The 55,590-nt window shown below is 64.3% G+C and carries 55 protein-coding genes and 1 tRNA gene (2 of these 56 running past the window's edge); 26 read left to right on the plus strand and 30 right to left on the minus strand.

The window, feature by feature from the left end:
• The 4 genes in view from AC1RRC_RS05470 to AC1RRC_RS05485 are tightly spaced (at most 37 nt apart) and all read right to left on the minus strand, a layout consistent with a single transcriptional unit that may run on beyond the window.
• Positions 1-266 carry the start of an OmpA family protein gene (locus AC1RRC_RS05470; RefSeq protein ID WP_493054253.1) on the minus strand. The gene continues 511 nt to the left of window position 1, outside the view, so only the first 266 of its 777 coding nucleotides appear in the window; it begins with the start codon at positions 264-266; its stop codon lies off the left edge, out of view.
• Between the two features lie 3 nt (positions 267-269).
• Entirely contained in the window at positions 270-1,256 is a 987-nt protein-coding gene (gene tagF, locus AC1RRC_RS05475) for a type VI secretion system-associated protein TagF (RefSeq protein WP_493054254.1), read from the minus strand.
• The gene (gene tssM / locus AC1RRC_RS05480; protein ID WP_493054255.1) at positions 1,253-5,095 is read right to left on the minus strand and encodes a type VI secretion system membrane subunit TssM; all 3,843 of its coding nucleotides are present in this window, start codon (positions 5,093-5,095) and stop codon (positions 1,253-1,255) included. Before tssM ends, tagF begins: the two co-directional genes overlap by 4 nt.
• A gap of 37 nt (positions 5,096-5,132) precedes the next feature.
• The gene (locus tag AC1RRC_RS05485) at positions 5,133-6,017 is read right to left on the minus strand and encodes a M15 family metallopeptidase (protein WP_493054256.1); all 885 of its coding nucleotides are present in this window, start codon (positions 6,015-6,017) and stop codon (positions 5,133-5,135) included.
• A gap of 146 nt (positions 6,018-6,163) precedes the next feature.
• Here AC1RRC_RS05485 and AC1RRC_RS05490 point away from each other — a divergent pair, with 146 nt between their 5' ends.
• Positions 6,164-6,991, plus strand: a complete 828-nt coding sequence (locus AC1RRC_RS05490) for a hypothetical protein (RefSeq protein WP_493054257.1) — start codon at positions 6,164-6,166, stop codon at positions 6,989-6,991.
• Between the two features lie 10 nt (positions 6,992-7,001).
• Here AC1RRC_RS05490 and AC1RRC_RS05495 read toward each other — a convergent pair whose 3' ends face one another.
• Positions 7,002-7,532 carry a hypothetical protein gene (locus AC1RRC_RS05495; RefSeq protein ID WP_493054258.1) on the minus strand — a complete coding sequence of 177 codons (531 nt, stop codon included), beginning with the start codon at positions 7,530-7,532 and terminating at the stop codon, positions 7,002-7,004.
• A 133-nt stretch (positions 7,533-7,665) separates the two neighbouring features.
• Here AC1RRC_RS05495 and AC1RRC_RS05500 point away from each other — a divergent pair, with 133 nt between their 5' ends.
• The 14 genes from AC1RRC_RS05500 to AC1RRC_RS05565 all read left to right on the plus strand — a co-directional run bounded on the left by AC1RRC_RS05500 (position 7,666) and on the right by AC1RRC_RS05565 (position 20,198).
• Positions 7,666-8,631 (plus strand): ABC transporter substrate-binding protein, encoded by a 966-nt coding sequence (locus AC1RRC_RS05500; RefSeq protein ID WP_493054259.1) that lies wholly within the window; start codon positions 7,666-7,668, stop codon positions 8,629-8,631.
• A gap of 15 nt (positions 8,632-8,646) precedes the next feature.
• Positions 8,647-10,176: a sugar ABC transporter ATP-binding protein gene (locus tag AC1RRC_RS05505; protein ID WP_493054260.1), complete on the plus strand. Its 1,530-nt coding sequence runs from the start codon at positions 8,647-8,649 to the stop codon at positions 10,174-10,176.
• Positions 10,177-10,229: 53 nt separating this feature from the next.
• Complete coding sequence (locus AC1RRC_RS05510; RefSeq protein ID WP_493054699.1) at positions 10,230-11,225, plus strand: ABC transporter permease; 996 nt, start codon at positions 10,230-10,232, stop codon at positions 11,223-11,225.
• A gap of 8 nt (positions 11,226-11,233) precedes the next feature.
• On the plus strand, positions 11,234-12,226 hold the full coding sequence (gene yjfF, locus AC1RRC_RS05515; protein WP_493054261.1) for a galactofuranose ABC transporter, permease protein YjfF: 993 nt from the start codon (positions 11,234-11,236) through the stop codon (positions 12,224-12,226).
• A 20-nt stretch (positions 12,227-12,246) separates the two neighbouring features.
• Positions 12,247-13,209 (plus strand): glycoside hydrolase family 43 protein, encoded by a 963-nt coding sequence (locus AC1RRC_RS05520; RefSeq protein WP_493054262.1) that lies wholly within the window; start codon positions 12,247-12,249, stop codon positions 13,207-13,209.
• Positions 13,210-13,264: 55 nt separating this feature from the next.
• Positions 13,265-14,206, plus strand: coding sequence for a LysR family transcriptional regulator (locus tag AC1RRC_RS05525; RefSeq protein WP_493054263.1), 942 nt, complete (start codon positions 13,265-13,267; stop codon positions 14,204-14,206).
• A 98-nt stretch (positions 14,207-14,304) separates the two neighbouring features.
• Positions 14,305-15,639, plus strand: coding sequence for a DUF3422 family protein (locus AC1RRC_RS05530; RefSeq protein ID WP_493054264.1), 1,335 nt, complete (start codon positions 14,305-14,307; stop codon positions 15,637-15,639).
• 18 nt (positions 15,640-15,657) lie between these two features.
• Positions 15,658-16,041 carry a hypothetical protein gene (locus tag AC1RRC_RS05535; protein ID WP_493054265.1) on the plus strand — a complete coding sequence of 128 codons (384 nt, stop codon included), beginning with the start codon at positions 15,658-15,660 and terminating at the stop codon, positions 16,039-16,041.
• A gap of 61 nt (positions 16,042-16,102) precedes the next feature.
• The gene (locus tag AC1RRC_RS05540; RefSeq protein WP_493054266.1) at positions 16,103-16,300 is read left to right on the plus strand and encodes a DUF4177 domain-containing protein; all 198 of its coding nucleotides are present in this window, start codon (positions 16,103-16,105) and stop codon (positions 16,298-16,300) included.
• Between the two features lie 6 nt (positions 16,301-16,306).
• On the plus strand, positions 16,307-16,771 hold the full coding sequence (locus AC1RRC_RS05545; protein ID WP_493054267.1) for a GNAT family N-acetyltransferase: 465 nt from the start codon (positions 16,307-16,309) through the stop codon (positions 16,769-16,771).
• Between the two features lie 110 nt (positions 16,772-16,881).
• The gene (gene bluB, locus AC1RRC_RS05550) at positions 16,882-17,598 is read left to right on the plus strand and encodes a 5,6-dimethylbenzimidazole synthase (protein WP_493054268.1); all 717 of its coding nucleotides are present in this window, start codon (positions 16,882-16,884) and stop codon (positions 17,596-17,598) included.
• A 229-nt stretch (positions 17,599-17,827) separates the two neighbouring features.
• Positions 17,828-18,409 carry a hypothetical protein gene (locus AC1RRC_RS05555; RefSeq protein WP_493054269.1) on the plus strand — a complete coding sequence of 194 codons (582 nt, stop codon included), beginning with the start codon at positions 17,828-17,830 and terminating at the stop codon, positions 18,407-18,409.
• 108 nt (positions 18,410-18,517) lie between these two features.
• On the plus strand, positions 18,518-19,138 hold the full coding sequence (locus AC1RRC_RS05560) for a glutathione S-transferase family protein (RefSeq protein ID WP_493054270.1): 621 nt from the start codon (positions 18,518-18,520) through the stop codon (positions 19,136-19,138).
• A 10-nt stretch (positions 19,139-19,148) separates the two neighbouring features.
• Positions 19,149-20,198 carry a flavin-nucleotide-binding protein gene (locus tag AC1RRC_RS05565; protein ID WP_493054271.1) on the plus strand — a complete coding sequence of 350 codons (1,050 nt, stop codon included), beginning with the start codon at positions 19,149-19,151 and terminating at the stop codon, positions 20,196-20,198.
• 110 nt (positions 20,199-20,308) lie between these two features.
• Here the strand turns inward: AC1RRC_RS05565 and AC1RRC_RS05570 are convergent, their stop codons facing one another.
• On the minus strand, positions 20,309-20,716 hold the full coding sequence (locus AC1RRC_RS05570) for a response regulator (protein WP_493054272.1): 408 nt from the start codon (positions 20,714-20,716) through the stop codon (positions 20,309-20,311).
• Positions 20,691-21,212: a GAF domain-containing protein gene (locus AC1RRC_RS05575; protein WP_493054273.1), complete on the minus strand. Its 522-nt coding sequence runs from the start codon at positions 21,210-21,212 to the stop codon at positions 20,691-20,693. The genes AC1RRC_RS05570 and AC1RRC_RS05575 overlap by 26 nt, the downstream gene beginning before the upstream one ends.
• 162 nt (positions 21,213-21,374) lie before the next feature.
• Here AC1RRC_RS05575 and AC1RRC_RS05580 point away from each other — a divergent pair, with 162 nt between their 5' ends.
• Together AC1RRC_RS05580 and AC1RRC_RS05585 are read left to right on the plus strand one after the other, a co-directional pair.
• The gene (locus AC1RRC_RS05580) at positions 21,375-23,864 is read left to right on the plus strand and encodes a penicillin acylase family protein (RefSeq protein ID WP_493054274.1); all 2,490 of its coding nucleotides are present in this window, start codon (positions 21,375-21,377) and stop codon (positions 23,862-23,864) included.
• Positions 23,865-23,910: 46 nt separating this feature from the next.
• Positions 23,911-24,840 (plus strand): sensor domain-containing diguanylate cyclase, encoded by a 930-nt coding sequence (locus AC1RRC_RS05585; protein ID WP_493054275.1) that lies wholly within the window; start codon positions 23,911-23,913, stop codon positions 24,838-24,840.
• On the opposite strand, the gene AC1RRC_RS05590 is transcribed toward AC1RRC_RS05585, so the two are convergent.
• The 4 genes from AC1RRC_RS05590 to AC1RRC_RS05605 form a co-directional block, all read right to left on the minus strand.
• Positions 24,837-26,030, minus strand: a complete 1,194-nt coding sequence (locus AC1RRC_RS05590) for an acyltransferase family protein (RefSeq protein WP_493054276.1) — start codon at positions 26,028-26,030, stop codon at positions 24,837-24,839. The two genes, AC1RRC_RS05585 and AC1RRC_RS05590, sit on opposite strands and share 4 nt — an antisense overlap.
• Positions 26,031-26,145: 115 nt before the next feature.
• Positions 26,146-26,886 carry a LytR/AlgR family response regulator transcription factor gene (locus AC1RRC_RS05595; RefSeq protein WP_493054277.1) on the minus strand — a complete coding sequence of 247 codons (741 nt, stop codon included), beginning with the start codon at positions 26,884-26,886 and terminating at the stop codon, positions 26,146-26,148.
• On the minus strand, positions 26,874-28,025 hold the full coding sequence (locus AC1RRC_RS05600) for a sensor histidine kinase (protein WP_493054278.1): 1,152 nt from the start codon (positions 28,023-28,025) through the stop codon (positions 26,874-26,876). Before AC1RRC_RS05600 ends, AC1RRC_RS05595 begins: the two co-directional genes overlap by 13 nt.
• 18 nt (positions 28,026-28,043) lie before the next feature.
• Positions 28,044-29,675, minus strand: a complete 1,632-nt coding sequence (locus AC1RRC_RS05605) for a Na+/H+ antiporter (RefSeq protein ID WP_493054279.1) — start codon at positions 29,673-29,675, stop codon at positions 28,044-28,046.
• A gap of 132 nt (positions 29,676-29,807) precedes the next feature.
• On the opposite strand from AC1RRC_RS05605, the gene AC1RRC_RS05610 reads away from it, so the two are divergent.
• The 3 genes from AC1RRC_RS05610 to AC1RRC_RS05620 all read left to right on the plus strand — a co-directional run bounded on the left by AC1RRC_RS05610 (position 29,808) and on the right by AC1RRC_RS05620 (position 31,735).
• A tRNA-Gly gene (locus AC1RRC_RS05610) sits at positions 29,808-29,883 on the plus strand.
• Between the two features lie 190 nt (positions 29,884-30,073).
• Positions 30,074-31,030 carry a chemotaxis protein gene (locus AC1RRC_RS05615; RefSeq protein ID WP_493054280.1) on the plus strand — a complete coding sequence of 319 codons (957 nt, stop codon included), beginning with the start codon at positions 30,074-30,076 and terminating at the stop codon, positions 31,028-31,030.
• A gap of 123 nt (positions 31,031-31,153) precedes the next feature.
• On the plus strand, positions 31,154-31,735 hold the full coding sequence (locus AC1RRC_RS05620) for a DJ-1/PfpI family protein (protein ID WP_493054281.1): 582 nt from the start codon (positions 31,154-31,156) through the stop codon (positions 31,733-31,735).
• Here the strand turns inward: AC1RRC_RS05620 and fghA are convergent, their stop codons facing one another.
• Positions 31,736-32,584 (minus strand): S-formylglutathione hydrolase, encoded by an 849-nt coding sequence (fghA, locus tag AC1RRC_RS05625; protein WP_493054282.1) that lies wholly within the window; start codon positions 32,582-32,584, stop codon positions 31,736-31,738. It abuts the gene before it with no gap.
• A gap of 120 nt (positions 32,585-32,704) precedes the next feature.
• On the opposite strand from fghA, the gene AC1RRC_RS05630 reads away from it, so the two are divergent.
• Both AC1RRC_RS05630 and AC1RRC_RS05635 read left to right on the plus strand, forming a co-directional pair.
• Positions 32,705-33,889 carry a cation:proton antiporter gene (locus tag AC1RRC_RS05630; protein WP_493054283.1) on the plus strand — a complete coding sequence of 395 codons (1,185 nt, stop codon included), beginning with the start codon at positions 32,705-32,707 and terminating at the stop codon, positions 33,887-33,889.
• Positions 33,890-33,985: 96 nt separating this feature from the next.
• Complete coding sequence (locus AC1RRC_RS05635; RefSeq protein ID WP_493054284.1) at positions 33,986-35,101, plus strand: YbdK family carboxylate-amine ligase; 1,116 nt, start codon at positions 33,986-33,988, stop codon at positions 35,099-35,101.
• On the opposite strand, the gene AC1RRC_RS05640 is transcribed toward AC1RRC_RS05635, so the two are convergent.
• The 9 genes from AC1RRC_RS05640 to AC1RRC_RS05680 form a co-directional block, all read right to left on the minus strand.
• The gene (locus AC1RRC_RS05640) at positions 35,098-36,036 is read right to left on the minus strand and encodes a gamma-glutamyl-gamma-aminobutyrate hydrolase family protein (RefSeq protein ID WP_493054285.1); all 939 of its coding nucleotides are present in this window, start codon (positions 36,034-36,036) and stop codon (positions 35,098-35,100) included. The two genes, AC1RRC_RS05635 and AC1RRC_RS05640, sit on opposite strands and share 4 nt — an antisense overlap.
• Before the next feature lie 84 nt (positions 36,037-36,120).
• On the minus strand, positions 36,121-36,834 hold the full coding sequence (locus tag AC1RRC_RS05645) for an ABC transporter ATP-binding protein (protein ID WP_493054286.1): 714 nt from the start codon (positions 36,832-36,834) through the stop codon (positions 36,121-36,123).
• Positions 36,827-37,549 (minus strand): ABC transporter ATP-binding protein, encoded by a 723-nt coding sequence (locus tag AC1RRC_RS05650; protein ID WP_493054287.1) that lies wholly within the window; start codon positions 37,547-37,549, stop codon positions 36,827-36,829. The genes AC1RRC_RS05645 and AC1RRC_RS05650 overlap by 8 nt, the downstream gene beginning before the upstream one ends.
• Entirely contained in the window at positions 37,542-38,519 is a 978-nt protein-coding gene (locus tag AC1RRC_RS05655; protein ID WP_493054288.1) for a branched-chain amino acid ABC transporter permease, read from the minus strand. Before AC1RRC_RS05655 ends, AC1RRC_RS05650 begins: the two co-directional genes overlap by 8 nt.
• 148 nt (positions 38,520-38,667) lie before the next feature.
• A complete protein-coding gene (locus tag AC1RRC_RS05660) occupies positions 38,668-39,540 on the minus strand; it encodes a branched-chain amino acid ABC transporter permease (RefSeq protein ID WP_493054289.1) in 873 nt (290 codons plus the stop codon).
• 96 nt (positions 39,541-39,636) lie between these two features.
• Positions 39,637-40,827 (minus strand): ABC transporter substrate-binding protein, encoded by a 1,191-nt coding sequence (locus AC1RRC_RS05665; protein ID WP_493054290.1) that lies wholly within the window; start codon positions 40,825-40,827, stop codon positions 39,637-39,639.
• A 13-nt stretch (positions 40,828-40,840) separates the two neighbouring features.
• Complete coding sequence (locus tag AC1RRC_RS05670; RefSeq protein WP_493054291.1) at positions 40,841-41,641, minus strand: IclR family transcriptional regulator; 801 nt, start codon at positions 41,639-41,641, stop codon at positions 40,841-40,843.
• A gap of 52 nt (positions 41,642-41,693) precedes the next feature.
• Positions 41,694-42,341, minus strand: coding sequence for a phosphoribosyltransferase (locus AC1RRC_RS05675; RefSeq protein ID WP_493054292.1), 648 nt, complete (start codon positions 42,339-42,341; stop codon positions 41,694-41,696).
• Positions 42,342-42,396: 55 nt separating this feature from the next.
• Entirely contained in the window at positions 42,397-42,714 is a 318-nt protein-coding gene (locus AC1RRC_RS05680) for a flagellar basal body protein (protein WP_493054293.1), read from the minus strand.
• Between the two features lie 160 nt (positions 42,715-42,874).
• Here AC1RRC_RS05680 and AC1RRC_RS05685 point away from each other — a divergent pair, with 160 nt between their 5' ends.
• Together AC1RRC_RS05685 and AC1RRC_RS05690 are read left to right on the plus strand one after the other, a co-directional pair.
• Positions 42,875-43,501, plus strand: coding sequence for a sigma-70 family RNA polymerase sigma factor (locus tag AC1RRC_RS05685; protein WP_493054294.1), 627 nt, complete (start codon positions 42,875-42,877; stop codon positions 43,499-43,501).
• Entirely contained in the window at positions 43,498-44,238 is a 741-nt protein-coding gene (locus tag AC1RRC_RS05690; RefSeq protein ID WP_493054295.1) for an anti-sigma factor, read from the plus strand. Before AC1RRC_RS05685 ends, AC1RRC_RS05690 begins: the two co-directional genes overlap by 4 nt.
• A 35-nt stretch (positions 44,239-44,273) precedes the next feature.
• Here the strand turns inward: AC1RRC_RS05690 and AC1RRC_RS05695 are convergent, their stop codons facing one another.
• From AC1RRC_RS05695 to AC1RRC_RS05715, 5 genes are all read right to left on the minus strand, one after another.
• Positions 44,274-46,349, minus strand: a complete 2,076-nt coding sequence (locus AC1RRC_RS05695) for a TonB-dependent receptor (RefSeq protein WP_493054296.1) — start codon at positions 46,347-46,349, stop codon at positions 44,274-44,276.
• A gap of 10 nt (positions 46,350-46,359) precedes the next feature.
• Positions 46,360-47,517 carry a HupE/UreJ family protein gene (locus tag AC1RRC_RS05700; protein WP_493054297.1) on the minus strand — a complete coding sequence of 386 codons (1,158 nt, stop codon included), beginning with the start codon at positions 47,515-47,517 and terminating at the stop codon, positions 46,360-46,362.
• Positions 47,514-48,668: a tetratricopeptide repeat protein gene (locus AC1RRC_RS05705; protein WP_493054298.1), complete on the minus strand. Its 1,155-nt coding sequence runs from the start codon at positions 48,666-48,668 to the stop codon at positions 47,514-47,516. Before AC1RRC_RS05705 ends, AC1RRC_RS05700 begins: the two co-directional genes overlap by 4 nt.
• 315 nt (positions 48,669-48,983) lie before the next feature.
• A complete protein-coding gene (locus tag AC1RRC_RS05710) occupies positions 48,984-49,250 on the minus strand; it encodes a hypothetical protein (RefSeq protein WP_493054299.1) in 267 nt (88 codons plus the stop codon).
• Between the two features lie 11 nt (positions 49,251-49,261).
• Positions 49,262-50,752, minus strand: a complete 1,491-nt coding sequence (locus tag AC1RRC_RS05715) for a DUF4331 domain-containing protein (protein WP_493054300.1) — start codon at positions 50,750-50,752, stop codon at positions 49,262-49,264.
• A 271-nt stretch (positions 50,753-51,023) separates the two neighbouring features.
• Here AC1RRC_RS05715 and AC1RRC_RS05720 point away from each other — a divergent pair, with 271 nt between their 5' ends.
• Positions 51,024-52,109, plus strand: coding sequence for an alpha/beta hydrolase family protein (locus AC1RRC_RS05720; protein WP_493054700.1), 1,086 nt, complete (start codon positions 51,024-51,026; stop codon positions 52,107-52,109).
• A gap of 36 nt (positions 52,110-52,145) precedes the next feature.
• Positions 52,146-52,817 (plus strand): SOS response-associated peptidase, encoded by a 672-nt coding sequence (locus AC1RRC_RS05725; RefSeq protein WP_493054301.1) that lies wholly within the window; start codon positions 52,146-52,148, stop codon positions 52,815-52,817.
• A 12-nt stretch (positions 52,818-52,829) separates the two neighbouring features.
• Here AC1RRC_RS05725 and AC1RRC_RS05730 read toward each other — a convergent pair whose 3' ends face one another.
• The 4 genes from AC1RRC_RS05730 to AC1RRC_RS05745 all read right to left on the minus strand — a co-directional run.
• A complete protein-coding gene (locus AC1RRC_RS05730) occupies positions 52,830-53,150 on the minus strand; it encodes a helix-turn-helix domain-containing protein (protein WP_493054302.1) in 321 nt (106 codons plus the stop codon).
• Positions 53,131-53,517, minus strand: a complete 387-nt coding sequence (locus AC1RRC_RS05735) for a type II toxin-antitoxin system RelE/ParE family toxin (protein WP_493054303.1) — start codon at positions 53,515-53,517, stop codon at positions 53,131-53,133. The genes AC1RRC_RS05730 and AC1RRC_RS05735 overlap by 20 nt, the downstream gene beginning before the upstream one ends.
• A 202-nt stretch (positions 53,518-53,719) precedes the next feature.
• Positions 53,720-54,343, minus strand: a complete 624-nt coding sequence (locus tag AC1RRC_RS05740; RefSeq protein WP_493054304.1) for a hypothetical protein — start codon at positions 54,341-54,343, stop codon at positions 53,720-53,722.
• A gap of 186 nt (positions 54,344-54,529) precedes the next feature.
• Positions 54,530-55,590 carry the 3' portion of a S10 family peptidase gene (locus AC1RRC_RS05745; protein WP_493054305.1) on the minus strand. It continues 499 nt past the right edge of the window, so 1,061 of the gene's 1,560 nt are visible here — the last part of the coding sequence; its start codon lies off the right edge, out of view; the stop codon is at positions 54,530-54,532.

Consider the following 55,590-nt stretch of genomic DNA (forward strand, 5'->3'; position numbering starts at 1 on the left):
TGCCTGAGTTCCGGCGTGATCAGTTTCTGGACATAGGCGTTCCAGTTGGCCGGCGTGACCACCTGGTCGACCGTGATCTGGTCGACCACCTTGTCGGCGCCATACACTTCGCGCAGTTTGGCCAGCACGGCGGCCTTGCTGGCTTCATCGGGCACGGCGCCGCTGGCCAGCACCTGGCCGGGCAGGGGGGCGGCAGGAACCGGCGCTTGCGCATAGGCGGCGGCGGCCGGCAGCATGGCGAAGAATAAGGATAGTGGCATTCGCATGGGTCAGGCTCCGGTATACGCCGCGTGCAGCATGGCAAGCGCGGACTTGAGCGATAAATTGGGTTGCGACAGGTAAGCGGACATCTTCTTGCCGGCATAATCGGCGTTGGCCTGTTCTTCCACCCAGTCCAGCTGGTCGAAAGCGATGTGGTGATCGATCCCGACTTGCGGGTCCATGATCGCTTGCAGGGTATGCGCCGATGCGCCGGAAAAACCCAGTACCAGCACGGGTTGCCGCGCCAGGTGCGTGAGGAACAGCGCCAGTTCGAAATCGGCGCGGGCCAGGAACGGCGTGATCACGTGCATCCAGTAGGCCGCCACCAGGCTGCGGTACAGCGGGTCGTGCGGCAGCGGCAGCAGCAGGCTTTTTTCCAGCCGGCTGGAGCTGCTGGCCAACACCGGCTGCAGCAGCATGCCCAGTGCCAGCAGCACCTGGCGCACCGAACCGGTAAAGCCGGCCTGCGCCAGCATGGCTTCCAGCGAGCCGATGGTTTGCATGTCCATGAAGTCGCTGAAGGCGGCTTCATAGGCGGCCGGGCGCAAATCCAGTTCCACCACCTGGGCCGACGCGGCTTGCAATGCGCCAGTGGGTTCGGTGGCGCGCACCACGCCGTCGGCCAGCAATTCCAGCCGGGCCCACAGGCGGCCCAGCACCAGCGGCGCATAGGGCACGAAGCCGGCCGGCTCCTGCGCTTCCATGCTGCTGGCCATCAGGAACGGGAAGCGGCGGCTGGACTGGTCGCTGCTGGCGACGATATGCCCGCCGATCGCATGGCGGCGGCGCGGCCCGACAAAGGCGAAATGCAGCGGCGCCAGCGCATCGTACGTCAGCTTCCAGCGCGCGTCGGTGCTGAGCAAGTCCATCGCGCGCGCCAGCCAGTCGTCGAGCACTTTCAGCAGCGCGGGATTGTCGCTGGCCTTGACGAAGTCGCCACGGCCGGGGATCTTGCCGAAATAGCCGATACCGGCCGGTGTCATGCCACGGCTCATTGCTGTACCTCCGTGGCTGCCAGGTTGCCCGCAGTCGCGGCAGTTGTGGCAGCGGTGGCAGCGGCCACGTTCCCGGCCGGGGCCGGGGCGACCACACTGTCGGGCAGGCGCAGGCGTTTGAAACCGGACGCTTGTTGCGGCACCGGGGCCGGTGGCGGAGGCGGGGCGGCTTCGACCTTCAGGTTGGCGGACACCGTGACGCCGCCGTTATTCCACGTCAATTCAAACATGCCATCCTTGCGTTTGCGGTTGGACCCGTCGATCATTTGCTTCAGCCCGAAGTGGCCCGGTTCGTTGAGTACCACGACGGAGCGCCCCTCCGGCGTGATGGCGGTGATGCGGGCGCCGGGAACGCCCTGCGGATTCGGCCACACCATGCGCACCCACGGCTGCGGCTGGCCGCGCCAGCGCAGCGCCTGGCCATCGATTTCTATCGTGAATTCCGTGGCGCCGGTGGCGCCCAGCGCCTGCAATTCAAATTTGGTCTGCGCTTCGCCGCCGCTGGCCGCGGCGGCATTGGCGACGCCGGCCGCGTTCAGCGGCGCGACCCAGGCCGGAAAACCGGTGGCCACGGACGGTATCAGGTTGATGCCCATGTCGGCCCAGGTGCGGCTGCTCAAGGTGTCGCCACGGCGCACCACCAGCGGGCCGACGGTGGCGTCAAAGAATTTCGCGATGGCGCCGGACGGACCGAAGATTTCGCCGATTTCCGCATTGGTCGCTTCCGCCTTCGATTCGGTGGCGAAAGGATATTTCAGGGCCAGGCTGCGGCGGAACGGTGTCAACACCTGCGCGCTCCATACCTTGTTGATTTCCTCTTCGGCAGGACGCACGATGACCGCGAAGGTTTGCATCAGCGGACGCACCAGCAGCGGACGCAGGGCCTGCTTTTGCGCGTCGCTCATCCCGACCAGCATTTGTTCATCGACATAGCGCAGCGCATCGGCCAGTTCGGAACCGCTGCCATCGAGCGTCTGCTGCATCAATTGCTTGGCGCCGGGACCGGCGTCGCCCTGGTTGCGGATCTGGTTGATGCGTCCGCGCAGCTTCGATAAATGGTCCATGTAGCCGCGCATCAGCGACGCGTCCTTGTCCTTGGCCACCACCACCCGGGCCACACCGGCGAATTCGCGGCCCACCGGGCCCAAAGGCAGGGGCTGGGCCGCGCCGGCCGGGTTGGCCGACGTGGGCATGGTGATATTCACTTGCGCCGGCGCCTGGCGCAGGATGGTTTCGCGGAACCACGCGGCCACGCCGCGCTGCGCCTGCTGCATGCCGACATCGGCCAGTGTCGGGTTGTCCCACGACGTTTGCTGGTACACGGCCGCCACCACTTTTTGCAGCGGCGACAGTTGCGGATCGCCCAGTCGGTTCATGGTGGCCGCCGCCTGTTCGAAGCCGTTGAGATCGCGGATGGTCACGCCCTGCATGAATTTCTGCCATTCCTTTGCGTAGTCGTTCTTGTACAGTTCCACCAGGGACTTCTGGATTTGCTCCGGGCTGCCTTCCAGGGTCAGGTCATCTTTCGACGACGATTTCAGCACCCAGTCCGCACTCTGCATGGCGCCGTTGGCGGCTTCGCGGAATGCGTCCTGCACGTAGCCTTCCCACGCTTCGCGGGTAAAGCTGCCGGGGACCGCATGGCTGCCCAGCAGCAGATCCTTGTCCTGGTCGCCGACGATGCGGGCCACGGTCATCGATGGGAATCGGGTGGCGGCGCGGGCCTTGACGTCGGCATACACGCGCTCGCGGGCCGGCAAGCCGCGCACCACGCGGCGCAGTTTCTCGCGGCTCTGGTCCACCAGGGTCAGCTTGTTGTCGATGGTGGGCCACGAGGTGTCGTTGACTTGCGCCAGGTAGAACGAAATCATGCGCTCGGCGCTGCGGATCATTTGTTCGCGCGGCATGGCGCCACGGTTGGCGTCCAGCCAGGCGCGCCAGTAGCGGGTCAACTGGTCGTTCAGGTGGCCCGCTTCGGCGCGGGTGCGGTCGCCCAGCATCAGATAGGTTTTCAGCGCGTTGTAGGCGTCTTCGGCGCTGGTGGGCGAGGCGTCCTTGAATGGCTGCGCTGCGGCCGGGGCGGCTGCGGTGGCCGGGCGCGGCGCCGCGCCGGGAATGGGGCCGGTGCCAGTGCCGGTGGTGGCTGCCGCCGCGTTGGCGGGCGCGAGCTCCGCGCCATTGGCCTCGGCCAGGAACGCTTCCAGCGATTGCGCCACCGGCGCCAGCATCACGGCGCGCACGCCCTGGAAGTATTCTTCGCGCAGCTTGCGGTCCAGCGCCTGGCCCTGGTACAGGCCCAGGCTCAGCGCCAGCGGGCGGCTTTGCTTGTAGTTGTCCAGCTGCTCGATGCGGTCCTGCAGGACTTCCAGCGCCTGCAGGCGCGATTGCAGGTCGATGCGCTTGTCCTGCAGGCGCGCGGCCTGCTGCAAGTCCGCTTCGACATTGGCCACCAGCTGGCGGTTGTTCATGTACGACCAGCTCCAGCCGCCCAGCGCCAGGCCGGCCACCGCCATCGCGCCGATGAAGGCGGCGTAGCGCATGCGGGTGCGGGCCGGGCTGGCGTATTGCGCGACCAGCTGTTTATCCGCGAAGATCACCTGGCGGAACAGGTTGAGCAGGAAATATCCTTGCTGCTGGTGCGTGGCGCCGTGATCCTGCGCCTGCAATTTCAAGTCGAAGCGCTGCGCCACGCGCTGCGACGAGGCCGACACGGTTTCGCCTTCCTGCAGCGCGCTGGTGAAATAAAAGCCCCGGAAGACCGGCTTGAACTGGAAGGGATTTTCCTCGAACAGGGTGGCGACAAAGGTGCGCAGGGGCCCCTTGATGGATGCGAATTCCAGCGGGAACGTGAATACGCCCGGCGGCATGTGTTCACGCCATTGCAGCGCCATGCTGGCGCGGCTCATGTCCTTTAAACCTTCGTGCAATTCATCGAAGCGGCTGTCGAACAAGTCCAGCAACTGGGTGCTGGTGGCGTGCTGGTTATAGGGCAGCGTCGCGCCCCACACCCGGTCGCGTTCGCCGAGCTCGCAATCCTGGAAAAATTCATTGAAGCCGTTGATCAGGTCGGCCTTGGTGAACACGATATACACCGGCGCATGCACGGCCAGCCGCTCGGTGACTTCCTGTACCCGCTGGCGCAAACTCTTGGCCAGGTTGACCGCGAATTCCGGGCGGTTGCCCGCCAGTTCGGCCACGCTGACGGCAATGATGACGCCATTGATCGGCGCTTTGGCCCGGTGTTTTTTCAGCAGGCCGAGAAAGCCGAACCATTCCGCGCGGTCTTCATCGGCCACCGCATAGCGGCCCGCCGTATCGAGCAGGATGCCGTCGGTGGTGAAGAACCAGTCGCAGTTGCGGGTGCCGCCCACGCCTTGCACGACTTTGCTGTCGGCCAGCGGGAATTGCAGGCCGGAGCTGGCAATCGCGGTGCTTTTGCCGGCGGCCGGATTGCCGATCACCATATACCACGGCAATTCATACAGCGCATCGTTGCCGGCATACTGGCCCAGCTTCGATTGGCGGATGGTGGTGATGGCGGCAAGCATGCGCTGGCGCAGCGCATCGGTTTCCTGGCGCTGCATGGCATCGGCGCGGGGCGCGGCCTGCTTTTCCAGCATGTCGCCCAGGCTGCGCGACGCGCGCCGGCGGCGCATGCGCCGGCCCAGCCAGAAGGCGCAGGCAATGGCCAGCAATGCGCCCAGCAGGGCCCACGGCAGCCATGCCGGCCAGCGCAGCAGTCTTGTTCCGGCCAGCAGGACGGCGGCCAAGGCCAGCCAGCCGGCCAGCAGCAAGCCATTGCGCAGGGTGAATTGGGACCGGAGTGTGTCGATGATCATAGGTCGGGTTCCTGGTGTTGCGGACGGCGCGGGCGGTTCAAGGCCGTGCGGCGTTGTTGGGGATAGGGTCGGGCACTGCACGGGGGCGTTGCATTGCGCCGGGCACGCGCAATTCCGCGTGGCCGTAATCGCGCATCTTCCAGCCGCCGCCCCAGGTCAGGCCCAGCGATTGCGCCACTTCGCCATACAGCTGGTAGCCGCGCATGGCCCACGGATCTTGTTCGCTGATGACCAGCTTGCCGTCGCGGATGAACGCGCTATCGGCGGCCAGGCCGTATTGATGCCAGCTCTGGAAAGCGGTGGCGTTGGTGATTGCGGGGCCCAGCGCGGCCAGCGCATCCTGGCGCTGCGGGCTGCGGTAGCCTTCCAGCAGCGCCATGTCGTAGCCGTGGCGCTCTTTCATGATGCGGAACGCCAGCAGCAGGCGCTGGGCGAAATCCTTGTCCAGCAAGGCCCAGTCGCGGCTGGCGCTGGCGGTCATGGGGCGCGCTTGTTCGACTTCGGCGCTGGTAAACACCAGCGGCGGCAGCGGTGGCGGCGGGGCCAGTTGCTCTCCCTCCAGCAGGGCCGCCACCTGCGGATTGGCTTCGCGGGTGGACGGTTCATAGCCGCGCAAGACCGGGCGGCTGCCGGCCAGCAGCGCCACCAGCAGCGGGAAGCACAGCAACGCCAGGCCTGCGGCGCACAGCAGCGCATGGCTGCGGAGGAGGCCGGTGACGCCTTGCCACTGCGACATGGAGGCGTGGCGGCCTTGCGCCGAGGCGCGCTGCAGGCGCGACGCCAGCAGCGACCAGTTGCCGCGCCAGCGCGCGCCGGTCTTGTGCAGCGCGCCCAGCAGCACTTCGCGCCCGGACGGGAACAGCACCAGCCAGGTCGCCAGGCATGCGAACACGAAGTACATCGTCACCACCAACAAAACCACTACGGCCTCCGCAAACCTGTGAAGTTATTCAAAAAACATTGCTCGGAGTATATATTGTGGTTCTGATAATGCCGCGCACGATTGAACCGGAACATCGTGATGAGGCTGTTTCGGGTAAAGTCGCGAAAATTATCAAGGAGGCAATCTTGCAAAACGAAGAACCGCAACGGCCTGCGACGGCAAGGCCAAGCTTGCTATCGGCCGGGTCGGGACAGGGCGAGGCCCTCAATATCCTCAGCGAACTGGACGGCAAGACCGGTCATGCGGCGGCGGCCGGCAAGGGCGTGCGGCCCGGACGCAAAGAGTTGGTGACCTGGACCGTGCTGGTGCTGGCGGCGATGGGCTGCACGGCGGCGATGGTGCTGCGGGATGTCAGCACGATGGAGCAGGTGGCGCAGGTGGCGCAGGGGCTGGAACCTGGCGCGGCGCCGGACGGGGCGACACCTGGCGGCGATCGGGTTGCCGCTGCGGGGGCCTTGCCCGCGGCGGATGCCGGCGCCGTCTCAGACGCCGGCCCGGGCACGGCATCGGATACGGTATCGGATACGGCGTCCGGCGCGGAACCCGCGGCCGTGGCCGCCACAGCCGCCCTGGCTGCCGCGCCCGCCGTGGCCCTGGCGGCCGCGCTGGCCGCACCGCCTGCCGACAAGGCGACTACGGCGGCCACCATTATCGATACGCCGCCGGCGGCTGCCGAAGCCGCCCCGGTGCGTAAAGCCGTGGCAAAAGCGCGCAAGGCCGCGCCGGCCAAGGAGCGGCGCACGCGCATCGCCAAGGCCAGGGCGCCTGAACAAAAAGTCGCGAAAGCAAAAACGCACAAGAAACCGGCGCCGCCGCAGCAGAAACCGCAGGCGGCGCCGGACAGCGATGTGGAATTGCTGGCGGCGCTGGTGGCGCATACCAAGCCGCAGCAAGGTGCGCGCCGTGCCGGTGAGACACAGGGAGCGGGGGAGTCTCCTCCCGCCAAACCTTAATGGTGTTCAGTCAAGCGCAATTTGCCCAGGCCGCTATGTCGCGCGCAATCTCCGGACTGGCGCTCAGCACCAGTTGCCGGCAGGTTGTGCTGCCCTCCAGCGTCGCCAGGTACAGCGGCGTGGCCGAGGCGGCGCAAAACGTCAGCGCGCCGCGCTTGCCCCAAAACCAGCCGGAATAATAGCCAAACACGGCCGTGCCATTCTTCCGCGTGGTCAGTCCCGCTTCGTCGATGGAGTCGATGGCGCGCACCGTGGCCGACGTAACGGCGGCGCGGTCCAGCGTCAAGGTGTACATGCTGTGCCGGACGACGATGGCGTGTGGTGAAATGTCGATCGCGTGGCGCATGGCGGCGGCTGCCATCATGGCGATCAACAACAGCACGACGGCTGCCACGATGCCGCCGGCGACCAGGGTGTCGGTGGACGTGTGACCGGGCTTGGGCGGCGCCCAGCAAACCAGCGCCACTGACAGTATCATGGGAACAAACAGCGTCAGGGCCAGGCAGAACAACTGACGGGGGGAAGTCGGCAAGTTTTTCATCGCGTTCTCTGGTGTGATTGGCAATACTGCATGATACCAATTTTGGTATCGCATGCGTGAAAAATTGAATTGGAATGATATTTGGCTTTCTCCTACCATAGCCACAGCACCAAGATCAACTATGGAGACAAGCATGCACCCAATCCGCAGGACTATCCTGGCTGGCGCCGCGCTGGCACTGGCTACGGCCGTTATCCCCCACGCCATGGCCGCCAAGCCGCTGGTGATCGGTTTTTCCCAGGTGGGCGCTGAAAGCGAATGGCGCACCGCGAATACCGCCTCCATCAAGGATGCCGCCAAAAAAGAAGGCGTGACATTGAAATTCGCCGACGCGCAGCAGCGCCAGGAAAACCAGGTCAAGGCGATCCGCTCGTTCATCGCCCAGCGCGTGGACTTGATCGCGTTCTCGCCCGTGGTGGAATCGGGCTGGGATACCGTGCTGCGCGAAGCCAAAGCCGCGAAAATCCCGGTCATCCTGACCGACCGTTCCGTCAACGTCAGCGATCCTTCGCTGTACGCGACCCTGATCGGATCCGACTTCGTGGAAGAGGGCCGCAAGGCGGGCCGCTGGCTGCTCGAGTATGCGAAGAAAAACGGCGACAAGCCGCTGAACATCGTGGAATTGCAGGGCACCGTGGGCTCGGCCCCCGCGATCGACCGCAAGGCCGGCTTCGAGGAAATCATCAAAGGCAATCCGAAGCTGAAAGTGGTGCGCACCCAGACTGGCGACTTTACCCGCGCCAAGGGCAAGGAAGTGATGGAAGCGTTCCTCAAATCGATGGGCAAGTCGATCAATGTGCTGTATGCGCACAATGACGACATGGCGATCGGCGCGATCCAGGCGATCGAGGAAGCGGGCCTGAAACCGGGCAAGGACATCATCATCGTGTCGATCGACGGCGTGAAAGGCGCGTTCCAGGCCATGATTGCCGGCAAGCTGAACGTGACGGTGGAATGCAGCCCGCTGCTGGGCCCACAGTTGATGGAGGCGGCGCGCAAGGTCGTGGACGGCAAGCCGGTGGACAAGCGCATCGTCGTCAACGAAGGGGTGTTCCCGGCCGACGTGGCGGCCAAAGAACTGCCAAATCGCAAGTACTAAGCCCAAGGTTACGCAGTGGCGGATAACACCAAGCCGGTCCTGGAACTGACCGGCATTCATAAAGAGTTCCCGGGCGTGAAAGCGCTCACCGATGCGGGCTTGCGCCTGTTTCCCGGCGAAGTGCACACCCTGATGGGCCAGAACGGCGCCGGCAAATCGACCCTGATCAAGGTGCTGACCGGCGTCTACACGCCGGAGCAGGGCAGCATCCTGCTGGAGGGGCGGCCGATCGCGCCGCGCTCCACGCTGGAAGCGCAAGATCTGGGCATTTCCACGGTCTACCAGGAAGTCAACCTGTGCCCGAACCTGTCGGTGGCGGAAAACATTTTCATTGGACGCTACCCGCGCCGCTTTGGCGCCATCCAGTGGAAAAAGATGCGCGAGGACGCGGCGCGCATGCTGCGGCAACTGCAGGTCGATATCGACGTGTCGCAGCCGCTGTCGGTCTACCCGCTGGCGATCCAGCAAATGGTGGCGATTTCCCGCGCGCTCAATGTGCAGGCGAAAGTGCTGATCCTCGACGAGCCCACGTCCAGCCTCGATGAAGCCGAAGTGCAGTTGCTGTTTTCCGTGCTGCGCAAGCTGCGCGAGCAGGGCATGGCGATTTTGTTCGTCACGCACTTCCTGGACCAGACGTACGCGATTTCCGACCGCATCACCGTGATGCGCAACGGCCAGCTGGAAGGGGAATACCCGTGCAGCGAGCTGTCGCGCCTGGCGCTGGTCAACAAGATGATCGGTGCGGCCGACCATGCCGCGCCGCTGCGCGATGACACCGCTCCGGTGGCGGCGCCGCTGCCGGCGGCGGCTGAAACCTTGTTGGAAACCCGAGAACTGGGCCGCCGTGGCGCGCTCACCGCCACCAATCTGACGATCCGCAAAGGCGAAGTACTGGGCCTGTGCGGCTTGCTCGGCTCCGGCCGCACGGAACTGGCGCGCCTGCTGTTTGGCGCGGACAAGGCCGACAGCGGTTCCATCACGATCGATGGCCGCGCTGGCGCGTCGGCGTTTGCCAATCCGCGCGAAGCGATCGAGGCCGGCATCGGCTTCTGTTCGGAAGACCGCAAGCTGGAAGGCGCGATTCTGTCGCTGTCGGTGCGGGAAAACCTGATCCTGGCAATGCAGGCGCGGGCCGGCATGTGGCGCGCGATCCCGATGAAGCGCCAGCAGGAACTGGCGCAGGATTATGTGCGCTGGCTCGGCATCAAGACCGCCGGCATCGAGACGCCGATCGGCACGCTGTCCGGCGGTAACCAGCAGAAAGTGCTGCTGGCGCGCTGGCTGGCGACGCAGCCGAAACTCATGATCCTCGATGAACCGACGCGCGGCATCGATATCCGCGCCAAGGAGGAAATCATGGATTACGTGACGTCGCTGTGCAAGGATGGCATGTCGGTGCTGTTTATTTCATCGGAATTGCCGGAAGTGGTGCGCACGTCCGACCGCATGGTCATCATGCGCGACCGCAAGGCTTGCGGCGAATACCGCCGGGGCGAACTCAATGACAGCAGTGTGCTGCAAGCCATCGCGGGAGAGACGGTATGAACGCTCCCGCGCCAAACAATTTAGCGATCGCCGCGCTTGCGCCGGCGCCGGCCATGACCATGCAACAGTTGCTGAAACACCCCCTGATAAAACCTGCCGCCGCGCTGCTGACGCTGCTGCTGATCGACCTGATTTTCATTCCCGGCTTTTTCCGCCTGGAGTGGAAGGATGGCCACTTGTACGGCTCCGTGGTTGACATCATCAACCGCGCGGCGCCGCTGATGCTGGCGGCGCTGGGCATGACCCTGGTGATTGCCACGCGCGGCATCGACATTTCCGTCGGCGCGGTGGTGGCCTTGTCCGGCACCATGGCCGCGATGCTGGTCGGCGGCGACATGACGCCGGCGAATTCGCTGATGTTTGCCCTGGCGGCGGCCATGGGCGCGGCGCTGCTGTGCGGCCTGTGGAATGGTTTATTGGTCTCCACGCTGGGCTTGCAGCCGATCGTCGCCACCCTGATCCTGATGGTGGCGGGCCGGGGCCTGGCGCAATTGCTGACCGATGGCCAGATCGTCACCGTGTATTACCAGCCCTATTTCTTCCTCGGCGGCGGCTATCTGGCGGGCTTGCCATTCTCGCTGTTCGTGGTGGCGGCGGTGGTCGGCGTGCTGGCGTTCCTGATGCGCAAGACGGCGCTGGGCCTGTTTATCCAGTCGGTTGGCATCAACCCGGTGGCCGCGCGGCTGGCTGGCGTCAAGACCGGCACGCTGATCCTGTTTGTCTACGTGTTCTGCGCGGCCTGCGCGGGCCTGGCGGGCCTGATGATCAGTTCCAACATCAAGAGCGCGGACGCCAACAATGCGGGCTTGCTGCTGGAACTCGACGCGATCCTGGCGGTCACGCTGGGCGGCACGTCGCTGGCCGGGGGCAAATTCAGCCTGGCCGGCAGCATCCTCGGCGCGCTGATCATCCAGACGCTGACCTATACCATTTATTCGCTGGGCGTCCCGCCCGAAGTCAACATGGTCGTTAAATCCATCGTGGTATTCCTGGTGTGCCTGTCGCAGTCCGCCGAATTCAAACAATTGGTCACGCGGAGGGGCGTATGAGCGCGGGTATGTCAGTGAATATGCAAGCGCCATCGCCATGGCGCGCCCTGATGGCGGCGCCATCCTTCACGCCGCTGGTCACCGTGGTGTTGCTGGTGCTGCTGTTCGGCGCGGGCGCCGCGGCGTATCCCGGCTTCCTGTCGATGCAGGTGGTCTTGAACCTGCTGATCGATAACGCGTTTTTGCTGGTGCTGGCGATCGGCATGAGCTTTGTGATCCTGTCTGGCGGCATCGACCTGTCGGTGGGGTCGGTGCTGGCGCTGACCACCATGATTGCCGCCGCGCTGCTGCGCGCGGGGTATCCGCCGGTGGTGGTGGTGATTGCCGTGCTGGCGCTGGGCGCCTTGTTTGGCGCGGCGCAGGGCGCGCTGATTCATTACTTCAAGCTGCAGGCGTTCATTGTCACCCTGGCCGGCATGTTTTTGGCGCGCGGCCTGTGCTACCTGATCAGCATTGAATCGATCACGATTGACGATCCGCTGTTTGTCGCCATGTCGCAAACCCAGTTGCCGTTCTTTGGCGGCTTCCTGTCGCCGGGTGCCGTGATTGCGCTGGCGCTGCTGGCGGTGGCGATTTATGTCTGCCATTGCACGCCGTTTGGCCGTGCCGTCTATGCGATTGGCGGCAATGAACAGTCGGCCCATATGATGGGACTGGCCGTGGGCCGCACCCGCGTGGCGATTTACGCGCTGTCCGGTTTTTGCGCGGCGCTGGGTGGTTTGCTGTTTGCGTTCTACATGCTGTCCGGTTATGGCTTGCATGCGCAGGGCACGGAACTGGACGCGATCGCGGCGGTCGTGATTGGCGGCACCTTGCTGGCGGGCGGCTACGGCTATGTGGCCGGCGCGCTGTCCGGTGTGCTGATCCTCGGCGTGATCCAGACCCTGATCGCGTTTGATGGCACCCTCAGTTCGTGGTGGACCAAGATCGTCATCGGCGGCTTGCTGTTCGTGTTTTGCGTAGTGCAGCGCCTGTTAAGCATGCGCGCCAAGAATAATTAAAAATACCCCAAGGAGACCCCATGTTAAAAAAATCCGTGCTGGCTACCGCTGTAGCCGGCCTGGCGCTGTGCGCCCCTGCAATGGCGGCCAACCCGCTGTTTTCCGATATCTACACAGCCGACCCGGCGGCGCTGGTGGACGGCAACCGCGTCTACCTGTACGTTGGCCGCGATGAGGCCAAGGCGGACGATAAGGATTACCTGATGAAGGAATGGCGCGTCTATTCTTCGTGCGACATGAAGAACTGGAAAGCGCACGGCGTGCCGCTGAACGTGCAAACCTTTGCCTGGGCCAAGGCCGACGCCTGGGCCGCCGACGTCACCAAGCGCAATGGCAAGTATTACTTCTATGCGACGGTGGAGCACAAGGACAAGCCGGGTAAGGCGATCGGGGTGGCGGTTTCGGACAGCCCGACCGGCCCGTTCAAGGATGCGCGCGGCACGGCCATCATCACCAATGACATGACCAAGGATACCGATATCTCATGGGACGACATCGATCCGGCCGTGTTCATCGACAAGGATGGCCAGGCTTACCTGTACTGGGGTAACCAGATCATGCGCTACGTGAAGCTGAAACCGAACATGATCGAGTTCGACGGTCCGATCCACTCGGTGGCGGTGCCGCACTTCACGGAGGCGTCCTACCTGCACCGGCGCGGGAACACATATTATTTATCGTGGTCGCGCGAATTCCCGGAACTCACCGCGTACTCGACCGGCCCGAGCGCCACCGGCCCGTGGACCTATCGCGGCGTCATCATGGACAAGAATGAAAAGGTGAAAACCATTCACCAGGCGATCGTCGAATTCAACGGCAAATCGTACATCTTCTACCATAACGACAAGCTGCCCGGCGGCGGCGAGTACCGGCGCTCGGTGGCGGTCGAGGAATTGCATTACAATCCCGACGGCACGATCCGCTTTATCCCGCAAACGGCGGAAGGACCGGCCGCCAATCCCGCACCGGGCTGTCAAGGGTGATATCGACATTGCCGATATTGTGCAGGATTGATATCGGCAATGATATTATGTCTTAATGGATACCCTCAACCCGAACTGGTTCCTGCGCGCCAGGCTGAAAACCCGCCAGTTGCTGTTATTGATCGCGCTGGACGAACATCGCAATATCCACCGTGCCGCGGAAGCGCTGCATATGACGCAGCCGGCGGCCTCCAAGCAAATCAAGGACCTCGAGGAAATGCTCGATGTGCGGCTGTTCGACCGGCTGCCGCGCGGCATGGAACCCACGATTTACGGCGAGACCATGATCCGCCATGCGCGCATGGCGCTGACCAGCCTGTCGCTGGCGCATGACGATGTGCTGGCGCTCAAGGCCGGCCTGGTCGGCCAGGTGGAAGTGGGCGTCATCATGACGCCGGCCATGGCCTTGCTGCCGCAGGCGATCGCCAAGGTCAAACAACAGGCGCCGCTGCTGCGCATTGGCGTGCACGTGCAGCCGTCGAACGTGCTGATGGGCATGCTCCAGCACGGCAACCTCGATTTCATGATCGGCCGCATTCTTGAAAAAGAAGGCTCGGAAGGGCTGATCTACGAGGAATTGACGGAAGAACCGGCTTGCGCGGTGGCCCGTCCGGCCCACCCGCTGCAGGAGCGCACGGATCTGAAACTGGCCGATATCGCGGCCCAGCCGTGGATCTTGCCGCCGCCCGGTTCCATCATGCGCCACCGTTTCGACATGATGTTCCGCCGCGCCAGCCTGGAACCGCCGAGCAACGTGGTCGACACCACGGAAATGCTGGTGGTGACCCCGCTGCTGCACCAGACCGATTCCTTGCACGTGATGCCGCTGGAAGTGGCGCGCTATTATGAATCGCTGAATATTTTGCGCATCCTGCCCGTGGAGCTGCCATTTAAAATGGATGCTTTCGGTTTGATTCGCCAGCAAGACCACTTATTGTCGCCCGGCGCCGACCTGCTTTTGCGCGCCGTCCGCAACGCCGCCAAGGAAATCTACTGAATAGTTGGGTGCCGGGCCTTCAGGCCGGGCATCCACAAATTAAACAGTTGGGTGCCGGACCTTTCATGCCGGGCATCCACACATCACTCCGCCGCCCCATGACCATTGTTTATTCCAGCCTGAACCACGCCATGCGCGTGCCGCTTGCCGCGGAAATCCACTCGCGTCCTTTCATGAAGCTCGAAGCGCCGGAGCTGATTTCGCACTTCGCGATTTACCGCAACCCGGACCTGGGCGCCGGCGCGCCGAATGGCCACAGCCACCACAAGACGCTCAATGCGCTGTGCAAGCATTTCGGCGTGGCGTCGCCGGCCGATGAAGCCAAATACTTCTATCACGACTTCGGCCGCTTCCGCCTGAAGTGGGAATGCCACACCGAGTTTTCCACCTACACGTTCGCACTGCGCCCGGACCTGGAATATTCGACCGAGGAAGCGTTCGAGCACATGCCGGTGACGCATTTGCCGCAGGAATGGCTGCTGACCCTGAAAGGCCGCCTGATGGTGGCGGCGCACGTGGCGCTGGCGCGTGGCGGTGCGGAACTGGAATCGCTGCAGCGTATTTTTGAAGGCAATACCATGGCCGGCAGCCAGGTCATGCAGGGCGGCGAAGTGTATACCGACTTCGCGATCCAGTCGGACGGCTTTTCCCGCTTCGTGATCCGCGACGTCGGCATGCGCGCGCAGCAGGCGGGCCGCCTGGTGCAGCGGGTGCTGGAAATTGAAACCTACCGCATGTTTGCGCTGCTGGGCCTGCCGCAGGCGCAGCAGGCGGCGCCGGCATTGAATGCGATCGAGGGCGAGCTGGTGACCCTGGCGGGGGCGATGGTGCAAACCGACGCCGCGCAAATCGAAGATGGCATGGGCGATGGCGCGATGGAGCAAAAGCTGCTGGGTGAAATTACCCGGTTGGCGGCGCGCATAGAAAAACTGTCGCTGGAAACCAGTTACCGCTTTTCTGCGTCCAAAGCGTATTTCCGCCTGGTGCATGCGCGCATCGACGAATTGCGCGAAATCCGCATCGAAGGCATCCCCAACGTGGCCGAATTCATGGACCGCCGCTTGACGCCGGCCATGAATACCTGTGAAGCGGTGGCGGCGCGGCAGGAAGCGCTGGCGCGCCGGGTGGCCAACACCAATGACTTGCTGCGCACCCGCGTGGGCATCATCCAGGAACAGCAAAACCGCAAGATCCTGCAATCGATGAACCGCCGCGCGGCGCAGCAATTGCGCTTGCAACAGGCGGTGGAAGGTTTGTCGGTCGCGGCGATTTCGTATTACGTGGTGGGCCTGATCGGCTATTCGACCAAGGCCATCAAGGCGGCCGGCGTCATCGGCAATCCGGACGTGGTGATCGGGTTTGCGGTGCCGCTGGTGCTGGGCGGCGTGTGGCTGTCGCTGCGGAATATGCATAAGCGCTTGCATACGGCGTAAGGGACGTACTATTTTTGCATGGCAAATTCCGCGCGTATTATCCTGGTTCTCTTTTCACTGTGCCTTGCCTCAGGCGGCACGTCGCATTGGATGGATATCGCCCAGGGAGGTCTTTTCCCTTACGGCGACATGCCGTTTCCAATTAACGCGTTCTGGACATCCCTGGCGCTGCTGGATTTCATTGCACTTGTCCTGTTATGGAAGCGGCGCAATCTTGGACTCGTGTTGACGATGGCGATCATGGTTGCCGACGTGGCGGTCAACTCGTATGCTGCCTACGGATTAGGGATCGCATTTCTCAGCTTTGCGCCATTGCAGGTGCAGACCTGGTTCCTTGGGTTTGTGCTGGGCGCGATTGCCTTCGTTTGGGAGCGTGACGCGGGATGGGGCTACGCCAGGTAAAGCCATCGGCAGGTTTCCATGTAGAATTGCCATTTTGAAAATGATTACTTAAAGGATGGCGATGCAGAAGTGGGAATACAAGACTGTAAAAATTGAGGCAAAAGGCTTTCTTGGCGGCATCGTCGATACCACTGCCCTGGATGCGCTGCTCAACCAGTACGGCCAGTTGGGCTGGAATCTGATGTCGGTTTTCGATACCAACACGTACCAGGGCGCCAGCCGCGAGATTGTCGCTGTCTTTAAGCGCGAAGCGTTGTAGGAACCGATGGTTTCCATTCGCCATGCGGGGTTTCCCGACGATCTTGCCGAAGTCATCGCGATCTTCCGCGAATACGTTGCCAGCCCGACAGTCGACCTCGGGTTTCAAGACTTTGAAACTGAATTCGCCGCGCTGCCGGGCAAGTATGCCGAGCCGGATGGGCGGATTTTGCTGGCGTGGCGCGGCGCATCCGTGGTGGGTTGCGCGGCGCTGCGCCGGGTCGATCACGACACTTGCGAACTCAAGCGGGTTTATGTGCGGCCTGCCGCCAGGGGCAACAACCTGGGCCGGGAACTGGTTGAAACCATGATCCGCGAAGCCCGGCATGCGGGCTACACGAAGATGTGCCTGGATGTGCTGCCGGAGTTTCAGGCTGCGCAGCAGTTGTACCTGTCGCTGGGCTTCTTGCCGGCGGACGCTGTCAGCTATAACCCGGTTCCGGGAACCCAATTCCTGGCCCTTGCCTTATAAAACGCCATGCCATCGGCGGCGATGAAACAGGCCCCATCCTTTCGCCCGCCTCATCGCCGCATGCGGCATAATGCCCGCCTCGCGCGCCTTGCCGCAACCACACGATCCTCATGATGACTGCCGCCCCCGAAGCTTTCTCCGACGCCGAACGCCACGGCCTGTACCGCGCCATCCGCGAACGCCGCGACGTCCGCTCGCAATTCCTGCCCGACCCGGTGCCGCCCGACGTGCTGGCGCGCCTGCTGCAAGCGGCGCACCACGCGCCGTCGGTCGGCTTCATGCAGCCATGGGATTTCATCGTCATCGACAGCGTACCGGTGCGCCAGCAAGTGCGCGCCATCTTTGAGCGGGAAAACCAGAAGGCATTGGACAACTACGCGGGCGACCAAGCCGCGCTGTACAAGCGCCTGAAGCTCGAGGGGATCCTCGAGAGCCCGCTCAACCTGTGCATCACGTGCGACCGCAGCCGTGGCGGGCCGCATGTCTTGGGCCGCAACTCCGTGATGGAAATGGATTTGTTCAGCGTATGCCTGGCCGTGCAAAACCTGTGGCTGGCGGCGCGCGCGGAAGGCATTGGCGTGGGCTGGGTCAGCATCCTCGACCAGCAAGAACTGGCGGCCACCCTGAACTTGCCGGACAACGTGTATCCGGTGGCGTACCTGTGCGTGGGGTATGTCAGCGAGTTTTTGACACAGCCGGAACTGGAAGCCAAGGGCTGGCGCGCGCGCTTGCCGTTGCAACAGCTGGTGCATGGCAATGGCTGGGGGCGGGCGCTCAACGACGGTCCGCTGCAAGACGCCCTGCGTGACCTGAACCCGGCGGCATAGTCCGGGCGCGTAGGCGTGCAGCCGCAACCGGTGCGGCTGGATATTGAGCCTGGCTGACGACAGACTTGCCGCAGGGAGTGAACGGGGAGGGTAACTCCCTCTCGGCTCCCTCTGGTAAACCGTCTCCCAAACCTGTCTCTTCCTGTCTCCTTTCATCTTCTTTTGAACCTTTTCCAAAAAAGGAGATCAAAAGAGGCATGAACAATCCAAAAGAGACAGGAGGTGAAGCATGTTTACCAGAGTGACTGTGGAGGTACCCCAGACCCTGCTCCTCGAATTTCTGGCGTACCTGAAAACTCGCCGTGACCCAATCACCGTTGATCGCGCCGCGACTGAAGCATTGTGGAGCTGGCTGCAAGCGCAAACCGGCAAGACACCTGCCGGTCCAGAAATACGCGGCTATCAATGGAAGATGCTGTTTCTGCCGGAGGGGACGTGCTTGCGCACATGGAGCCATGGCGAACCGAATTACGCGCGAGTGGTCGGCGATCAAATCATTCACGACGGGCGTTCGGTCACACCGAACCAATTTGCACGCTCATTTGCGCGGACCGTGCGCAATGCGTGGCGCGACTTGTACATCAAGCGTCCTGAAGACAAGAAATGGCAGATTGCCGGCAGATTGCGTGCGCAGCTGATGGCGGATGAAGCCCGCAATGCGCCTGCTCAACCAGCCCCTGCCACTGCCGGGAAGGCTCCCGTATCACAGGACCCCGTCACGCAACCGGCAGCGCGCTGCCGAGAGCAACAGCCGGGTTGGGACTTGCCGGAACGGCGCAAGTTCCGCATCCGGCTGGAGGATTTTGAGTAAGGAATGGGCATTCCAGTAAATGGAATAGTGAATTGCACGTGGCAGATATTCTCTGCAATCCCGGAATAATCCACACTGAGGTCTATCCAACCACCAAGGAGATGACCGATGAAACTGTACCATCACCCCCTGTCCGGCCACGTGCACCGCGCCCGTCTGTTCCTTTCTCTGCTGGGTTTGCAGCATGAACTGGTCGTAGTGGATTTGCTCAAGGGCGAGCATAAAACCCCGGAATTCCTCCGCCTGAACAGCTTCGGCCAGTTACCGGTGCTCGATGACAATGGCGTGGTCGTGCCGGATTCGAATGCCATTCTGGTTTATCTGGCGCGCCGCGAAGGGCGCACCGACTGGCTGCCGCAAGGTGCGCTGGCGGAAGCGCGCGTGCAGCGCTGGCTGTCGGTGGCGGCGGGGGAAATCGCCCATGGGCCGGCCGCCGCCCGCGTGGTGCAACTGTTTGGCCGCGATGTCGATCCGACGGAAATGATCGCCCGCGCGCACCGCATCCTGGCACTGGTCGATGCGGAACTCGCCGGCCGCCCCTGGATTGCCGACCTCGATGCCAGCCACCCGACCATCGCCGATGTGGCGCTGTACAGCTATATCGCCCGCGCACCGGAAGGCAACGTGGACTTGTCTGCCTATGTCAACGTGCAGGCATGGCTGGCGCGGATCGAAGCACTGCCGGGCTTCGTGCCGATGGCGGTGTCGCCGGTCGGCCTGGCGGCATAAGGAGGCGGCCATGGACGGGACAGTCAACAGCGCCGTGCCGCAACCTTCCGCAGCAATGCCTGCCGCGCCAGCGTGCGCGGCCCCGGCGCCTGCCGCTGTCCCGGCCGTGGCGGCAGCCAGCAGCGAACCGCCATCGCCGTGGCATGCCGGTGAAGTCGCCATGCAGCAGCGGGAAGGCGTGGCGGAGCGGATGGACAGCGTGGGGCGCAAGGTCGTGCGCTCCCATATGCCGGACCAGCACCGCGAGTTTTTTGCCCAGTTGCCGTTTGCCGTGCTGGGTACGGTCGATGGCAACGGGGATGTGTGGGCCACGTTGCGCGCTGGCGGGCCGGGCTTTATGCACTCGCCCGATCCGCAGGTGCTGGAAGTGCACTTGCCACGTGTGCCGGACGATCCGGCCGACGCGGGGCTGGACGATGGCAACAGTGTCGCGCTGCTGGGCATGGAATTGCACACGCGCCGCCGCAACCGCATGAATGGCGTGCTGCGGCGCGCCGTGGATGGGCCGGCGCGGATCGACGTGCTGCAATCGTTCGGCAATTGCCCGCAATACATACAATTGCGCGATTTTCAATTAACGAACACCGTGCCCGTACCGGCGCAATGGCTGCCAGCGGTGGACGACGCAGCCAGGCAGCTGGTGATGCAAGCCGATTCGTTTTATGTGGCGTCTTATGCGGACTTGTCCGGCGAACAGCGGCAAGTCGATGTGTCGCACCGGGGCGGCCGGCCCGGGTTCGTGCGCGTGGGGCAAGACGGTGCACTGACGGTGCCGGAATTTGCCGGCAACCTGTTTTTCAATACCCTGGGCAATTTTCTAGTCAATCCACGCGCGGGGCTGGTGTTCGTGGATTTCGACAGCGGGGATTTGCTGCAGATGACAGGGGACGTGCAACTGCTGGACAGCTTGCCGGGCCGCGCGGTGCAGGGTGCGCAGCGTTACTGGCGTTTTGTGCCGCGCAAGGTCGTGTGGCGGCGGCGGGCGCTGGGGCTGCGGTGGGTGGCGCAGGACGGCGGCATGTCACCGGCGACGTTACGTACCGGGACGTGGAGTCGGTAGGGCGGCTTTTACAAAGCCGCCGATGCGCCGCCTGGGACGCCTGCATGGCGGCTCCGGCCAAGACCGCAACCGCCCTGCCGGAATATGAGCCGCGTGAAGAACGATGGACATCAATCCGGCTTTTGCCGCGCCAGCGACGCCAGCGCCTCCAGCAGTATTTTCGCCCTGAACGGCTTGACGATCACCCGCGCCACTTGCCGTTCCTTTAACTGCGCCAACTGTTCGCCGGTGCAATTGTCCGCCATGACGGCAATCGGGATGTGCGGCGACGATGCCGACTCGCCGCCGCGCACCTGGTCCAGCAATCCCAGGTCATGCACGGCGTCGCCATCATCGACCGCGATAATGGCGCCGTCGAAGGGACGCTGGCGCAGGATTTGCCGCGCAAGCGCGATGCTGGCCGCTTCATGGATCTGCGCCATGCCCAGTGACCGGGCGGTCAGCGCCACGGTCCGCCGCAGCATGGCTTGCGGCTCCACCAGCAGTACATGGTTATCCTGTGGCTTGCGCTCGGGCATCGGCGTCTCCTTGCGGTGACTGCAACTCTTGCATGACCAGGCCGCGCAGGGTCGACAGGATCGCCATCTCGATATCGTCCAGCTGGCGCGGCTTGGTGTCGATGATGCACAGCGTTCCCAGGGCATAGCCTTGCGGCGTGATCAGCGGCGCGCCGGCATAAAAGCGGATATGCGGGCTGCCGGTCACCAGCGGGTTATCGGCAAAGCGGACGTCGGCGGCGGCATCGGCAATCACCATGATGTCGCCGCGCATGATGGCGTGGCCGCAGAATGAGACGTCGCGGCCGGTCTCGCACGCGGTCAGCCCCACATTGGATTTAAACCATTGACGCTCACTGTCGATCAGCGAGATCAGCGCGATCGGCACATCGAATTCAGCCGCGGCAAATTCCACGACACGGTCGAACCGTTCTTCGCGCGGCGTGTCGAGGATCAGCAGCGCATACAGGGCCGCGAGGCGTTCGGCTTCATTGTCCGGGGTGGGGGCGGCGATCATGGCAAGACGTACCGGTTTCGATGTGGTCACTGTAACAGGAAAGCGGGGCAAATTAAAAACAGCGGCCCTGTCGCGTGTGGGCTGCAGGTTACAAAATTGGCGCCCCATTCACATTGGACTTCTGGCAATATTCCCGCTGTAATAACGATAACGAGGGATGGTATGCAAAAGGCGGGACTGGGGACGTGGATCAAGCGCATTGTGCTGGGTTTGATGGTGTTGATTGCGCTGGCGGCGCTGACGCTCTGGTTCTTCCTGCGCGGCAGCCTGGCGCAACTCGATGGGCGGCGCACGGTGCCTGGCCTGGCGGCCGACGTGTCGATCGCGCGCGATGGCCAGGGCGTGCCCACCATCACCGGCAGCAACCGCAACGACATTGCTTACGCCACCGGTTTCGTCCATGCGCAGGAGCGCTACTTCCAGATGGATTTGCTGCGCCGCTCGGCCGCCGGTGAATTGGCTGAACTGTTTGGCCCGAAGGCGCTGCCGCTCGATAAGGAACACCGGCTGCACCGCTTCCGCGCCCGCGCGCAGCAGATGGTCAATGCGATGCCGTCCGCCGAACGCGCGCTGCTGGACCGCTATGTGGCCGGCGTCAATGATGGCTTGAACCAGCTGGGTGCCCGTCCATTCGAATATGGCCTGGTGGGCATGGCGCCCCGGCCCTGGAGCGCGGCCGATTCGCTGCTGGTGGGCTGGGCCATGTTCTTTGATCTGCAGGGCGCGCAGGAAGCGCGGGAACTGGCGCGCGGCTGGGTGAAGGAACACACCACGCCGGAACAATTGGCGGTGCTGCTGCCGCAATCGACCCCGTGGGATACGCCGCTCGATGCGGCCGGGATCCCGGCCACGCCCGCGCCATTCCCGGCCCAGGCGCCCGCCTGGTGGGGCAAACCTGGCCCGGCCGACAGCAAGCGCCTGGCGCAAAATGGCGCGCAACCCGGCGCAACCCGCGCCGTCGCCCAGTCCGGAGCGGGTGAACTGTACGGCATGGCCCAGGCCGGCGGGCCGGAATACACCGGCATGGTCGGCAGTAATAACTGGGCCGTGGCGGGCAGCCGCAGCAAGGATGGCGGCGCGATCGTATCCGACGACATGCACCTGGGATTGCAATTGCCGCACATCTGGTACCGCGCGGTGCTGATGGTGCCGCACCAGAGCGATTCGCGCCGCGTGGTGGGCGTCACCCTGCCGGGCACGCCGATGATGATCGTCGGCAGCAATGGCCACGTGGCATGGAGTTTCACCAACGCCTATGGCGATTTCCTCGACCTGGTGGCGCTGGAAACCGATGCTTCCCGTCCCGGCGAAGTGCGGACACCTGCGGGCTGGGAAAAGCCGGTGGTCCATGATGAGCCCATCCTGGTCAAGGGCGCGCCGGCCGATCCGTTCAAGGTCACGGAAACGTCGCTGGGCCCGGTGCGCCAGGTGGGGGCCGGCGCGGCCAGCCGCAGCTATGCCTTGCACTGGGTCGCGCATACCCCGGGCGCGGTGAATTTCAACGGCATGAAGCTGGAAGGGGCCAATACCCTGGATGATGCGCTGGCGATTGCCGCCAACATGGGCATCCCGGCGCAAAACTTCGTGGCGGGCGACAGCACCGGCAATATCGGCTGGACCATTGCCGGCGCGCTGCCGAAACGCGCGCAGCCCGGCTTTGCCGCTTCGTTCCCGCTGACGGCGGACAATGCGCAGGCGGGCTGGCAGGGGTTACTGGCGCCCGCCGCGTATCCGCAAGTGCGCAATCCGGCCGGTGGCCAGATCAGCACCGCCAACAGCCGCCAGTTGCAAGGGGCGGGCGCCGACGTGCTGGGCGATGGCGGCTTCGACATGGGACCCCGCGCCCGCCAGGTGCGCGACAGCGTGGCGGCGCTGGGCGCGAAAACCGATGAGCAGGGCGTCTACAGCGTGGCGCTCGACGACCGCGCGTTGTTCATGAGCGCGTGGCGCGACCGCGCGCTGGCGCTGCTCGACGCGCCAGCGATGGCCGGCAATCCGAAACGCCAGGAAGCCAAGGCCCTGCTGGAAAAGAGCTGGTCCGGACGGGCCAGCGTGGAGTCGGTCGGCTACCGCATTGCCCGGAACTATATGTGGGCGCTGTATGAAAACCTGTATGGCGGCGCCAACGTTGAACTGGCCAAGCTGGTGGAAAAATCCGACATGGTGGCGGCGTCGAACCGCTGGCCGGTGGTGGTGGCGCGTCTGCTGGATGAGCAGCCGGCCGGCTGGCTGCCGCAGCAATATGCCAGCTGGAAAGACTTGCAACTGGCTGCGCTGGACCGGGCCGTGGCGGAAATGACCAAGGATGGCAAGAAACTGTCCGATGCCACCTGGGGCGCGCGCAACCAGCAAATCATCGTGCACCCGATTGCCAACGCGGTGCCGGCGCTGCGCCGCTGGCTGTCGGCGCCGGCCGATCCGATGCCGGGCGACTCGCACATGCCGCGCGTGAGCGGCGCGAAATTTGGCCAGTCCGAGCGCATGGTGGTGACACCGGGCCACGAAGAGCGGGGTATCTTCAACATGCCGGGCGGCCAGAGCGGGCACCCGCTGTCGCCGTATTTCCTGGCCGGCCACGGCGACTGGGTCAGTGGCAAGGCCACGCCATTGTTGCCTGGGCCAACCAAACACCTGCTTACTTTTGTTAAATAGCGGTGCATAATGACGAAATCATAAGATTGTGGAAGGGGAAGCCGTCATGATCAATGATTTCGCCAGCGCTTCGAAAGCGTGCATGGAATTCCTGCATGAACGCCTGGGATTCCAGCTGTGGATGGTGACACGCACGGAAGGCGATGACTGGATCGTCCTGTCCACCAATGACCATGGCTACGGCGTCAAGCCAGGCCAGGTTTTCCGCTGGAGTGATTCCTACTGTTCCCGCATGGTGCGGGGCGAAGGCCCGAACGTGGCGCCGGACGCGCGCCTGGTGGAGGCGTACGCCTCGGCGCCGATCGGACAGCAAGTCGATATCGGCGCCTATGTCGGCCTGCCACTGTTGCGGGCGGACGGTTCGCTGTTCGGCACCCTGTGCGCGATCGATCCCCAGCCGCAGCCCGCCGACATCGCCAAGGAACAGCCGATGCTGCAATTGATGGTGGGAATGCTGAGCAGCCTGCTGAACGCGGAACTGGCCGCCGCCGATGCGCGCCGCCGCGCCGAGCGCGCCGAACTCGAAGCCACGCGGGACGAATTGACGGGGCTGTACAACCGGCGCGGCTGGAGCATGCTGCTCACGCGCGAAGAGGAGCGCTGCGCCCGTTACGGCCATCCGGCCTGCGTGGTGTCGATCGACCTCGATGAACTCAAGCTCACCAACGATACCCAGGGCCATGGCGCGGGCGACGCGTTGCTGGTGCGCGCCTCCCAGGTGATCGCCTCGCTGACGCGTAGTTCCGACGTGATTGCCCGGCTGGGCGGCGATGAATTCGCCATGCTGCTGGTGGAGTGCGATTACTACGATGCGCAAGCGCTGCTGCAACGCATGCAGGCCAAGATGGCGTTGCATGATGTGAAGGCATCGACCGGGATGGCGATGCGCAAGCCGGGCTTTGATTTGCATGAAGCGTTTGCCTTGGCCGATGCGGAAATGTACCGGACCAAGCGCTCGCGGAAGTTGTTGAATTAGGCAGCCATGCTCACCGGCGCAATCCGCGCCGGTTGCGCTTCCCTCCCCAACCCAAACAATGGCCGCAGCAGCGGCACCCGCCGCACCACTTCAAAGATCCCGAAGCTGGCCGACAAGGTCAGCACCACCAGCATGACCCCTTCCAGTGCCGGCGGAAGGCTGGCGGGTTTCAGTGCCTGTGAAAACACCACGATCAGCGTCTGGTGCAGGATATACACGGGGAACACGGCCTGTGCCAGGTAGCGCCGTTTGGCGCTGTCGAATTGCAGGTGGCGGTGGCCGAAGCCGCATACCGCCAGGATCGCGCTCCACTGGACCAGCGCATACAGCACGCGCTGCGCTTCGCGCCACCCTTCGAGCTGCTCCGGCTGCAAGTGTTCGGCGATCGCGTAATACGACACCAGGATGGCCCAGCCGCCGAGCGCCGTGCCCAGCGCCGCAAAGCGCAGCGCCGCCACGCGCTGCCAGAACGCGCTGTTGAAGGCCACCAGTGCGCCCAGCAGGAAGACCGGGAAATACGTGGCGTGGTTATGCCAGTCCACCACCAGGTTGTTGGTATGCGGATATTGGGTCAGCAGCGCCAGGCGGCCGATTGCCAGCACCGCAACCGGCAACAGCACCAGCTTCCAGCCGGACAGGAATTCCGCAGTGGCAGTACCGAATTTTTGCCAGCGCGCCTGTCCCAGCACGGCCACCAGCGCGCCCAGCAACAGGCAATACACCCACAGGTAAGGCAGGAACCACAGGTGGTTCCAGGTCGGCAAGTCCAGGCAATCCGTGCCCCGGCAAAAACCGTGATAGGCCTGCACATACAATTTCATGAAGTCCAGGTAGCTGCCCTGGTAGGCGACTTTTTCCACCACTTCAAAATACGGTTGCGGCGGCACGATCGCGAACATGCCGAACACCAGCGGCACCAGCAGGCGGAAGCTGCGCTGGCGCATGAATTTTCCAGCCCCCGCCTTGTTCAGCAGGAAGGCCGCGGCCACGCCGGACGCCAGGAACAATAAACTCATGCGCCATGGCGACGACAGCATCATGAAGGCTTCAATGGTGTGGCTGGCATGGGGACTTTTCACGTGCCAGTCCCACGTTACGTAATACATGCCGGTGTGGTACAGCACCAGCAGGAAAAAGGCGGCGATGCGGATCCAGTCGAGGAAGTACAGGCGTTGCGGAGTAGTGTGCATGGCAAGGTCCGGGTGGCAGTTGTATTAACGCCAGCATAAGGGGCGGGCCGGGCCGCGGCGAGCGGTATGGGGCGAAGCGGGGGAGCGCTGGGGCGAACCGGAGCCCCGGGCAGATTCACGTCCCGCCAGCCAATGCCGCCATGACCGCCGCGCGGTGTTGCCGGCTCAGTGGCGCCTTGCCGCCGTCCGCCAGCAGCAAATCGCCGTCGCCCTTGTCATCCACCACCACACTGGCCACCGCCGCCACCCGCACGGCGGCGCGCCGGTGGCAACGGATGAAGGCGGGGCCCAGGCTGTCCAGCAGCGCGGACAGGGTTTGCCGCAGCAGCGGGCTGCCCGAGCGGGTATGCAGCGCCACGTAATTGTCGGCGGTTTCCAGCCACGCGATGTCTTCCGCCTTGACGATCCGCGTGACGCCGCGCTCGGTCACCAGCAACTGGCGCACCGGCTGGCCCGCGAGTGGCGCGGCGGTATCGGGCGCCGCACTTGCCGGGCGGCGCGCGGCCAGCCGCTCGCGCACCCGCTGCACCGCACGCTGCAAGCGCTCGCCGTCATAGGGTTTCAACAGGTAATCGACCGCGCACGCATCAAACGCGCGCACCGCATATTCATCGTAAGCGGTGACGAACACCACCAGCGGGGCAGGCGAGGGCAGCGAAGCCGCCACGTCGAAGCCACCCACTTCCGGCATCTGGATATCGAGGAACAGCACGTCGGGGGCAAAGCTGGTCGCCAGTTGCAGCGCTTCCACGCCGTCGCGCGCTTCTTCGATGGCGCTGATGCCGGTTTCCCGCGCCAGCAGGCGGCGCAGCTTGTCCCGCGCGGGACGCTCGTCATCGACAATCAGTACGCGCATGGCAATCGCATTTCCGCCCGCACGCCGGCAGGCTCCAGTTGCAGCAGTTTCAAGGTGGCGGCATCGCCGTGCAAGGCGGCCAGGCGCTGGCGCAGGTTGCGTAGTCCGACGCCGCCTGGCGCCGGATGCGCCGCGCCGGTCTCCGTCGCCGCCGCTGCCACGCTCCCGGCTGGCGCCATGGCATGCCCCGGCCCGGGAACCGGCGCCGATGCGGCGGCGTCCACCGCGAGGCGCCCGCAGTCATCTTCTATGCGCAGCACCAGTTGTTCGCCATCGCGCAGCGCCGCCACCGTGATGCACACCGGCTGGCGGCGCTGTTCGACCGTGTGCTTGAACACGTTTTCCAGCAACGGCTGCATGCTCATCGGCGGCACCGCGCAGGCCAGCACCGCGTCATCGATATGCCAGGCGATTTGCACGCGGTCGGCAAAGCGCTCGCCCATCAATTGCGCATAACCGCGCAACAGCTTGAGTTCTTCGGCCAGCGGCGCCTGCTGGCGGTCGCCATAGACGAGGGTGGCGCGCAGCATGTCGGACAGGCGCACCAGCAGGGTGTCGGCGCGGTCGGCATCGGTGTGGATCAGCGAAGAAATCGTGTTGAGCGCATTGAACAGGAAGTGCGGCTGCATTTGCTGCGTCAATTGCTGCAACTGCGCCTGGCGCAGCAGGCTGGCCGCCTGTTCGGCCCGGACTTTTTCCTCCATCAGCGCGCGGTACGACAGCAAGCCGAACTGGATCACGACAAAGATGCCGAAGAAGACCGTGATCTTGATGTCTTCATACAGGAAAGTTTGTCCCCAGCTGCCATGGGTGTACGTATCACCCGCCAGCGCATAGACGCCGTGGCGGATGGCAAACGCGATCGGTACGAACGCGGCCCAATACACCGGCGCCCACCACAACTGGCGGCCAAACCAGCGCAATGGCTGGCCCAGCAAGTGGTCATACTGGCGGGTATAGCGGCGCTGCAACAGTAGCAGGGTGGTGGCGGTCAGCGCCGACGAGCTTTCCCACAGCACGGGTTTCCACAAGCCCGATTCGCCGTCGCGCAGCATGTCGAACACCGCCGTGACGATCATCAGGCCCCAGAACAGCAGCCACGCGGCCAGTACGGCATAGAAGGTGCGGCGGCTGAACATGTCGGTAACCCCGTCCGGTCAGCGGAAGCGCGCTTCAGACAAATCGACTTCGCGCACCAGCTTGCGCGAAATCTCATCGGAAATATGGCCATGGCGGGCCAGGTTGTAAATCGCCTTGCGCTCGGCCGCCAGCGCGGCCACCCGCAATTCCTTTTCCGCATTATCCATCTTGCGGTAGCGGCGGCCCTCGTCCTGTTCCGCATGTTCTTCCAGCCGGTGCTTATAGAGCGCGATGACGCGGCTGGCCGCCTGTGGATACAGGTCGGGCTCGACGCTGGTGGACATCAGGTCGATTTGCGCGCGCTCGATGGCGGCAATCGCCGCATTGGCCGCCACTTCGCGGGCCCGGTCTTCTTCCTGTTGATGGTAAGGCTCTTCCGGGAATTCCATGCCGCGCAGCAAGCGCGGCAAGCCGATGCTGGCGGCCACCAGCGAAATCAGGATCACGGCGCTGGCCAGGAATATCGTCAGGTCGCGGGCCGGGAATTCCTGGCCATTGGGCAGCACCAGCGGCAAGGTCATGACACCGGCCAGGGTGATGGCGCCGCGCACGCCGGCCAGCGAGGTGGCCAGCAGCAGGCGCCAGTGCGGCCGTTCCGCTGCTTCGCCGGAGCGGCTTTTCTTATATAAAGTCAGGCGCAGCGTGGCCCAGACCCAGATGAAACGCAACGCCATCAAGCCGAAGCTGATGGCAAACGCATACAGCACCAGCCACCAGGAATTCACGTGGCCGACGTCTTCCAGCGAGGCGCGCGCGCCTTTTAAAATATGGGGCAGTTGTTCGCCCAGCAGCACGAACATCACGCCGTTCAGTGAAAACTGTACGGTATCCCAGACGGCCGAGCGCTGGATGCGGGTGGCCGCGTGCGCGTGGCCGCTCAGTTCCACGTAACTCATGGCGACGCCGGCCGCCACGGCCGCCAGGATGCCCGAGGCGTGCACATGTTCGGCCGCCAGGTAGGCGCCGAACGGCATCAACAGGTTGACCAGGATCGGCGAGCCGGCCGGTTCGCCAAAGTGGCTGGTCAGCCAGCGCTGGATCCACGTGATGCCGGCCGTGACCGTCACGCCCATGCAAATGCCGCCCACCACCAGCCACACGAAGGTCAGTGTGGCGGAAGCCAGTGAAAACGCGCCGGTGGTGGCGGCCAGCACGGCAAAGCGGAAGCACACCAGGCCGCTGGCATCGTTCAACAGCGATTCGCCTTCGAGGATGTGCATCAGGCGCTTCGGGATCGGGGTGCGCGCGGCAATCGCGGACACCGCGACCGGGTCGGTCGGCGAGACGATCGCGGCCAGCGCAAACGCGACCGGCAGCGGCATGGCGGGAATCAGCAAATGGATCAGCAAGCCCGCGCCCAGCACCGTGAAAATCACCAGGCCGAGCGCCAGTTCCAGGATCACGGCCTTGTCGCGCAGCAGCCCGGTCTTGGGGATGCGCCAGCCATCGAGGAACAGCAGGGGCGGCAGGAACAGCAGGAAAAAGAATTCCGGGTCGAGTGCAATGCCATGCGTGGAAAAGGCGGCGATCAGGAAGCCCAGGCCGATCTGCACCAGCGGCAGCGGCACGCCGACCGGCAGCAGCCGCACCAGGTAAGCACTGGCTACCACGGCCAGCAACATCGCCAGGACTGTTTCGATTGCTTCCATTCCAAGGTTTTGCGAGAGGGAAAGAAGCTTGCATTATAAAGGCAGCAAGCTTGCCTTGCCGCCACATGGCCGGGTGACTTTCATTTTGCTCTGGTAATTTTTTTTCGGGGCTGGCATAATGCGGCCTCCCAAGCGGGAGTAGCTCAGTTGGTAGAGCGCAACCTTGCCAAGGTTGAGGTCGAGAGTTCGAGACTCTTCTCCCGCTCCAGAATTTCAGAAAAGGCAGCCTTTATGGCCGCCTTTTTGCTTTTCAGTCACGTTGTCCGCCACGCTGGTGTTGTGCGCGCGCTTCTCATCCATGACGCCAGAGCCGAAATGTTCCGTGATGCAAGGCAATCTCGTTATACTGGAGCCCTGCCGCTATCAGTACCTTGAGAGCCCCGACGGAGAAATCACACATGAATTCAGTTCAACAAGAAATTGACGAACGCAGTAACTTAACCAATTCCAACAAGTTTGAACTGCTGCTGTTCCGCCTGGGCTGCGATGCCAATGGCGACCATTCGGAGCTGTACGGTATTAACGTCTTCAAGATCCGCGAAATCGTCGCGATGCCGGAAGTGACGGCCGTGGCGGGATCGTCTGCCCATATGCTGGGCGTGGTCAATTTGCGAGGCCAGATCATTTCCGTGATGGACTTGCCCGCGATTGTCGGCGTCAAGCCGAAGACCGGTCTGAACATCATGCTGGTGACGGAATTTGCCCGCACCACGCAAGCGTTCGCGGTGGAATCCGTGGATGAAATCGTGCGCCTTGACTGGGGCCAGGTCTTGTCGGCGGAAGGCAGCACCGCCGGCGGCATGGTGACCTCGATTGCCCGCCTCGACGGCGATGTCAACAACACCCGCCTGGCGCAGGTGCTGGACGTGGAAACCATCTTGCGCAAGATGATCCCGACCGAAGGCAAGGACGTCGATCCGGACACCATCGGCCCGAAACTGTTGCTGAAACCCGGCACCATCATCCTGGCCGCCGACGACTCCGTGGTCGCGCGCAGCCTGATCGAGCAAGGCTTGAACGCGATGGGTGCGCCGTATGCGATGACCAAGTCCGGCAAGGAAGCGTGGGACAAGCTCAATCACATCGCCGATGGTTGCAAGGCCGAAGGCATCAGCATTGATGAGCGCGTCGCGCTGATCCTGACCGACCTGGAAATGCCGGAAATGGATGGCTTCACCCTGACCCGCCTGGTCAAGCAGGATGCGCGTTTCTCGAAGATTCCCGTGGTGATCCATTCTTCGCTGTCCGGCAAGACCAACGAAGACCACGTCAAGGGTGTGGGCGCCGATGCGTATGTGGCGAAATTCGTCGCGGAAGACTTGGCGGAAACCATCCGCAAAGTGCTGAACAAATAAAGTCCTTACTTCAGGTTCAAAAGGCGGCAGGGTGCATACCTGCCGCCTTTTTTGTTTTTTAGGCATGATTTCGCTGGCCGGTCTATCATTGGGGCGCTTGTTCAACCCTGATAGGAGATGGCCGTGGCTGCGAAAAAAGTCCTGTTGTTGACCGGCGATTTTGCCGAGGATTACGAAACGATGGTGCCGTTCCAGGCACTGCTGATGGTGGGCCATACCGTGCATGCGGTTTGCCCGGGCAAGAAGAGTGGCGACAAGGTCAAGACCGCGATTCATGATTTCGAAGGCGACCAGACGTACACGGAAAAACCGGGCCACCAGTTTGCGCTGAACGCCGATTTCGACCGGGTGGAAGTTGCCGCTTATGATGCGCTGGTGGTGGCCGGCGGCCGCGCCCCCGAGTACCTGCGCCTGAACGGCAAGGTCATTGAGTTGGTACAGGGGTTTGCCAAGGCGGGCAAACCGATCGCGGCGATTTGCCATGGCGCGCAATTGCTGGCGGCGGCCGATGTCATCCGGGGCAAGAGGATATCCGCTTATCCAGCCTGCGCGCCGGAAGTCAAAATGGCCGGTGCAGACTATGCCGATATTCCCATCGATGGCGCCGTCACCGATGGCCAGTTCGTCACCGCGCCGGCATGGCCGGCGCATCCGCAATGGTTGGCCCAGTTGCTGCAAAAGCTGGGCACGGAAATCAAGCTGTAATCAGGTATTGAACGCCAGGTTTTGCGCATGGAAGCGCAAATGGTCTTCCATGAAGGTGGAAATAAAGTAGTAGCCGTGGTCATAGCCCGCATGCCGCCGCAATTGCAGCGGCTGCGCGGCGCCACGGCACGCTTCCTCGAACGCTTCCGGGTGCAATTGCTCGGCCAGGAATTTGTCCCCTAATCCCTGGTCGATCAGGATCCCGTGCGGGAACGGCGTGTGCAACGATGCCATCAGCGCGCTGGCGTCATGCTGCAGCCATGCGCTTTCATCGTTCCCCAGGTATCCCGTAAAAGCCTTGCGCCCCCACGGGCAGCGCGCCGGCGCGGCAATCGGTGCCAAGGCGGACACGGAGCGGAACAAGTCCGGCCGCTTCAACGCAATGGTCAGCGCGCCATGGCCGCCCATCGAATGCCCGAAGATGCCGACGCGGTCCGCATCGGCCGGCAATTCGTTCGCCACCAGGTCGCGCAATTCCAGGATATGGCTGTACATGCGGTAGTGCGTGCTCCACGGCGCCTGCGACGCATCGATATAAAAGCCGGCGCCCACGCCGAAATCCCACGCGTCGGCTTCACCGGCCACGCCCGCGCCGCGCGGACTGGTATCGGGGGCAATCAGGATCATGCCCAGTTCCGCGGCGATGCGCTGCGCGCCAGCCTTGGTGACAAACGTCTCTTCGGTGCAGGTCAGGCCAGCCAGGTAAAACAGCACCGGCAGGCGCACGCCGTCCGCATGCGGCGGAATGTAGGCGGCAAAGCGCATCGGCAAGCCGATGGCCGCGCTGGCGGTCTGGTAAAAGCGCTGGACCCCGCCAAAGCACGGATGTTCGTTCAGCAGCTGTAGCATGGTTTTCCCTTCAAATTGAGTGCAGTTGGCAGCGATTGTACAAGTAGCCGCCGTCCAACGGTGCGACACGATTGCTTTCGATCACCTACAGTTCAGTCAGATTTTTTGCAAGGAGGGAACATGCCAGATATCCTGGTCCTGTCCGCCGAGCTTGCATGGCCGTTTGCAATTGCGCTGGCCTGGCTGGCTGGCGAAATCATCCATCGCTGGATCAACGTGCCCCGCATCAGTGTCTATGGCCTGGTCGGTTTCGCGGTCGCACAAGCTTTCCCGGACCTGTACGTCAGTGACAGTTCCAGTCCCGTGACCTTGCTCGCCAACGTCGCCTTCGGCCTGATCCTGTTCGAGTTCGGCTACCGCATCAACCTGCACTGGCTACGCATCAATCCGTGGATCGCGCTGACCGGCCTGGCCGAATCGGCCATGACTTTTGCCGTGGTCTATGCGATCAGCCATGCGGCCGGCATGCCGCCGTTGACGTGCGCGCTGCTGGCGTCGCTGGCGATGTCGACTTCGCCGGCCGGTGTGCTGCGCGTGATTAACGAGCAAAACAGTTCGGGCCAGGTGACGGAACGGGTGCTGCACCTGGTCGCCATCAATTGCGTGCTGGCCGTGTTCGTGTTCAAGGTGGTGGTGGGGGTGTGGGTGTTCCGCACGTCCGGCAGCCTGGCGCAGGCGGTGTCGCACAGCGCGATTGAATTACTGGCGTCGGCCGTGATGGGCGCGGTGCTGGGTGTGATCGTGCCGGCCGTGCTGCGCCAGTTGGGGCAGGTCGGACGCGAAGGCTCGGTGGCGTTTGCGCTGGCCGTGGTGTCGCTGGTGGCGATTGCCCATGCGGCCAACCTGTCGCCGGTGCTGGCCACCTTGACGTTCGGCCTGATGGCGCGCCACCGGCGTATCGTCATCACGCGCACCGAGCGCAATTTCGGCGCGATCGGCGAATTGCTGGCGGTGCTGCTGTTTGTGTTTGCCGTCACCACCCTGGACTGGGAACGCGTGGTGTCCGGCGCCAGCCTGGCGCTGGCGCTGTTGCTGGCGCGCTTTGTCGTCAAGATCGGCACGGTGGCGGTGTTTGCCCATCCGGGCGGCGTGTCATGGCGCAAGGGCGCGCTGACCGGCGTGGCGCTGGCGCCGATGTCGGTGTTCGTGATCCTGTTGCTGGAACAGACCAAGTACATGGGCATCGTACTGGTCGATGAACTGGCCGCGCTGGCCGCCATGACCCTGTTCATGGAAGTGCTCGGGCCCATCATCACGCAGTACGCGCTGGTGTGGGCAAAGGAAGCTTCCAGCAAAGATCATTGAAAGAGTCTCCGATGCCGAACCCTGCAGCCCTGTCGCGGCCGCTGCCCGTGGGGATAAGCCAGGATTCCAGCAAGGACCATTAAAAAGGAGGGCGCCATGCCACTCGAACCATTCACCCTGTCGCAGCCACTGACCATGGGCGTCGAGCTGGAATTGCAATTGATCGGCAATTCGGATTTCGACTTGTCGGCTTCCAGCCCGGACTTGCTGCACCTGCTTGCCCGCAAGCCGTTTCCCGGCAACGTGACACCGGAAATCACGGAGAGCATGATTGAAATTAACTCCGACATCCACACCAATTTCGCGGAATTGGCGGCCCAGTTGCGCCTGACCCGCGACACCCTGGTACAAGCCTGCGAACAGCTTAATATCGGCATTTGCGGCGGCGGCACGCACCCGTTCCAGCGCTGGTCGGAACGGCGCATCTTTGCCAAGCCGCGCTTCCGCGAAGTGTCCGCCCTGTACGGCTACCTGGCCAAGCAGTTCACGATTTTCGGCCAGCACGTGCACATCGGTTGCGGCAATGGCGACGATGCCTTGTTCCTGCTGCATTCGCTGTCGCGCTACGTGCCGCATTTCATCGCGCTGTCGGCCTCGTCGCCGTTCGTACAGGGCAATGACACGCTGTTCAATTCCGCGCGCCTCAATTCCGTGTTTGCCTTCCCCATGAGCGGACGGGCGCCGTTCCTGCTGTCGTGGGAAGAATTCGAGCACAGTTATTTTTCCAAGATGGAGCACACCGGCGTCATTAAAAGCATGAAAGACTTTTACTGGGACATCCGGCCCAAGCCGGAATACGGCACCATTGAATTGCGCGTGTGCGATACGCCGCTGACGGTGGAGCGGGCCGCCGCGCTGGCCTGCTACCTGCAGGCGCTGTGCCGCTACCTGCTGCAGCGGCAGGAACCGATGCCGGCCGAAGATGATTACCTGGTCTATAACTACAACCGTTTCCAGGCCTGCCGTTTCGGCCTCGATGGCGCCATCGTGCATCCGAAGACGTATGAAAACCTGTCGCTGCGCGAAGATATTTTGACCACCTTGCGCAAGATGGCGCCCCATGCGGAAGCGCTGGGCGGCACGGCGGCGCTGGACCACCTGACGGTCGTCACCCACGTGGGCAGCGACGCGCAATTCCTGCGCGACCAGTATGCGGCCAGCGGCAGTGTCGAAGGGGTGGTCGATGCGGCCATCCGGAGATTCAGGGATTAAAACCGCGTCTCCCGCGCGACCCGTAAAAAATTGTCGAGGATCGGTGTGCAGTCGAGCAGTTCCACGCCGCCCGCGCGGTGGAATTCCGGATGCCATTGCAAGCCCATGACAAACGGCGCCTTGGTATAGCGGATGGCTTCCACCATGTTGTCCGGATAGGAGCGCGCTTCGACCGCCATGTCGCGCCCCAGGTCCTTGACGGCCTGGTGGTGGATGGAGTTGACCAGCGCCTGGCCGTTGGGCGCTTTCAGCATGCGCGACAGCGACGATCCTTCGGGAAAACTGATCTCGTGCCGGTGGCGGTCGTAATCGTCGTGCACGTGCGCCATCGCGTCCGGCACATCGCTGGCGATGTCCTGGTACAGGGTGCCGCCAAAGGCCACGTTGAGCAGTTGGCAGCCACGGCAAATGCCCAGGACCGGCTTGCCGGCACGGACAAATTCCCTTAGCAATTCCAGTTCATAACGGTCGCGCGCCGGATCGCCGCTCCATTCGGGGCGGGTCGGCGTTTCCGCATAGCTCTGCGGCGACACATCGGCGCCGCCTTGCAGCACCAGGCCGTCCAGGTGTTCCGCGTAATCGCTGAGCTGGATATTCGAGGGGTGGATCAGACCATCGGTATTGACGGTGGGGACCATGAAGACCAGCACGTCGCGCGTCATGACCCAGTGCGCAATCGACTCTTCGAGGTATTGCAGGTTCTTGCTGCGCAAGCCGGTGGCGCCGGCTTCCGGATGGAAAATGCGGGCGGAAATGCCGATCCGCAGCGGCTTTTGCATCACCTTGCTGGCCAGCGAGGCGGCCAGCCGCCGGTAGCGCGCGGTGATCACGCGGCTCCACAGGCTGAAGATGGTTTCGCCGGGATCCAGGTAGCGCGGATTGCCCTTGCGGTCGCGCTGGCGGCGGTCGGTGCGGCGTTGCTCCTCGTCAGTCATGCAAGCTCCTGCAATGCTGTCCATAGGGAGCGTTGTAGCACAGTGGGCACGATGAGGTCGCCCGTATGACGGCAGGAAAGAAGTTCAGGCCAGGCCGAAATACTGCTCGTGCAACCGTGGCAGGCTGACGTCCGCCGCCCGCTGCGACAGCACGACTTTTCCGCTTTGCATCAAGTGCACCTGGTCGGCAATCGCCACCGCCCGTTCCGTATGCTGTTCCACCAGCACCATGGTCAAGCCTTCCTGCCGCAACTGCGCCAGGACGCCGAACAATTCATCGACCACCACCGGGGCCAGGCCCAGCGACGGTTCATCGACCAGCAATACCTTCGGGTCGGCCATCAGGCCGCGCGCCAGCACCAGCATTTGCGCCTCGCCGCCGGACAGCGAACCGGCCAGCTGGCGCCGCCGGTCGCGCAGTTTCGGGAACATCGCGTACGCCGCCTCCAGCCTTTGCTGCGCGTGATGGCGCTGGGCTTTCGGATAGGCGCCGATCAGCAGGTTGTCTTCCACGCTCATAGTGTCGAACAGCATGCGCCCCTCGGGAATCAGGGCGATACCGGCTTGCGCCAGGCGCCACGTGGGCAGCTGGTCGAGCCGCCGTGTCCCCAGCGTCACCGCGCCGCCGCCCAGCGGCAGCAAGCCCATGATGGCGCGCAGCAGGGTGGTTTTGCCGGCGCCATTGGGGCCGATAATCGCCGTCAGTTCGCCGGCCTTTGCCGTCAGCGACACGTCCCACAGCACATTGATGGCGCCATAGCCGGCGCGCACATTCGTCACGGTCAGCGCATCAGCCATGGACAGCCCCTCCGGTTCCCGTATAACAGGCAATCACGGCCGGTTCGCGCAGCACCAGGTCGGGCGGGCCCTGGGCGATCAGGCGGCCGGCGTCCAGCACCGCGACGCGCGGGCACAAGGTGCGGATGGCCGCGATGTCATGTTCGATGATGACGATCGCCACGCTGAAGTGCTGGTGCAAGCCTTGCAGCATCGTGATGAAGCGCAGGCGGCCCGCGGTTTCCAGCCCGGCCAGTACTTCGTCGAGCAACAGCAGGCGCGGATTGGTGGCCAGTGCCTTGGCCACTTCCAGCGCTTTCAGTTCGGCCAGCGGCAAGCCACTGGCCGCATCGGTTTCCGCCTTGGCCGCGAGGCCGGTGAGGCGCAGGATCGCGTCGAGCCGCGCCGGATTGAGTTCACCGGCGCCATAGCGCTGCGCCACGATCAGGTTTTCGCGCACGCTCAGGCCGTGCAGCGGTTGCGGCGCCTGGAACGTGCGGCCGACGCCCATGCGCGCGCGCTGGTGCATTGGCATGCGCGTGATGTCCTTGCCATGCAGGCGCACCTTGCCGTCTTCCGCAGGCACCAGGCCGGAAATCGCGTTGAACAGCGTGGTTTTTCCCGCGCCATTCGGGCCGATCAGCCCCAGTACTTCGCCTTCATGCACGGACAAGGTCACGCCTTCGAGCGCGGCCAGGCCGCCAAAACACACGCGCAAGCGGTCCAGTTCAAGCATGGCCACCGCCCCTACCGCTGCCGCCGGGGCGCAGGCGGCGCAGCGCATTGCCGGCCAGCGGCAGCAAGCCCGACGGACTGGCCAGTATCATCGCCACCAGCAGCACGCCCAGCAGGAACTGGTGGCCGATCGGCAGCCACTCCTTGAACAACAACTGGTCCGCCAGCGACACCACCAGCGCACCGATCACCGGACCTGCCAAGGTGCGGTAGCCGCCGAAGATCGCGGCGACGATCGGCAACGTGACCCACATCGAGCCGAACGCATAATCGGGTTCCAGGAAACCGATGTAGTGCACGTTGAAGGCGCCGATGGCGCCCGCCATGGCGCTGGACACCAGCAGCATCAAGCCTTTCAGCAAGGTGCTGTTGACGCCGAGCACGCGGGTGGCGTCTTCGCTGTCGTGCATGGCGCGCAGCGCCAGGCCCGCATGGCTGGCGCGGATGGCGCGGTAAGCCAGCGCAAACCCCAGCACCAGCAAGCCCGCCAGCAGGCAGGCCGACGCCTTGGCGTCGAGGCCCGGCAGTACCGGTAGCGCGGGAATGCCGGACAGCCCGGCCGCGCCGCGCGTGACCGACGTCCACTCCGTGGCGACGATGCGGAAAATATGCGCATAGGCCAGGATCGCCAGCGCAAAGTAGGGGCCGCGCAGGCGCAGCGCGGGCAGCATGACGATGGCGCTGATGGCGGCGCCCAGCGCGCCGAGCACGATCCCCGCCGGCACCGGCACGCCGAGGCGCAAGGTGCACAGCGCCGAGACGTAGGCGCCGGCGCCGACAAAGGCCGCGTGGCCGAAACTGACCATGCCGCCCAGGTTGCCCAGCAGCGCCCAGGACAGCGCCACCCCGCCCGTCATCATCGCCGCAATGGTGATGCTCATGATGTAGGGATTGCCGCCCCACACCAGCAGCAGGGCCGCCAGCGCGGCCAGCGCGGCGATCACTCCCGCATGGTTGCGCAGCCGGGTCATGCCGCGCCCCGCAGGCGGCCGATGGCCGGCAATCGGCGCGGCAGCGCCATCGCACCGGCGCGCGGTACGACCCCGCCGCCGGTGCGCATGTCTCGGATGCCTGTGTTCAGGCCGGCCCGCCTCGGCGCCGAAGGACTGTATCGCGCCATCATCCGCGCCGCCGGGCCGTGCCGAACAAGCCATTGGGCAGCACAAACAGCACCACCAGGAACAGCACCATGCCGGTCAGTTCCTGCAATGCGGAACTGGCCAGGGTCACGGTCAGCGCTTCGCAAATGCCCAGCAGGATGGCGGCCGCCAGCACGCCGGGGATCGAGCCCAGCCCGGCCAGCACCGTGATGATGAACGCTTTCACGGTCAGCGCGCCGCCCAGTCCAGGCTGGATCACGCCATAGCAATACAGCGCCACACCGGCAAAGGCGGCCAGCGCGCCGGCCAGCATGAACGACAGCAACTCGGTGCGGCCGGGCGCGATGCCCATCAGCATGGCGCAATCGCGGTTGGCCGCCACGGCCCGCAGCGCGCGGCCATGCCAGCTGCGCGCCAGCCACCACCACAAGCCCGCCAGCAGCGCCAGGCTGATGGCGAACGACAGCGCTTCGCTGTGCATGCTGTACAGGGGGCCCAGCACCAGCGCATCCTGCAGCCAGGCCGACGAGGTGCTGTGCACGTCGGCGCTCCACAGCATCAGGAAGCCGTTGGTCAGCACCACGGCAAAGCCGAAGGTCAGCAGCAGGGAATTGATTTCACGGTCGGCGCGGATGCGCGACACGGTCCAGTGCATGCCGGCGGCGGTGATGCCGGTGGCCGGCAGTGCCAGCACGATGGCGGCCAGCGGATGCCAGCCCAGCGTGGATTCGGCGGCATAGGCGACGTAGGCCGCCATCAGCACCAGTTCGCCGTGCGCCAGGTTGATGATTTTCATGGCGCCGAACACCAGCGCCAGTCCCAGGGCGATCAGTGCATAGGCGCCGCCCTGCAGCAGGCCGGAATACAGGGCCTGGAGCAGCAGTTCAAGCATGGCGGCCCGGCATGGAGCCCGTCATGCGGACCTGCCATGCAATCCGCGATGGGAATGCGCCGCGCCATCCGCCTCCGCATCCCGCGCCAGCGGCCATCACCACGGCACGCCCGGATAGACCTTGCTGCCGGTGGCGTGCTGCTTCGGCCACACGATCACGACTTTCTTGTCCTGGTGCTGGCCCATGCGGTGCACGAAATGCGGGTTGTCGCCATTGGCGGCAAACTGCACGCGGCCAATCAGGGTGTCGCGGTCGGTCTTGCGCAATTCATCGGCAATGCCGCCCTTGGCCAGGGTGCCCTTATCAAAGGCGCGGGCGATGGCTTCGAACAGCAGCATGCCCTGGACATAGCCGAACTGCCCGAGGTAGTCGGCTTCCTTGCGGTACAGCTGGCGGTACGTGTCCGAAAACGCCTTGCCGTCCGCTGTTTCGAACGTGGCGGGGAAGGGCAGCAGCGCCGTGCCATACACAAGCGGCATCAGGTCGGGAAATTCCGCCGCCATCTTCGGCGTGGCCAGCGACCATACCCCCACCATGGCCTTGACGGCCGGCTTCAGCACGCGCGCCGCGCGCAGGATGCCGACGTAATCATTTTCATAGCCGGCCATCAGGATCACGTCCGGCCGGTCTTGCAGGCGGATTTTGTTGACGATGGGTTTGAAGTCGGTGATGGCGGGGTCGAAGGAATGCACTTCGGCGCGCACGCCGCTGGCCGCCAGCGCTTTTTGCACCGACATGGCGAGATCGGTGGTGGCATCCTTGGTCGAATAGATGATGGAGACGGATTTCGCTCCCATCTCGCCGATCAGCCCCAGTACCGCGCGCTCATAACCGGCCGTGTTGTTGATGCGGAAAAAATTCTTGCGGCCGGCTGATACCAGGCTGTCATCGACGCCGCCGGACGTCATGTAGACCAGGTTCAAGCGGTTGGCCGCTTCCGCCGCCGGCGCGATATTGTTGGAGCCGTAGCCGCCGGTGATCGCCACCACGCCCTGGCTGGCCAGTTTTTCCACCGCGGCGATGGCTTTGGCCGGCGTCGATTCATCATCGATGCTGAGCAGCCGGATCTTGTGCTTGCCGTTGGACTTGTTGAACACTTCGGCCGCCACATGGACCCCTTCATGCATGCCATTGCCGACGCGCGCCAGCGCACCGGTCAGCGGCAATTCCGCGCCGACCAGGAATTCAGCGGCAAAGGCGGGGGAGAGGGTGAGGCAGCTGGCGGCCAGCACGGCGGCCAGCGCGGCGCGCCGTACTGGAAAGCGGGAATCGCGGCGTTTGATCATGGGGTCCTTAGCGTTAATTTTCGCGGCCCAGGTTGCAATTGATTTGCCGCACCAGCCGCACCAGGCGGGGACCGAGGTCTTCTTCCAGCCGCTCGCGCGGCAACAGGTAGGACGGGCCGCCGCAATTGAACGACATGGGTTGTTCGCCGCCGATGCCGGCCACCGGCACGCCGACCGCGTGCACGTCGCCCTGCCATTCGCCGGCCGACATGCAAAAGCCGCGCTCCTGGTAATCGCGCTGGGCTTGCTCAACGGCGGCCCGCACCAGCGGCCAGTTGTTCGGGTCGCGCTGGCGCACGTGATCGAGGATCTGGTCGCGTTCCGCGTCCGGCAGCACGCACAGCAGGGCCTTGCCCATGGCGGTGGTGGCGAGCGGGATGCGGGCCCCGACGTCGAGCCGCAGCGTGATGTGGGAACTGCTGCGGCAGGTTTCCACATACACCATGCTGAGGCGGTCGCGCGTACCCAGCGACACCGTCGCTTGCGCGTGTTCGGCCAGCTCCTGCATCAGCGGGCGCGCCATGGTGCGCATATCGAGCGACGACAGCATGCGGTAGCCCAGCGCCAGCACGCCCGCGCCCAGCTGGTATTTGCCGCTGGACTGCGCATAGTGCAAATAGCCGAGGCGGGTCAGCGTATAGGTGAGACGCGATACGGTGGGTTTGGGCAAGCCGGTGCGGCGCGACAAGTCCGCGTTGCTCAGCAAGAGGTCGGCCGGGCCGAAACAGCGCAGCAATTCCAGTCCGCGCGCCAGCGCATTGACGAACTGGCGGTCATTGCTGTCTTCATCATGGACCTGCACCTCATCCTGCATGGCATGTCTCCCGGTGTCGTCGAAGGAAGTTTGACGATTTGCTTACTTTCTGTCAATGGCAGCGCTGGCGCGAGCGCACCATGCGGACTGCTTCCGCTTCATCGACTTGCGGAAAGGTGCGGTAGAACTGGCCCACGGCGCGGAAATCGGCGGGCGCATGCAGACACACCACGCGCTCGGCCAGCGGGGCGATCAGGGCCAGCGCGTCGGGCGACGCGACCGGCACCGCGGCAATCTGTTCCAGTGGCAATGCCGCCCGCGTGACGCGCAACGCGGCGGCCATCGTGGCGCCCGTGGCCATGCCGTCGTCGACGATGATCACGGTGCGTCCCCGTGGATCGAATGGTTCGCGCCCGGCGCTGAAGATGCCGCGCCGCTGCCGCAGCAATGCAACCTGGCGCGCCCGTTCTTCGCGCACCCAGCCGGCATCCGGATCGGCGTCGGGCGCCAATATACAGTTGCCATGTTCGTCAACAGCGCCGATGGCGAATTCAGGATTGAAAGGCGCCCCTAGCTTGTGCACCAGCACGACGTCGAGGTCGCCTTGCAGCGCATCGGCCAGCACGGCGCCGATCGGTACCGCGCCACGGGGAATCGCCAGGACCAGCGGCTGCTGCAAATGCAAGCGGGACAATTGGGCCGCCAATTGCCGGGCTGCATCGAGCCGGTCATCAAAGCAGATCGGGGACGAAAAATACATGCCACCTCCCGGGTTGCGGGAACCTGTATCAGGATAGCGCAGCGGGTGCCGCGCGTCAGGCTTTTATATCCACCAGTGTGCCGACGCGCTCGTTTTCGAACTGGATGACTTTCGCGTTCAGCGCAAAGCTCTGCTTGTAGACCAGCGAGTTGGTGATGTCGGTGGCGAGGTCTTCGCTGCTCAGTCCTTCCGCGCGCGCCAGCCCCCGGCCTTGCACCGACAGCGTGACGCCGCTGCCGGCCGGCTGCGCTTCCTGGAAGTTCGCTTGCTGCGGCTGGAAGTTCGTGGTGTTGGTGTTGGCGATGTTGTGTGCCGATACGCCCAGCGCTTGCTGGTTGGTATACAGGCCGGACAATGCCGCGGTCGTGCTCATGCTATTTCCCTGTGGTAACGCCATAAAGTGTACTACGGAATCCTGTCGCATGGACGCCACGCTGCACGGCTGTTTCTCTTACTGTTGCATTCTGTATTGTTGTCCTTGCTTCAACATTGCCCATTGCGCTAACCTTGCCTTCAGACTCTGGGGGGGCGCAATGCCTGACGACTTGCAATCCAATCCATACAGCGATCCGCTGAAGCTGGGGGCGCTGCTGCTGGCGACGGCGGGACGCGATGCGCACGCGTTCCGCGTCCTGTATGACGCCACGTCGGCGAAACTGTTTGGCTATGCGCTGCGTATATTGCGTAAGCGGGAACTGGCGGAAGAAGCGCTGCAGGAAGGCTTTGTGGCGATCTGGCATCATGCCGCCGGCTACAACGGCCACCTGGCCGCCCCGATGACGTGGATGGCCACCGTGGTGCGCAACAAGGCGCTCGATATCCTGCGGCGCGGCGGCGCCGCCGTTGATGGCGACGCGGCGCCGTATGACGGGGACTTTATGGATGCGATGCAAGATACCTCCGCCAACCCTGGCGGATCGGCCAACCCGGCCGATCCCGCCGACCAGCTGCAGCTGAGCAGTGAGGCCCGTGCGCTGGCACGCTGCATGGCGCGGCTCGAAGGCCTGCACCGGCAAGCGGTGGGACTGGCGTTTTTCCATGACTTGTCGCACAGCGAAGTGGCGCAGCAACTGGCGCTGCCGGTCGGCACCGTGAAAACCTGGATACGGCGCAGCCTGGACAAACTCAAAACCTGCCTGGCGCGAGGGGGCCTCGATTGAATATCCGCGACAACCTGGCTTTGCGCGAACGGCTGGCCGCCGAGTATGTGCTGGGCACCCTGAAAGGCGGCGCGCGCCGCCGCTTCGAAGGCTGGCTGCGGCGCGACGCCGCCCTGCGCCGCGTGGTCGACGAATGGCAGGGGCGGCTGGTGCCGATGGCGGAGTTTTCCGCGCCGGCGACCCCGCCGCCCTCGGTGTGGGCCGGGATCGAACAGCGCTTGCGGCTGGCCCCGGCGCGGGAAGACGACGCGGCGGGCGTGCCGGGCTGGGCGGCGTGGTTGACCCGCCTTTCCGACTCGCTGGCGTTCTGGCGTGGCCTGAGCCTGGCGTCGGGCGCGGTGGCGGCGATCCTGGCCGTCACGGTGGCGCTGCGGCTGCCAACCGGGCCGGTTGCGGCCGTGGACCAGGTCGCCACGCTGCTGGATGACAAGGCGCAGGCGGCGCTGGTGGTCACGGCCGATACGGCCAAGCGCGCGCTGGCGGTGCGGGTGCTGTCCGGCGCCCCGGTGGCGGACGATAAAACCCTGCAACTGTGGGCCATCACGAAGGCGGGCAAGCCCCGTTCACTGGGGATCTTGCCGGATAACCGCCGCGCCGCGCTGGCATTGACCGCCGATGCGATTGGCGACGACGTGGCGCTGCTGGCGGTCAGCCTGGAACCGAAAGGCGGATCGCCCGACCCGAACGGCCCGACCGGGCCGGTGCTGTACAAAGGGACCTGGGTCAAGGTGATGTGAAGGGATGGGGCGTGCTGCGCGGCAGCGTCGTCCCGTCAGAATTGACGCGTCAGCGTCACCCTGAATGCGCGCGGCTCGACCGGGTGGAAGTGGCGGTCTTCGACGCCGCCCTCGGGTTCGCCGGGCAACCGCGATGCGTAGTAATAATCAATGTCGCTGGCCTTGCGGTTGAACAGGTTGAACACATCGAAGGTCAGCCGGGTTTTCGCATCGAACTGGTAGCTGGCCCGCGCATAGGCCAGGGTGGACGACGCCGAGCGTACGCTGTTGTCTTCCGTCAGTGGACGCGGCCCGACATAGCGCAGGTTGAAGGCGCCGGACCAGTTGCCCCGGTTGAGCGTGGCACCCAGCGACAGCACCTTTTCCAGCGCGCCCGGAACATGGCGGCCGGCCTGGCCGTCGGCGGCGTAGCGCGCCCTGGAGGCGGCGATGTCGAGGTCGAACAGCAGGCCGGGCGCCGCCACGTAATGGTTGTTCCATTCAATGCCATGGCGGCGGCTGGCGCGGCTGGCTTCCGTGGCGCCGGCATCGCCGACAAACACCAGTTCAGAATCGACTTTCAAACGCCACAGCGCCAGCGAACTTTGCAGGCCCGGCACGATTTCCGTGCGCAATCCCAGTTCCATGCCACGCGTGGCCGCCAACGGGGTGGCGTGGGCCGCCTGCGCCACCACGCCGCGCGCATCATTGCTGTGGAAGCCTTTACCAAAATTGAAGAATACTTCGCTGCTGCGCCATGGTCCGGCAATCAGCGACAACTTGGGCGATACCTGGCCCCCATGCGCCTCGCCGCCGCCGGTTCGAAAGCGGTAGGCGTCGTAGCGCACGCCCGCCACGCTGCGCAGCCACGGCTGCCACTGCGCCGTGCTCTCGGCATACACGCCAAGGCTGCCTTCGCGCACGCGGTCTTCGCGCACGGTATCAAGGCGCCGCCGCTCCTCGGTATGGTATAGCCCGACCGGCGACAGCCAGTCCTGCCGCCATTGAATACCCGCCTTGTTGCGCCAGTCGACGCCGCCCAGCAGCGTTGGCCAGGTCACGGCAACCTGGCCGCCCGCCATGGTGCGGCGTTCGCTCTGGCTGAACTGGTCGCCGTGCTCCGGGTCATCGAGCCGGTACGTAAAATCGCTGAACAGGTTCACGGCCGAGCGCACCAGCCAGGCATCGGCTTCCAGCAGTGCTGCGCCCTTGCGTTGACGGCGTTGAAAAGACAGGCTGTAGCGCGACGTGTCGCCGCCATCGGTGGGTGCCAAGCTGCCAAAGCGTCCGATCAGGCCGGCCTCGACGGCGCGCCGGGGCACCTGGTCGGTGGCGTTCCAGCGGCTGGTGTAGACCATCGCGGTCACGCTGTAATGATCGTGCGCGGGACCGGCGCTGTAGCGCAGCACGGCGTTGGCCCGGCGGGCGCGCTGCGGCACGTCCCACGGGCCGTCGTTGTTGCCCAGGTCGAGCGCGTACAGCAGGGCGCCGCTGGCGCTGGCTACGGAATCAGCCACGGGGTCGGTGGCAATATCGGAGGCCGGGCCGGCTGCCGGTGGGGCCACGGACATGGTCATGGAACCGGCCAGTAATGCGCGCCGGTAGCCATGGCTGCCCACGGTGGCCGATGCGATGCCCTGCGGCAGGCGGTTGAACAGGCGGAACCGGGCCGACCCCGCCGAGGAAAAATCGCCATCGCCTGCAAAGTAAGGTCCCTTGCGATAATCGATGCGCTGCACCAGTTCGGGTATCAGGAAATTCAAGTCGGTATAACCCTGGCCGTGCGCGTGGCTGCGCATGTTGACGGGCATGCCGTCGACATGGCTGGCAAAGTCGGTGCCGTGGTCCAGATTGAAGCCGCGCAGGAAGTACTGGTTGGCTTTGCCGTCGCCGCTGTGCTGGGTGACGATCATGCCGGGAACGAATTCCAGCAATTCACCGGTGCGCAGCGCCGGACGCGCGGCCAGCAAGTCCGCATGGATGGCACCCTGGCTGGCCGCGTCGGACGTGCCGACCGCGTTGTCGTAGTGGCCGAGGACGGTAACGATGGGCGTTGGCGGCGCAGGGGCCTGGGCGGCCACTGCCACCGGCAACGCGAGCGCGGCGGCAAACCATGTGGAAATCGGAGGCATGGCCTGCTCCTTACAGGGTTGGATACGGCAATTGAAGATCGAGCGCACGTTCGGCCAGCCACAAGGTGGCCAGCAGCGAGATGGCCAGCGAGCCGCCGCGCAGCGCCAGCCGGGCATACCAGCGGCGGGTGCGCGCGTGGTAGGCCAGCGGCACGAACAGCACGACGATGGCCAGTTGGCCCAGTTCCACCCCGAGGTTAAAGCCGGCCAGCGCCATGGCGCGCGCGCCGGCCGGCAAGCCCAGGTCGGCCAGCACGCCGGCAAATCCAAATCCGTGCAACAGGCCGAAAGCGCAGGCCAGCACCCAGCGCCGCCCGTGCACCAGGGGCACGATGTTATTGAGCGCGGCGGCGATCACGGAAGCGGCAATGGCCGATTCCACCCAGCGCGCCGGCGGGGCGGCCAGCCCCAGCGCCGCGGCGCTCAGCGTGACGGAATGCGCGGCGGTAAATGCCGTAACGGTTTTCACCACGTCGGTCAGTGCCGGACGCAGCGCCGGCATGGCTTGCCAGCCGTGCGCACCCCGTACCAGCACGGCGGGCAGCAGCAGCGATAGCAGGAACAGGATGTGGTCGTAGCCGGTCCAGATATGCCAGGCGCCGTGCGCCAGGTAGGCGCGGAATGCGCGCCATGGCGCCGGGGTGGCCAGGGTGATTGTGTGTTCCGGCTGGCCGGCGCCGAACAGGGCGGTATGTACCGTGCCGCCATGTTCCAGCCGCAACAGCCCCTTGTGCTGCGGGTCGATATCGGCAAAGGCGCGGTAGCGGATATGCAGCGCCCGCAGTGTGGCATCCGCCGTGCCGGGGCAGGCGGCGGTGAAGGGCAGCACGGTGTAGGCGCCGTCCGTGTGGTGCTCGACTTGCTGGACCTGCGGTGTGATGGTGCAGGCGCCACCGCTGCCGTCGGCCAGTTGCAGGCGGGACAGCGCGTAAGCGGCGATCGCGTGGTGACTGGCCTGCAATTCCCCCCAGGTCAGCCGGCCATCGCCATTGGCGTCGAGACCGATGGCGTCATCGAGGTCGCGCAGCGCGATATCCCATTGGCCTGCGATGCGCGTGCCATCGACGCGCAGCGCGAGGTAACTGTCGCTGGGCTTGTGGGCGGCGGCGGAACCCGCGACGCAGGCAAGCAACAGCAGCGCCAGCAAACGCAAGAGACGGTGGTTCATGCCGGCCTCCCCAATTGGCCAGCCAGCCTGGCGATGGCGGCGTCCGCATATCCCGTGCGTTGCAGCCATTGCAGCACCGGCCTGGCGGCGGCCGGCTCGCGCGCCGCCAGCGCCGCTTCCAGCACGATGCGGGCATCGGCGGCTTCCTTTTGCACGCTCCAGTTTTCCAGCGCCAGCGCCAGTGCGCCGCGCGCATCACTCAGCAAGTGCAAGGTGAACACGGCCTGTTCGCGCTGGTGCACCCTGTCGCCCCGGCGCAGCGCCGCGTCGAAGCGGGCGCTCAATTCATCGATGTCTGCTTGCAGGCGCCGCGCCTGCCCCAGTTGGCGCAGCGCCAGCGCGCGGCGCAGCAGCAGTGCATCGGCGCGGGCATGGGCGTCCACCAGCGCCAGCGCTTCGGCGGGCCGGCGATGCGCCAGCAGGAAGTCGGCACGGGCGGCCAGCAGATAGGTGTCGCCGGGCGCGGTGGCCAGCGCGGCGCGGTAGCGGGCATCGGCCGTCGCGGCATCGCCGCGCCGTTCGGCCAGTTCAGCCCACACGGTGTGCGCCCACGCCAATTCGTCCGCCGGCAACTGGCCCGCGCGCGCCAGCGCCAGACCCAGCAAGCGCTCGCTGGCGGCTTGCTGTGCTGACGATGCCGCCGCACCGGCCAGGCAGGCGGCCACCGCCAGCTCGTCGGCAATCCCGCCCAGGCGCGCGCAACTGGCGGTGGCGGCGGCGGGTTCGCCCGTCACCGCCAGCACCACGGCGCGCGTCAGCCACGCCTGCGCGTTGCCGGGATCGGCGCGGGTGATGGCGTCGAGGTCGGCCAGCGCGGCATGGTAATGGTGCGCGGTTTGCAGCAGGGTGGCGCGCAGCAGGCGGATGGCGGGCGGCGGCGCGGGGGTGTTCCACCACGGGGCCAGCGCCGCCTGCGCCTGCCCATAGTGGCGTGGATCGGCTTGCGCGCGGCCCAGCGCGATATGCCGCCGCGCCAGTTGCGCCGCCAGCGCAGCATTGTGCGGATCGCCGGCCAGCGTGACACGCAGCGCCTGCAGCGCCTGCCGCTGCGGATCGGCACGGCGGGGCAGCGTGGTAATGACGTCCATGGCCGACGCGGGCGTGTAGGGCGCGGCCACGGCGGTGATGGGGGGGAACAGCAGCAGTGGCATGGTCAGGATGGCGATACCTGCGACACTTGCGATGCCGCCGATATCAGCGATGCCGGCGAGGCGGACAAGTCGCGTAAGCCGGGCTGGGCGGGCCAGACTGGCCAGGCAGGTGAGGCGGGTGAGATGGGTGAGACAGGTGAGGCGGGTGAGACGGGCAAGACGGACGGGCCTGCGCGTCCTTGGTGCGGCCGGCTTCCACGGCCGGAGGACTTCGCGGCTGGCGTTGCGGTCGATTGATGCGGCAATGCGCATGGCATTTCTCCTCAAGGTGCGCGCGGCGGCGTGCGCCGCGCGCTGGCCGATGGCCCGGGTTGTTTACTCGGTTTTTTCCGGCTCCGTATCGTCCGGCCCGGTCACGGCCACGGCGGCGATATCGGCGGGTTCGGTGTCGTCAGGCGCCATGCCGATGGCGCCCTGTACCGTTTTGAAAAAGGCGTCCAGCGTGGCCACGGGCGGCGCCACCACGGGAGGTGTGGCGGGCGGTGCGCTGCCGGAACCGCCGCAGGCCGCCAATGCCAGCAGGATCACGGCGGAGATGCCGGCGGCGACGATGCGTGGTGTGTTGATGCGTCGTGTTTTCATGGCGGCCTCCGTTATTGCTGCGGCGAGCCGGCCAGCGGCGTTTTCAGGTACGGGAACGCGGCCGTGAAGGCGCTGTCGTCCAGGTAGGCGCCGTCGGTAAACCGGATCGCACCGGCCGGCGCGTCGGCCGGCGCGCAGCCCAGGTTCAGGGTGCACAGCTTGCCCATCACCACGCGCAGCGCGATGTCCACCACGTCGTCGCCCGGACGGCGGCCATTGGGGAAGCCCGCGTTGTCGCCATCGATGACCCCGAGCCGGTTTTGCGCCCCCATGGCGGCCGGCGCGATCGCGGTATTCAAGCGCAGCATTTCCGATGGCGTCACGGTGGCGGGCTGGTTTAACCCTTTGACACCGGTCAGGAAGGCCGCCACCAGGTCATTGCGAGGGAAGTTGGTCGGCGCTTTCGCACCGGCCGATCCGTAAAGCACTTCCACCAGTGCCGGCAAGGTGGGGTTGGTCACATAGTCGGCGAATTGCGCGTCGGCGGACGGCTTGCTGTGATTAAAACGGTCCTTGTCTTTCAGGCCGATCACCACTTCATTCACCAGCGGCATGCCGAGCCGCGAAACCTGCGTCCACGCGCCGCCTTCCTTCGATGCCCCGGCCTTTTCGGAGGGCATGGGATTCAACAGGCGGCCCTGGCGCAGGCTGGCCGTGGTCCAGCCGCCAATGACCGGATCGCTGCCCGATGCGGTCAGGCACGATGCGGCGACTTCCAGCGCGATCGTGGTGACGTTTTTACGGGCCAGGTCATCGCGCGCGGCGCGTTCGGCGTTGGCCGCGAATTCCACTGCGGGCGCCTTGATATTGATGAGGTCAAAGGTTTCGCCCAGGTTGACGGCAAACGAATCCTTGCGCTGGCCGACGAACAGGCGCGCCGGTTTGCCGCAGCCGGGAAGATTGACATCATAAATATGCTTGCTGGCGTAGGCCGCATAGTTGGGAATGGTCTTGTTGCCGATATTGTCGAGCGGCTTGTCGAAGGTGGCGCCGCCACCGCCCGCATGGGTCACGGCGCCGCGCCCGCCGCCGCGCCGGTCGCCGCGCACGAGGTTGACCGAATAGGTTTCGCGGACATTGGCGCCGGCGGCATTGACGTCGGCCACGGCGCCGCCATTGATCACCAGCGGGATCGATACTTTCTTGCCGCCCACCGTGAATTGCGCATCCTTGTTGGCATTGTTGAAGCGGAATTGAAACGTCAGGTCTTCCTTCGCGTCGCCATTGTTGTCGATGTGGATTTCATACAAGGCATCCGCATCGAGCTGGAAGTAGTTCGGGCCGCCATAGGCGTCTTGCAGCGGCGCATAGTTGGCGATCAGGGTCACGTAGTCCGCGCGGCCCGGCTCATAGCTGCGGAACATATAAAAATCGGTGGCGTCGGTCTTCGGGTGTTTCGTGATGAACGGCGCTTCGCGGTGGCTGGAAGCGATGGCGGCCGGCGCAAACGTGGCGGCCAGCAGTTGGACCAGCAAGATGGCCCGTGTGGCGTGTGATGTCATTTCTACCCCCATGGATGTCAGTGAATCGGATGTACTGCATGGACATATACGGGCGTGTGGCGCGGCTGGATTCAAAAAACACAAAATTATTTGTTCGCCATGTCCCGCAAAAAAAGTCGCGGAAATTTCCCTTTCGGTATTGCCTTAAAAAAAGGCAGACGGCATCATCGGGATTCTTTGCCACAATCAATTTCCGGAGCGAATCACCGACATGTTTGCCGCCATCCGACGCTTCGCCGCCGCCCTGGCCACGTTGTCCGCTGTCCCTGCAATGGCAGCCCTGCCGCTGACGCTGCCAACGACGCATTTAAATGAGGAAATTGTTCGTGTACCGGCCGGGCCGACCCTGGCGGTGTCGCTGGAAACCACGGTCTATAAACCCGATGGTCCCGGTCCGTTCCCCTTGCTGGTGATTAACCACGGCAAGGCGGCGGGCGACCCGAAACTGCAGTCGCGCGACCGGTTTGTGACCATGGCCAGCGCCTTCGTGCGGCGCGGCTACGCGGTGATGGTGCCGATGCGCACCGGCTTTGCCAATTCCACCGGCAAGTACGTCGAGCATGGCTGCAACATGACGGCCAATGGCTACACGCAAGCCAATGACGTGCGCGACGTGATCCGCTATGCCAGCCGCCAGGGCTGGGTCGATGCGCAGCGCATCGTGGTGGCGGGGCAATCGTATGGCGGGCTGGCAACGATGGCGCTGGCCACACAACCGGTCCCGGGCGTGCGCGGCGTGATGAATTTCGCGGGCGGCTTGAAAATGGTGGGCGGCAATTGCGACTGGCAGGAAGCGCTGGTGCGCGCCTTTGGCGAATATGGCCGGCGCGGCAAGGTCGCCAGCATGTGGATGTATGGCGCCAATGACCAGTATTTCCCGCCGGCGCTGGCCGGCCGCCTGCACCAGGCGTATACCGGCGCCGGTGGCCGGGCCGAACTGGTGGCGTTCGGTCCGTTCAAGCGCGATGCGCACACCATGCTGGCCAGCCGCGATGGCGAAGCCGTGTGGTTGCCGGAAGCGGCGCGCTTCCTGGCGCGCATCGGCATGCCATTTGACGAGCGCTACGCGCTGGCCGATCCCGGTATCGAGGCGCCCAGCCATTACGCGGCGCTGGACGATGTGTCGGCATTGCCTTACCTGGCGGCCAATGGTCGTGCCGCCTATAAAGATTTCCTGAACCGGCAGACGCCGCGTGCGTTTGCCGTGTCGCCGTCGGGCGCGTGGGGCTGGGCGGAAGAGGGCGAAGATCCGCGCCGCAATGCGCTGGCCGCCTGCCAGTCCAAGAGTGCGCAGCCGTGCCAGCTGTACACGGTGGACGACGCCGTCGTATGGCAGGGCGCGGGGCGCACGGATTAAACGTCCGTCGCGTTGGCATGCTGCTATCATCGCGGCATGTGCGGACGCTTCGATCAAAACGATATCGCGCGGCGCTTTGTCGCCGCCTTCGGCTGGGCCGATGCGGCCATCCGCAGCGACGCCATGCCGACCGTCAATGCCTCGCCCGGCACTTACCGGCCCGTCATGCACATGGAAGACGGGCAACTGGTGGTCGATGACTTGTATTGGGGCTACCGGGCGCGCTGGGCCGCCGAGAAATTGCCGGTCGCTTACAACGCGCGGCTGGAAAAAATCACGAACAATTACTGGGGCCGCTTGTTAAAAACCGGGCGGGCGCTGGTGCCGGCGTATGGCTGGTATGAGTGGACCGGTGAGAAGGGCCACCGCCAGCCGTGGCACATCCACCGCAAGGACCGCGAACCGGTCTTCATGCTGGCGCTGGCCAACTTCGGGCCGTTCAAGGAACACAAGGCGGAATCGGGCTTCGTGCTGGTGACGGCCGACGCTTCGGGCGGCATGGTGGACATCCACGACCGCCGCCCGGTGTGCCTGAACGCGGCCGATGCGGCCGTGTGGCTGGATCCGGACCTGTCCACTGAACAGGCGGAGCTGCTGGCCCGCTCGATGGCGCTGGGGCCGGAAGCGTTCGAATGGTACAAGGTCAGCCCGGAATTGAACCGGGCGGGCAACGACGGGGAACACCTGATCGTGCCGCTGGCGGAGTGAGCCGTGGCGCGGTTACAAAATGCCTTCAATGCCCTTGCGTTCCAACAGGCTGAGCAACTTTTGTGATGGACCGCTGGGGCGCTTGTCGCCCGCTTCCCATTTGCGGACCGTGGACAGGCTGGTATTGAGCAGGTTGGCCAGTACGGCTTGGCTCAACTGGAAGTGGTCGCGCAGCGCGCGGATTTTTTCACTGTCAAAATCAGGGATCGGTTCCATGCACAGCGTGTCGAAATTGCGCATGGTGCGCTTGTCGACCGCGCCGAGACGGTGCAGGTCACTGGCGGTCTCATGGACTGCTTCGAGCAGCCGGGTTTTATATCTGGTCGAGGTCATGGCAAATCTCCGTCAGTGAACCGTCTTGCAGGGCAGTGCCCAGCAATTCTGCGGAACTTGCGAGCAGATGGTGGGCAATTTGTTGCAGGCCCTGAAGTTCGCTGTATGTGATGTTGTCGCGTTCATTCTTTTCAAACCCGAACAGGAAAAACCATCGCGTGCCGAGGTTCGTAGCGATCAGCGTTCGTGCGCCGCCACGTTTACCCCTTCCGGGCAATCCAACGCGCTTCTTGTAAATGCTGCCGCCGAGATCCGCGTCCAGCAAGCCCTTTGCCATCTCGGTAACCGCGCGGCAGAGTACGTCATCGGTCAGTTCGGTTTTTCGCATCCAGCGATGGAAGTGCCGTGTCTTGAATACGCGCCCCATAGGAATTATGCCACTAAGTGGTATAGATTGGAAGGCGCGAACGCCGGGACTACCATGCTGGGCGGGAATACGTGTTGGTGAGTTGCGTTAGCTCAGGGTGAGATTTCGAAGCGGGAAGAGCTCTTGGCTGCGGCACTGCGCGTAGCGATGGACGCCCGGTAAAAAAGCCGGGCGCGACAGATTGCCGGGAAGGGGCAGGGCGTCAAGCGCCCTTCTTACCGGTAATTGCGGTTTCCACGCTCTCGAGGGTGATTTGAATCATGCCCAGTGCATCACATAACTGCGTGAGCAGATGATACTGGTCGGTATTGCTGACTTTTCCGAGCTCCAATTCCGCCAGTGCGTGCTGGGTGGCAGGATTGGTCGTTGCCATGAGGGCGTTGCTCAGCATGGGCGTGACGTCGCGTTGCTGGGCGTAGGCGATCGACAGGCGCCGGAGGCGGTTGGCATCGATCCAGCTGGCGGCCTGGCTGGCCACGGCCACTTCCCAGGCTTCGCGCCGCAAGGTCGGGGTCTTGATGTTGTAGTTAATCGTGCTACCACCAGGAAGCGCTTTCAGGCGCTGTTGGAGGTCGGCTTTCGCGGCTTCCAGCTGCGCGCCGGTTTTGTCCCGTTTGGCGATCGTCGCTTCCCGCATCAATTGGCGCAGCGCTTTCAGGTGCTCCAACCTCTTGGCATTATGTGCATAGGACTCGCGCAATTCCGTTAAATTCTCCGCCAGTTCCGCCTCGATGCGCTGCTCGGCTTCATGCGCCAGGTGACTGCGGTGCCAGCTTTGCGCCGCGTGTTCCAGCCCCAGCGCCGTAAGGATACTGATGACGATCATCGCGTATTCCGCGATGAAGGTTTTGAAGGACGCCAGGGCGCCTTTTTTCGGTACTTCTGCGTGCATGTTTACATTCCAATTATTTCCGCTCGACAATGAGCGGCAACAATCTTACATGAAATGCATGCCAATTAAGTAACTTTATATCGGAAAAACAAGGCCGCCGTTGCGGCGGCCCCACGCTGCTTAATACTTGGCCGGCTGGTTGGCCGCCGGGGTGGCCGAGCGGATGAAGTCGCGGATGTCATCGGTGGATTTCACCAGGTCTTCCGAGCGCAGATACATCATGTGGCCGCTGCGGTAGCCCTCGAAACGCAGGCGGTCGCGCATCTTGCCGCTCGGGTCCAGTTGCCACATCGTGTATTTCGCGTCGAAGTACGTGGTGGCGCCATCGTAATAGCCGGACTGCACCATGACTTTCATGTACGGGTTCATGGCCATCGCCTTGCGCAGGTTGTCGCCCGTGGTGTCGCCCTTGTTGTCCCACGGGTGGACGGAACCGAACATGTTGTACTTGATGTCGGTCTTGTATTGCAGCACGTCGCGCAGGTAATGGTTGATGGCCGGCGTGAACGAATGCAGCCACGACGTCAATTCCGCGTTGTAATCGACCTTGTCGCCGGCTTCGGTCTTGTCGATGCCCTTGTAGCGCGAATCGAGCCGGCCCACCGTGTAGCCCTGGTCGCGCAGCAATTCTTTCCAGTAAAAATCGGTGGGAATCACGAGGTTGTGCTGCAGCACGGCTTTTTCACTGATGCCGGCATAGCGCGCGACCTTGGCGGCAATCTGCGCTTTCTTTTGCGCATCGAGGAAACCGCCCTTGGCCAGCGCCGGGATCAGTTCATCCACCGTAAAGGCTTCCGCTTCCGGCAGCACGTCCTTCAAGTCGCGCGCTTGCAGATCGGCCGGCAGCTTTTTCTGGTACCACGCGGTGGCCGTGTAATAGGGCAGGTTCAGCGCATCGCCGACGATGCCGTCGCGTTTCAGGCCCAGTTCGGTCGGCGAGACCAGGATCACGCCATTCACATACATCCACTGGGCATTCTGCAATTCCAGCGCCAGGCCGGCCACGCGCGTGGTGCCATAGCTTTCGCCGATCAGGTACTTGGGCGAGGTCCAGCGGCCTTCGCGCGAGACAAAGGTGTTCAGCCATTCGGCCAGGTACGCCACGTCGGCATTGACGCCAAAGAAGGTGGCGCGGTCGGCCTTCGCATCGAGGATGCGGGAAAAGCCGGTGTTGACCGGGT

The sequence above is a fragment of the Pseudoduganella sp. GW821-FHT12E03 genome, assembly GCF_058807115.1.

Coding starts and splice junctions, on each gene's coding strand:
- tagF (WP_493054254.1), bottom strand. CDS start 1,256: ATGAGCCGTGGCATGACACCGGCCGGTATCGGCTATTTCGGCAAGATC.
- tssM (WP_493054255.1), bottom strand. CDS start 5,095: ATGATCATCGACACACTCCGGTCCCAATTCACCCTGCGCAATGGCTTG.
- AC1RRC_RS05495 (WP_493054258.1), bottom strand. CDS start 7,532: ATGAAAAACTTGCCGACTTCCCCCCGTCAGTTGTTCTGCCTGGCCCTG.
- AC1RRC_RS05500 (WP_493054259.1), top strand. CDS start 7,666: ATGCACCCAATCCGCAGGACTATCCTGGCTGGCGCCGCGCTGGCACTG.
- AC1RRC_RS05510 (WP_493054699.1), top strand. CDS start 10,230: ATGACCATGCAACAGTTGCTGAAACACCCCCTGATAAAACCTGCCGCC.
- yjfF (WP_493054261.1), top strand. CDS start 11,234: ATGTCAGTGAATATGCAAGCGCCATCGCCATGGCGCGCCCTGATGGCG.
- AC1RRC_RS05520 (WP_493054262.1), top strand. CDS start 12,247: ATGTTAAAAAAATCCGTGCTGGCTACCGCTGTAGCCGGCCTGGCGCTG.
- AC1RRC_RS05525 (WP_493054263.1), top strand. CDS start 13,265: ATGGATACCCTCAACCCGAACTGGTTCCTGCGCGCCAGGCTGAAAACC.
- AC1RRC_RS05530 (WP_493054264.1), top strand. CDS start 14,305: ATGACCATTGTTTATTCCAGCCTGAACCACGCCATGCGCGTGCCGCTT.
- AC1RRC_RS05535 (WP_493054265.1), top strand. CDS start 15,658: ATGGCAAATTCCGCGCGTATTATCCTGGTTCTCTTTTCACTGTGCCTT.
- AC1RRC_RS05540 (WP_493054266.1), top strand. CDS start 16,103: ATGCAGAAGTGGGAATACAAGACTGTAAAAATTGAGGCAAAAGGCTTT.
- AC1RRC_RS05545 (WP_493054267.1), top strand. CDS start 16,307: ATGGTTTCCATTCGCCATGCGGGGTTTCCCGACGATCTTGCCGAAGTC.
- bluB (WP_493054268.1), top strand. CDS start 16,882: ATGATGACTGCCGCCCCCGAAGCTTTCTCCGACGCCGAACGCCACGGC.
- AC1RRC_RS05555 (WP_493054269.1), top strand. CDS start 17,828: ATGTTTACCAGAGTGACTGTGGAGGTACCCCAGACCCTGCTCCTCGAA.
- AC1RRC_RS05560 (WP_493054270.1), top strand. CDS start 18,518: ATGAAACTGTACCATCACCCCCTGTCCGGCCACGTGCACCGCGCCCGT.
- AC1RRC_RS05565 (WP_493054271.1), top strand. CDS start 19,149: ATGGACGGGACAGTCAACAGCGCCGTGCCGCAACCTTCCGCAGCAATG.
- AC1RRC_RS05570 (WP_493054272.1), bottom strand. CDS start 20,716: ATGCCCGAGCGCAAGCCACAGGATAACCATGTACTGCTGGTGGAGCCG.
- AC1RRC_RS05575 (WP_493054273.1), bottom strand. CDS start 21,212: ATGATCGCCGCCCCCACCCCGGACAATGAAGCCGAACGCCTCGCGGCC.
- AC1RRC_RS05580 (WP_493054274.1), top strand. CDS start 21,375: ATGCAAAAGGCGGGACTGGGGACGTGGATCAAGCGCATTGTGCTGGGT.
- AC1RRC_RS05585 (WP_493054275.1), top strand. CDS start 23,911: ATGATCAATGATTTCGCCAGCGCTTCGAAAGCGTGCATGGAATTCCTG.
- AC1RRC_RS05590 (WP_493054276.1), bottom strand. CDS start 26,030: ATGCACACTACTCCGCAACGCCTGTACTTCCTCGACTGGATCCGCATC.
- AC1RRC_RS05595 (WP_493054277.1), bottom strand. CDS start 26,886: ATGCGCGTACTGATTGTCGATGACGAGCGTCCCGCGCGGGACAAGCTG.
- AC1RRC_RS05600 (WP_493054278.1), bottom strand. CDS start 28,025: ATGTTCAGCCGCCGCACCTTCTATGCCGTACTGGCCGCGTGGCTGCTG.
- AC1RRC_RS05605 (WP_493054279.1), bottom strand. CDS start 29,675: ATGGAAGCAATCGAAACAGTCCTGGCGATGTTGCTGGCCGTGGTAGCC.
- AC1RRC_RS05615 (WP_493054280.1), top strand. CDS start 30,074: ATGAATTCAGTTCAACAAGAAATTGACGAACGCAGTAACTTAACCAAT.
- fghA (WP_493054282.1), bottom strand. CDS start 32,584: ATGCTACAGCTGCTGAACGAACATCCGTGCTTTGGCGGGGTCCAGCGC.
- AC1RRC_RS05630 (WP_493054283.1), top strand. CDS start 32,705: ATGCCAGATATCCTGGTCCTGTCCGCCGAGCTTGCATGGCCGTTTGCA.
- AC1RRC_RS05635 (WP_493054284.1), top strand. CDS start 33,986: ATGCCACTCGAACCATTCACCCTGTCGCAGCCACTGACCATGGGCGTC.
- AC1RRC_RS05640 (WP_493054285.1), bottom strand. CDS start 36,036: ATGACTGACGAGGAGCAACGCCGCACCGACCGCCGCCAGCGCGACCGC.
- AC1RRC_RS05645 (WP_493054286.1), bottom strand. CDS start 36,834: ATGGCTGATGCGCTGACCGTGACGAATGTGCGCGCCGGCTATGGCGCC.
- AC1RRC_RS05650 (WP_493054287.1), bottom strand. CDS start 37,549: ATGCTTGAACTGGACCGCTTGCGCGTGTGTTTTGGCGGCCTGGCCGCG.
- AC1RRC_RS05655 (WP_493054288.1), bottom strand. CDS start 38,519: ATGACCCGGCTGCGCAACCATGCGGGAGTGATCGCCGCGCTGGCCGCG.
- AC1RRC_RS05660 (WP_493054289.1), bottom strand. CDS start 39,540: ATGCTTGAACTGCTGCTCCAGGCCCTGTATTCCGGCCTGCTGCAGGGC.
- AC1RRC_RS05665 (WP_493054290.1), bottom strand. CDS start 40,827: ATGATCAAACGCCGCGATTCCCGCTTTCCAGTACGGCGCGCCGCGCTG.
- AC1RRC_RS05670 (WP_493054291.1), bottom strand. CDS start 41,641: ATGCAGGATGAGGTGCAGGTCCATGATGAAGACAGCAATGACCGCCAG.
- AC1RRC_RS05675 (WP_493054292.1), bottom strand. CDS start 42,341: ATGTATTTTTCGTCCCCGATCTGCTTTGATGACCGGCTCGATGCAGCC.
- AC1RRC_RS05680 (WP_493054293.1), bottom strand. CDS start 42,714: ATGAGCACGACCGCGGCATTGTCCGGCCTGTATACCAACCAGCAAGCG.
- AC1RRC_RS05685 (WP_493054294.1), top strand. CDS start 42,875: ATGCCTGACGACTTGCAATCCAATCCATACAGCGATCCGCTGAAGCTG.
- AC1RRC_RS05695 (WP_493054296.1), bottom strand. CDS start 46,349: ATGCCTCCGATTTCCACATGGTTTGCCGCCGCGCTCGCGTTGCCGGTG.
- AC1RRC_RS05700 (WP_493054297.1), bottom strand. CDS start 47,517: ATGAACCACCGTCTCTTGCGTTTGCTGGCGCTGCTGTTGCTTGCCTGC.
- AC1RRC_RS05705 (WP_493054298.1), bottom strand. CDS start 48,668: ATGCCACTGCTGCTGTTCCCCCCCATCACCGCCGTGGCCGCGCCCTAC.
- AC1RRC_RS05710 (WP_493054299.1), bottom strand. CDS start 49,250: ATGAAAACACGACGCATCAACACACCACGCATCGTCGCCGCCGGCATC.
- AC1RRC_RS05715 (WP_493054300.1), bottom strand. CDS start 50,752: ATGACATCACACGCCACACGGGCCATCTTGCTGGTCCAACTGCTGGCC.
- AC1RRC_RS05720 (WP_493054700.1), top strand. CDS start 51,024: ATGGCAGCCCTGCCGCTGACGCTGCCAACGACGCATTTAAATGAGGAA.
- AC1RRC_RS05725 (WP_493054301.1), top strand. CDS start 52,146: ATGTGCGGACGCTTCGATCAAAACGATATCGCGCGGCGCTTTGTCGCC.
- AC1RRC_RS05730 (WP_493054302.1), bottom strand. CDS start 53,150: ATGACCTCGACCAGATATAAAACCCGGCTGCTCGAAGCAGTCCATGAG.
- AC1RRC_RS05735 (WP_493054303.1), bottom strand. CDS start 53,517: ATGGGGCGCGTATTCAAGACACGGCACTTCCATCGCTGGATGCGAAAA.
- AC1RRC_RS05740 (WP_493054304.1), bottom strand. CDS start 54,343: ATGATCGTCATCAGTATCCTTACGGCGCTGGGGCTGGAACACGCGGCG.